Below are 57671 nucleotides of genomic sequence, written 5' to 3' on the forward strand. Positions count from 1 at the left end.
CCCCTGGGCGCAGGTCGCAGGTGAGGGGCCAGCACCATTTCGGGATGGGCGGCGGCGACGGCCGCCTCGTAGAGCGCGCGGAGCAGGGGGCGTCGGTCGGTCATGGACAATTGCCTTGCGCAGACTGGACTGGCGGCGAGGAGGTCGCCGCCATCTGCCTACCGCATCGTGTGCCAAAGCGTAAGCGCCTTCGCCGTCATTCGATTGTGCAATCGCGTGATCATAATTGCCACACAAGCAGAAGCCCCCTGCGCGATCAGCGCAGGGGGCTCGTCGTCCGGGCTTTGAAGCTTCTAGCCGCCGGCGTCGGCGCTGATCACCTCGCCGAACAGGTCCCACTTGTCGCCCTTGAACTTCATCAGCTGCAGCGAGCTGATCGGTGCGAAGTCGTTCGGCCCGGTACTGATCTTGATGCCGGGCAGCAGCACTTCGGTGCGGAAGTCCTTCAGGCTCGCCGCCTGCTTCATGACGTTCTCGCGCGTGAGATTGTCGCCGCATTTCTTCAGCACTTCGACCAGCGTCTGCGCGACGCCGTAGCCGACGATGGTGCCGCCGTCGAGCTTGTCGCCCTCGGGGAAGTACTTCGTCATGAACTCCAGGAACGCCTTCATGCCGGCGTCGTCCTTCCACTGCGGATCGGAGACGTCCTTCAGATAGGCGGCCGAGATGATGTCCTGCGAATTCTCGAAGCCGGCGGGCTTGATCACGCTGCCGACCGAGGCCGAGACGTTGTTGAGGAAGTGGGTCGGCTTCCAGCCGATCTCGGAGATCTTCTTGATCGCCTGCGCCGCGAACTTCGGCGTGGTGATGTTGATGAAGACGTCGGCGCCGGTGGCTTTCAGCTTGACGATGTGGTTGTCGATGGTCGGCTCCGACGTCTCGTAGCTTTCCTCCAGCACGATCATGCTCGCGGCCTTGGCCCCCAAGCCGTCCTTCAGGCCCTTCAGGTAATCCTTGCCGTAATCGTCGTTCTGGTAGAGCACGCCGATCTTGGCGTTCGGCATGGCCTTGAGGATGTATTTCGCGTAGATCTGCGTCTCGCTCTGGTAGTTGGGTTGCCAGCCCATGGTCCACGGGAAGTTCTGCGGATCGTTCCACTTGGTAGCGCCGGTGGCGACGAACAGCTGCGGCACCTTCTTCGAGTTCATGTATTTCTGGATCGCGGAGTTCGGCGGCGTGCCGAGCGAGTTGAAGACGAGCAGCACCTCGTCGCTCTCGACCAGCTTGCGCGCCTGCTCCACCGTCTTCGGCGGCGAGTAGGCGTCGTCGTAGGAGACGAAATTGATCTTGCGGCCGTTGATGCCGCCCTCTTCGTTGATCTTCTTGAAATAGGCGGCTTCGGTGCGACCGATGATGCCGTAGGCGGAGGCCGGTCCGCTGTAGGGCATGATGTTGCCGATCTTGATCTCGGTGTCGGTCGCACCTGTATCGTATTTTTTCTGGGCCGTTGCGGTTGAGGCCGAGGCCGCGATGAGCGCGAGCGCCAATGATGCGGCCGCAAGCTTGCCGGTGACAGCAGGCATTCCAATCTCCCTGTTTTTTCTTTGTGTGTGCGTCCCTTTTCTTGTCTCGTTTTTCTTCGCGACGCGGCCGCAATTCAATACGATTTGCCTGAACGCTTCAAGGAAAAGCCCCTGCGGCATGGCCGCAGGGGCTGCGTCTTTAGTCGATTTGGCTACATCTTGAGCAAGTGGTTAATGGTCAGCCGCCGACGTCGCCGCTCAGCACCTCGCCAAATGGCACCCAATGCTCGCCCTTGAACCGGATCAGCTGCAGTTGCGAGAGCGGCGCGAAATCGGTCGCCGAGGTGTTGACCTTGATGCCCGGCAACAGGCCCGCCGGCTCGAAGTCCTTGATGTTGGCGGCCTGCTTCATGATGTTCTCGCGGGTGAGATTGTCACCGCAGGCCTTGAGCACGTGAACGAGGCCTTGGGCGACGATGTAGCCGTACATTACCGAGGCATCGGCGCGGTTCGCTTCCGGATAGTACTTATCCAGAAATTCGTTCCAGGCGATCATCGCCTTGTCGTTTTTCCACTGCGCGTCGGTCGGATCCTTGAAATATTGCGACGAGATGATGTCCTGCGCGTTCTCGAATCCGGCCGGCTTGATTACGCTGCCGATCGAGGCCGAGACGTTGTTGAGGAAGTGCAGCGGCTTCCAGCCGATCTCGGCGTTCTTCTTGATCGCCTGTGCCGCGAATTTCGGCGTCGTGATGTTGAAGAACACGTCGGCGTTGGTCGACTTCATCTTGACGATGTGGGAGTCAATGGTCGGCTCGGAGACTTCGTAGCTGTCCTCGATGACGATCATCGAGGCGGCCTTGGCTCCGAGCCCGTCCTTGAACCCCTTCAGATAGTCCTTGCCGTAATCGTCGTTCTGGTAGAGCACGGCGATCTTGGCGTTCGGATGGTTCTTCAGGATGTACTTGGCGTAGATGATCGACTCGATCTGGTAGTTGGGTTGCCAGCCCATCGTCCACGGGAAGGTCTGCGGGTCGTTCCACTTCGTGGCGCCGGTGGCGACGAACAGCTGCGGAACCTTCTTCTGGTTCATGTACTTCTGGATCGCCGAGTTCGGCGGGGTGCCGAGCGAGTTGAAGATCAGCAGCACCTCGTCGCTCTCGACCAGCTTGCGCGCCTGCTCCACGGTCTTCGGCGGGGAATAGGCGTCGTCATAGGTGATGAAGTTGATCTTGCGGCCGTTAATGCCGCCTTCTGCGTTGATCTTGCGGAAATAGGCCTCTTCGGTCTTGCCGATCACGCCGTAGGCGGACGCGGGACCGCTATAGGGCATGATGTTGCCGATCTTGATCTCCGTGTCGGATGCGCCGGTGTCGTATTTCTTCTGCGCGAGCGCTGTCGTGGACAGCGTGGCGGCTAGCACGAGGGCAGCCGAGAAGGCCCCCAATCGCACATGCATTGCAGGCATTTTGATCTCCCTGGACAGGATTGAATGTGTCGTTTGTTCTTATTGGGAGCGATCGTTGCGCGTCGCTCCGTCACGCATTCAATACCTATCCACGGCCGTCAGCAAGAAGAACGCCTGCACGGGCCTCGCGCAGGCGGCGATCTCGTCGAAGGCGGTGCTGAATATTCCGGCGCGTGAGATTCTTTTTGCGGGGCAAACTCACCGCTTGAGTTGCTTTACGAGAAGGCGGCTATTTTGAATTGCGTCGTTCAGTGGCTCATCTCGCTCGAGATGATGTCGCCGAACAGCTCCCATTTCCTGCCCTTGAAGCGCATCATCTGCAGCTGCTCGATCGGGGCGAAATCGTCGGGCGCGGTGTTGATCTTGATGCCTGGCAGCAGCGTGTCGGGTGCGAAGTCCTTCAGGCTGGCGGCCTGCTTCATGACGTTCTCGCGGGTGAGATCGTCGCCGCACATCTGCAGCACCTTCACGATGGTCTGTGCGGCGGCATAGCCGTACACGACGCCGGCATCGAGCTTGTTGGCCCTGGGCTCGTATTGCGCGAGGAAACTGTAGAACTTCTTCATGCCGTCGTCGGCATTCCACTGCGGGTCGGAGCCGTCCTTGGTGTAGGTCGCCGACAGGATGCCTTGCGAGACTTCAATGCCCGCCGGCTCCAATACGCCGCTGACCGAAGCCGAGACGTTGGAGATGATGTGCATCGGATGCCAGTTGATCTCCGCGGCTTTCTTGATTCCCTGCGCGGCGAATTTCTGGTTGGTGAGGCTGATGAAGATATCGGCGCCGGCCGCCTTCAGCTTCACGACTCGCTCGTCGATTGCGGGCTCGGACGTGTCGTAGGCTTCCTCCCGCACGATCATCGAAGCCTTGGCGCCGAGGCCCTCCTTCAACCCGTTTAGATAGTCCTTGCCGAAATCGTCGTTCTGGTAGAGCACGCCGATCTTTCCGTTTGGCTTCTCCTTCATGATGTATTTGGCATAGATCCGGGCCTCGCTGACGTAGCTCGGCTGCCAGCCCATGGTCCAGGGATATTGCTTGGGGTCGTTCCATTTCGAGGCGCCGCTCGCCACGAACAATTGCGGCACCTTCTTCTCGTTCATGTACTTGCGGATGGCGCTGTTGGTGGAGGTGCCGAGCGAGCCGAAGATCAGCAGCACGTTGTCGCTCTCGACCAGTTTTCGCGCCTGTTCCACCGTCTTCGGCGGCGAATAGCCGTCGTCATAGGAGATGAATCTGATCTTGCGGCCGTTGATGCCGCCCTCGGCATTGATCTTGTTGAAGTAGGCTTCCTCGGTCCTGCCGATCGCAGCATAGCCGGAGGCCGGACCGCTGTAGGGCATGATGTTACCGATCTTGATCTCGGTATCGGACGCGCCGCTGTCGTATTTCTTCTGCGCCAGCGCCTCGCCGCTCATTGCAGTGCACAAGGCAAGCGCGGCCCAGAGCGTCGCAACCTGGGAACGAACGGCGGCCATTGCTCTCCTACCCCGGGATGGATCGATCGCATTGAACAAGATTGGCGCCTGTCGTCAACAAAAAGCCCCCGCGACTGTCCGCGGGGGCTCCTCGTCCTCGATCATCGCGTCACGCGTCACTCGGAGGCGACGTCACCGCTGATGATCTCGCCGAACAGTTCCCACTTCTCGCCCTTGAAGCGCATCATCTGCAGCTGCGCGATCGGAGCGAAGTCGGTGGCGCTGGTGTTGATCCTGACACCGGGCAGCAGCGTATCCGGAGCAAAGTCCTTCAACGAGGCAGCCTGCTTCATGATGTTGGCGCGGGTGAGATCGTCACCGCACATCTCCAGCACCTTGGCCAGCGTCGAGGCGGCGCCATAGCCATAAACCATGCTGGTGTCCGACTTGTCGGCACCCGGCATGTACTTGTCGACGAACTCGTTCCACTTCTTCATGCCGGGGTCGTTGGCCCATTGCGGATCCGTGGAGTCCTTGGCGTAGGCGGCCGACAGCACGCCCTGCGCGTTCTCGAAGCCGGCCGGCTTCATCACGCTACCGACCGAGATCGACACGTTGGTGAGGATCTGGAGCGGCTTCCAGCTGAGCTCGGCGGTCTTCTTGATGGTCTGGGCCGCGAACTTCGGCGTGGTGTAGATCAGGAGCACGTCGGGATTGGCGGCCTTGATCTTGACGATATGGCCGTCGATCGACGGCTCGGAGACCTCGTAGCTCTCCTCCATGACGATCATGGACGAGGCCTTGGCGCCGAGGCCGTCCTTGGTGCCCTTGAGGTAGTCTTTGCCGAAATCGTCGTTCTGGTAGAGGATTGCGATCTTGGCGTCCGGCTTCTCCTTCATCAGCCATTTCGCGTAGATCTGCGCTTCGCTCTGGTAGGAGGGCTGCCAGCCCATGGTCCAGGGGAAGTTCTTCGGGTCGTTCCACTTGGTGGCGCCGGTCGCGACGAAGAGCTGCGGGATCTTCTTGGAGTTGAGATACTTCTGGATCGCACTGTTCGAGGGCGTGCCGAGCGGGTTAAAAACGACCAGCACCTCGTCGCTCTCGACCAGCTTGCGAACCTGCTCGACAGCCTTCGGCGGCGAATAGCCGTCGTCATAGGTGACGAAGTTGATCTTGCGGCCGTTGATGCCGCCCTTGTCGTTGATCATCTTGAAATAGGCTTCTTCGGTCTTGCCGATGATGCCATAGGCCGACGCCGGACCGCTGTACGGCATGATGTTGCCGATCTTGATCTCGGTATCGGACGCGCCGGTGTCGTATTTCTTTTGGGCGAGTGCAGCGCCGGAGGTGAGAGTGATGGCCGCCGTTGCCGTGATCAGCGCGGCGGCTCGCAGTGTTCTTCCAAAATACAATTCGGTCTCCTTGGTTAATTCAACGGGTCTTCAGTTCTTCCTGAGCTTGCCGACGAGTTGCTGGCCCAGGATCGCGACCTGCCTTGCGCCATGCGGCACGAGGTAGATGACGAGGAACAGCAGCACGCCGAACACTGCGCCGGAGAGGCCCTTGGAGATGCTCTCCGCCATGTTCGGCACGAAGATGATGAAGGCCGCGCCGACGAACGAGCCGGGCAGCCAGCCGACGCCGCCGACCACCATGCCGAGGAACAGCGAGATCGCGAGCGTGATGGTGTAGCTGTCGGGCGCGACGAACTGCACCGCGATGGCGCCGAGCGAGCCGGCAACGCCGGTGATGCCGGCGGATACGCCGAAGGCCAGCGTCTTGTACAGCGCGACGTTGACGCCCATGGAGGAGGCCGCGATCTCGTTGTCGCGGATCGCCATGAAGGCGCGGCCCGAGCGGGAGCGCAACAGGTTCACCGAGAAGATGTAGATCGCGACCGTCACGGCAAGCGTGAAGTAGTACAGCCACATGTCCTGCGACATCGGCAAGCCGAACGGTGCGTCTGGCTTGGTGACGACGAGGCCCTGCACGCCGCCGGTCCAGTGCTCGAGGAAGTTCAGCTTGAGCAACTGCGGCATCGCGGTCGCGAGCGCAAAGGTCGCGAGCGCGAGATAGATGCCCGACAGCCGCAGCGCCGGCTTGCCGAACAGGTAACCGAATCCGAAGCAAATCACGGCGGAGATCGGAATGGTCAGCGCGTAGTTGACGTTGGCATGTTCCATCAGCACCGCAGACACATAGGCGCCGACGGCGTAGAACGCGCTCTGGCCGAGCGAGAACTGGCCGCTTCCGCCGGTCAGGATGTTCAGCGCCAGCACCGCGAGCCCGTAGATCAGGAGCATCGTCATCTGGAAGATGATGAAGTTCTTGACGAACATCGGCACGATCAACAGCGCGGCCAGCACCACCAGCGACGTGCCGGTGCCCAGCGTCATGGCCCGCTTCGGAACCGCCTCGACCGCCTCGTGGCCCTCGGCGACGACTTCTTCTGCTGCGCTCATGATCAAACTCGCTTGACGATATGCCGGCCGAACAGACCAGCGGGTTTGACGACCAGGACGGAGATGATCAGCGCGAGCGCGATCGGGAGTTTCAGCTCATTGCCGACGCCGGGGATGTAGGTACCGGCGAGGTTCTCGAACACGCCGACCAGAAAGCCGCCGACCACGGCGCCGAACGGGCTCGACAGCCCGCCGAGCACCGCCGCGGCGAAGCCGTAGATCAGCACGCCGCCCATCATGTTCGGCTCGAGGAATACGACAGGCGCGATCAGCATGCCGGCGATCGAGCCGATCGCGGTCGCCATGCCCCAGCCGAGCGCGATCATCCAGCTCGTGTTGATGCCCACGAGGCGGGCCGATTCGGGCACCGACGCTGCGGCTCGCATCGCAAGGCCGATGCGCGTGTACTGGAAGAAGAAATAGAGCGCGAGCAGCAGCGCCACGGTGACGCCGATCATGCCGGCCTGGTGCGTCGAGATCAGCTGGCTGCCGAGGAACGGTGCGGAGCCGAACGGGGTCGGATATTGCTTGATCGTGAAGTCCCAGATCAGGCCCGCCGAGGAGTTGATGATCGCAAACAGCGCGATGAAGCCGGCGACGTTGGTGAGCACCGGCGCCTTGACGAGCGGCTTGAATAGGATGCGCTCGATCGCGATGCCGGCAACGAAAGAAAATGCCAGCGTGATCAGGAAGGCAGCCCAATAAGACACGCCCCACTGCATCAGCTGCCATGAGATGAAAGTCGAGAACATCGCCATCTCGCCTTGCGCGAAGTTGAGATGGTCGATGGCCTGGTAGATCATGACCACGGCGAGCGCCATGCAGGCATAGATCGCCCCCGTGGCGATGCCGGCCAGGACCTGGTTGGTGAACAGCTCCATTGTGCCGGCTCCCTCAGTAACCCAGATAGGATTTGCGGATTTCTTCGTTGTTCGCGATGTCCTTGGCCTTGCCCGACATCACGATGCGCCCGGTCTCGATCACATAGGCCTGGTCGGCGAGCTCGAGCGCGAGCTGGGCGTTCTGCTCGACCACCAGGATCGAGACCTTGTCCTCGCGGTTGATCTTGCCGAGGATGCCGAACAGGTCGCGCACCACCAGCGGCGCGAGGCCGAAGGAGGGCTCGTCGAGCAGCATCAGCCGCGGCCGCAGCATCAGCGCGCGGGCGACCGCGAGCATCTGCTGCTCGCCGCCGGAGAGTGTGCCGGCCTGCTGGGTATGGCGCTGCTTCAACACCGGGAAATGCGCGTACATGCGCTCGATGTCGGAGACGATGCCGGCGCGGTCCTTGCGGGTGATGGCCCCGAGCTGGAGGTTCTCTTCCACCGTCATGTTGGTGAAGGTGCCGCGGCCCTGCGGCACGTGGGCGATGCCGAACCGCACGATGCTCTCGGTCGAACGGTTGTTCAGCGGCTTGCCTTCGAACTCGACGCCGCCGGTGGAGCGCACCATGTTGCAGATCGCGCGCAGTGTGGTGGTCTTGCCGGCGCCGTTGGCGCCCAGCAGCGTCACGAGCGAGCCCTCGTTGAGCGAGAAGGAAAGGCCATGGAGCGCCTGGACCTGGCCGTAATAAGCGCGCAGGTCCTTGACGTTGAGCAGTGGCGTCATTGATCCTTGCTCCCGAGATAGGCCTTGATGACGTCCGGGTCCGCCTGCACCTGGGCGGGCGTGCCTTCCGCGAGCTTCTTGCCGAAATTCAGCGCGACGACATGGTCGGCGATCGACATCACGAGGCCCATGTGATGCTCGACCAGGAGCACGGTCATATGGCGCTCGTCGCGGATTTTGCGGATGAGATCGCCGAGCACATGAACTTCCTCGTGGTTGAGGCCGCCGGCGGGTTCGTCGAGCAGCAGGATCTTCGGATCGGCCGCCAGCGCACGCGCTAGCTCGACCCGCTTCTGCGTACCGAACGGTAGGCCGGACACGACGGTGTGGGCGACGTCCTCGAGGTCGAGGTAAGCAAGGATCTCGTGCACCTTCTTGTTGATGTTGGTCTCGCTGCGCCGGACCCAGGCAAGCTTCAGGGAGTCGCTGATAATGTCGCTCGAGGTCTTCGAATGGGCGCCGACGCGGACGTTGTCCATCACCGAAAGGTTGGGAAACAGCGCCACGTTCTGGAAGGTGCGGCCGATGCCGATCTCGGCGATCCGGTGCGGCGGCCGCGTCAGGATGCTCACGCCGTCCATCAAGATGTCGCCGGACGACGGCTGGTACAGCCGCGACAGGCAGTTGAAGAGCGTGGTCTTGCCGGCGCCGTTCGGGCCGATCAATCCGAGGATGGCTCCCTTGTGCATGTCGAAGGACACGCCGTTGAGCGCGACGATGCCGCCGAACACGACGCTGACGTCGCGAACCGCGAGCAGGGGCGATGTACCCTGCGCGAGCTGTGCCTGCGTCATCTCGTCTCGCTCACGACGTACAGTGAGCGATGGGGCGATGCGAGCCGCTCCCGATGATGACAAAGGCTATCTGAATCCCTCGGCCACACGCGCAACTTTTCCTCCTGATTTCAGCTTTTTGCTGATGTCTTTTTTTGAATGCGGCATCAGACCCCCGAGCGCCGCCTCGATGTTCCTTACCATCGCTAAGAGACGCGGTCCAATGTCGTTGATCAAACGCTCTTCCGTGAAACGGAATGCGGGCGCGCCGCAATTGAATGCGTAAGGCCCGGTTCCGTCGTTGAGCTTGAGCGCGACGCCGGCGGCGCCGATGTCGTCGTGCCAATCGCCGACCGAAATCGCAAAGCCGTATTTCGCGACCGTCTCGCCGGAACGTTCCAAGCCCTCGCGCATCTTCGGCCAGCGGCTGCCGTAATGTTCGCGCAGGATGCGCGACACTTCGGCGCGACCTTCGTCATCGAGTGCCCAGAAATAGGCGCGGCCCATCGCACTGGTTGCAATCGGCACGCGCGAGCCGACGTCAAGTTGAACGCCGACGGTCTCGCTGCCGCGGCTCTGCCCGAAATAGATCATGCTGTGGCGGTCACGGCCGCCGACGGCGACGGCGCCGCCGGTCGCGCGCATCACCTCTTCGCGGAACGGTTCGGACAAATGCCGAACGCCCAGATTGGCCAGCGCCGCGTAGCCGAGCGACATCGCTGCCGGGGCGAGCTGGTACTTCTCGAAGCGGGGAACCGGCGTCAGATAGCCAAGCTTGGTCAGCGTGTAGGTCAGCCGCGACACGGTGGGCTTGGGCAGATTGGTGCGGGACGCAATCTCCTGATTGCCCAGCAGGCCGTCATTGGGTTGGAACGCGCGCAATACTTCCAGTCCGCGGGAAAGCGCGACGACGAAATTCCGATCGGTCGCGGTCTTCTTTCCTGTACGCTTCATCCCTGATCTGCTTCTTGCGCGGAGTCGTTGACAACGTCCGTGCTTCAAAATAACCCTGCCGTCAAGATGCGGAATTAAATTCCGCAATGCGAAATCGAATAAAAGTAAATCCCCACCAAGGAGGGACACCGTGAGCGAAGTGGTCAAGCTTGAGCGTCATGATGAAGTCGGGATCGTCACGGTCAACAGCCCGCCGGTCAATGCGCTGAGTGCCGCAGTCCGCGGCGGGATCCTCGAGTGCATCAAGGCCGCGATCGCCGATCCCTCCATCAAGGGCATCGTGCTGACCTGCGCCGGTCGCACCTTCATTGCCGGTGCCGACATCACCGAGTTCGGCAAGCCGCCGAAGCCGCCCGCGCTCAACGACGTGCTGTCCGAGATCGAAAACTCGCCCAAGCCGGTCGTTGCCGCGATCCACGGCACCGCGCTCGGCGGCGGCCTCGAGGTCGCGCTGGCCTGCCATTTCCGCGTCGCGGTGAAAGAGGCCAAGCTCGGCCTGCCCGAGGTGAAGCTCGGACTTCTGCCCGGCGCCGGTGGCACCCAGCGCCTGCCCCGTGCGGTGGGCCCGGAGCTTGCGGTCAAGATGATCGTCGGCGGCGACCCGATCGGGGCGGCGGAGGCGCTGAAGAACGGCCTGATCGAGGAGATCGTCGAGGGCCCGGCCTCCGGCGGCGAGGCTTTCGTGCGCAAGCTGCTCGCGGAGAAGCGCGCGCTGCGCCGCCTGCGCGACGACGATTCCAAGCTCGCAGCCGCCAAGGCCGACCGCTCGATCTTTACCAATGCGGTCGCCGCCATGACCAAGAAGTCGCGCGGCCTCGAGGCGCCGTTCGCCGCCGCCGATGCCGTCGGCTACGCCATCGACCTGCCGTTCGACGAAGGCCTGAAGAAGGAGCGCGAGGGCTTCCTCAAGCTCGTCGCCAGCGACCAGTCCAAGGCGCAGCGCTACGCCTTCTTCGCCGAGCGCGAGGCCAACAAGATCGCCGGCGTTCCTGAAGGCACCAAGCCGCGGCCCGTGAACCGCGTCGCCATTCTCGGTGCCGGCACCATGGGCGGCGGCATCGCGATGTCCTTCGCCAATGCCGGCATTCCCGTCACCCTGATCGAGACCGGCGAGGAGCAGCTCAAGCGCGGCATGGGCGTGATGCAGAAGAACTGGGAAGCGACCGCCGCGCGCGGCGGCATCCCGGCCGATGCGCCCGCCAAGCGCATGGCGCTGATCAACGGCGTCGTCGGCATCGAGAATGTCGGCGATGCCGATCTCGTCATCGAGGCCGTGTTCGAGACCATGGCGGTCAAGAAGGAGGTGTTCGGCAAGCTCGACCAGTACGCCAAGCCGGGCGCCGTGCTCGCCTCCAACACCTCGTATCTCAATATCGACGAGATCGCGAAGTCGACCAAGCGTCCGCAGGACGTGCTCGGCATGCACTTCTTCTCGCCGGCGAACGTCATGAAGCTGTGCGAGATCGTGCGCGCCGACAAGACCGCGCCGGATGCGCTGGTGACTGCGGTGACCATCGCGCGAAAAATCGCGAAGGTGCCGGCCGTGGTCGGCGTCTGCGACGGCTTCGTCGGCAACCGCATGCTGGCCCAGCGCGGCAAGCAGTCCGAGAAGCTGCTGTTCGAGGGCGCGCTGCCGCAGCAGGTCGATGCCGTCGTCACCAAGTTCGGCATGCCGATGGGCCCGTTCGCGATGAGCGATCTCGCCGGCCTCGACATCGGCTGGCGCTCGCGTAAGGACCGCGGCATCAAGTCGGAGATCGCGGACGCGCTGTGCGAGGCCGGCCGCTTCGGCCAGAAGACCGGCAAGGGCTATTACAAGTACGAGCAGGGTTCTCGTGCGCCGCTGCCCGACCCCGACGTCGAGAAGCTGATCGACGAGACCTTGCTGCGTCTCGGCCGCAAGAAGCGCATCGTCAGCGACGAGGAGATCCTCGAGCGCATGATGTATCCGATGATCAACGAGGGCGCGAAGATCCTGGAAGAGGGCATCGCCGCGCGTCCCAGCGACATCGACGTGGTCTGGCTCTACGGCTATGGCTGGCCGATCTACCGTGGCGGCCCGATGTTCTGGGCCGACAGCGTCGGCCTCAAGCACATCGCCGATCGTCTCGCCTTCTACGCTAAGGAGACCAACGATCCGAGCCTCGAGCCCGCCCCGCTGCTGAAGAAGCTCGCCGCGGAGGGCAAGACGTTTGCGTCGCTGGCTGCGGAGTCGAAAGCAGCGTGATCGGGGCTTCGTCCCAACCTTCGTCATTCCGGGATGCGCCGCAAGGCGCAGGCCCGGAATCCATAACCCCAGCTGGTGGTTATGGATTCCGGGCTCGCGACTTCGTCGCGCCCCGGAATGACGGTCTGTGTTAGTTGTTCGCTCGAGCAATCAGGAAAATGACCCATCCCGGCGAACAGTTTTATCCCGAGGGCGTGCGGTGGGACGACACCATCGTCCAGGGCACGCTGCCGGACCTTCTCGCCAAGGCCGCCGCCGATTACGGCCCGCGCACCGCGCTGGAATTCCGCGACCGGCCGATCAGCTACGCCGAACTCGCAAGCTTGGCCGATCGTGCCGCCGCGGCGTTCCTGCGCGCTGGCATCGGCAGGAACAGCTCGGTCGCGCTGTTCCTCGGCAACACGCCCGATCATCCCGTCAGCTTCTTCGGCGCGCTGAAGGCCGGGGGCCGCGTCGCGCATCTGTCGCCGCTCGACGGCGAGATCGCGCTGACGCACAAGATCACCGATTCCGGCTCGCGCCTGCTCGTCACCTCCAACCTCCAGGCCCTGCTGCCGACCGCGCTGAAATTCCTGGAGAAGGGCCTGATCGACACGCTCGTCGTCTGCGAGGACGATCGTTGGGGCAAGGTCGGCACGCCGCAGGCGGCAATCCCCGACGATCCCCGCATCGTCACCTTCGCGGCTTTCGTCGAGGGCGCCGCCGCGCCGGCGCAATGGCCTGTCGTTGCGGCCGACGACGTCGCGCTGCTGCAATATACCGGCGGCACCACCGGCCTGCCGAAGGGCGCGATGCTCACGCACGGCAATCTCACCTCGGCGGTGTCGATCTACGACGTCTGGGGCAAGCCGGCCCGTGCCGCGCGCGGCGAGACAATCGAGCGCGTGATCTGCGTGCTGCCGCTGTTCCACATCTACGCGCTCACGGTGGTGCTGCTGTCCTCGCTCCGCCGCGGCAATCTGATCTCGCTGCATCAGCGCTTCGACGTCGAAGCCGTGATGCGCGACATCGAGGTCAAGCGCGCCACCTATTTCCCCGGCGTGCCGACGATGTGGATCGCGATCGCCGCGCTGCCCGATCTCGACAAACGCGATTTCTCCTCGCTGGTCACCATCGGCTCCGGCGGCGCGCCGCTGCCGGTGGAGATTGCGAGCTTCTTCGAGCGCAAGGTCGGCAAGAAGCTGAAGAGCGGCTGGGGCATGACCGAGACCTGCTCGCCCGGCACCGGCCATCCGCCCGAGGGCCCCGAGAAACCGGGCTCGATCGGCCTGACGCTGCCCGGCATCGAGCTCGACGTCGTCGCGCTCGACGATCCCAGGCGCGTGCTGCCACCGGGTGAGATCGGCGAGATCCGCATCAAGGGCCCGAACGTCACCAAGGGCTACTGGAACAAGCCGGAGGGATCCACGGAAGCCTTCGTCGATGGCCGCTTTCTCACCGGCGACATCGGCTATGTCGATGCCGACGGCTACTTCTTCCTGGTCGACCGCAAGAAGGACATGATCATCTCCGGCGGTTTCAACGTCTATCCGCAGATGATCGAGCAGGCGATCTACACCATCCCGGGCGTGCACGAGGTGATCGTGCTCGGCATTCCCGATCCCTATCGCGGCGAAGCCGCCAAGGCCTTCATCAAGCTGAGGCCCGAGGCAAAGCCGTTCACGCTCGACGAGCTGCGCGCGCAGCTTGCCGGCAAGCTCGGCAGGCACGAATTGCCGGCCGCGGTCGAGTTCGTCGACGACCTGCCGCGGACGCCGGTCGGGAAATTGTCGCGCCACGAATTGCGCCAGCAGCAGAAACCGCTATCCGGGATTCGCGCTGCTGATGCCCCCGCAATGACGAAAATGAAGTAACGTTTCACAGGAGGATCCAATGGATCTCGCATTCACTAGAGAAGAGCAGGCGTTTCGCGACGAAGTGCGGCAGTTCTTCCGCGACAACGTGCCGCCGGATACGCGGCGCAAGCTGGTCGAGGGCCGTCACCTCTCCAAGGACGAGATGGTGACGTGGTGGCGCATCCTCAACAAGAAGGGCTGGGGCGTCAGCCATTGGCCGAAGGAATATGGCGGCACCGGCTGGACCAGCGTGCAGCACTACATCTTCAACGAGGAGCTGCAGTCCTATCCGGCGCCGCAGCCGCTCGCCTTCGGCGTCAGCATGGTCGGCCCCGTCATCTACACCTTCGGCAACGAGGAGCAGAAGAAGAAGTACCTGCCGCGCATCGCCAATGTCGACGATTGGTGGTGCCAGGGCTTTTCGGAGCCCGGCTCCGGCTCCGACCTCGCCTCGCTCAAGACCAAGGCCGAGCGCCGTGGCGACAAATGGATCATCAACGGCCAGAAGACCTGGACCACGCTCGCCCAGCACGCCGACATGATCTTCTGCCTCTGCCGCACCGACAACAACGCCAAGAAGCAGATGGGCATCTCCTTCATCGTGTTCTCGATGAAGTCGAAGGGCGTCACCGTTCGCCCGATCCAGACCATCGACGGCGGCCGTGAGGTCAACGAGGTCTTCTTCGATGACGTCGAGGTTCCCTACGAGAACCTGATCGGCGAGGAGAACAAGGGTTGGGACTACGCCAAGTTCCTGCTCGGCAATGAGCGCACCGGCATCGCCCGCGTCGGCGTCTCCAAGGAGCGCATCCGCCGCATCAAGGATCTGGCCTCGAAGGTCGAATCCGCCGGCAAGCCGATCATCCAGGATCCCGCCTTCCGCGAGAAGCTGGCGGCCTGCGAGATCGAGCTGAAGGCGCTCGAGCTCACCCAGCTGCGCGTCGTCGCCGACGAAGGCAAGCACGGCAAGGGCAAGCCCAATCCGGCCTCCTCGGTGCTGAAGATCAAGGGCTCGGAGATCCAGCAGACCACCACCGAGCTGCTGATGGAAGTGATCGGCCCGTTCGCCGCGCCTTACGACGTGCACGGCGACGATGGCTCGAACGAAGCCATGGACTGGACCGCCCAGATCGCGCCGAGCTACTTCAACAACCGCAAGGTCTCGATCTACGGCGGCTCCAACGAGATCCAGCGCAACATCATCGCCAAGGCGGTGCTGGGGCTGTGATCTGCCACCTCTCCGCGACCGCGGGGAGGGCAATATTTCCACCGTCATTCCGGGGCGCGACGAAGTCGCGAACCCGGAATCCATCGGGCCCATACGCTGAGGCGAAATGGATTCCGGGCCTGGCCCTTCGGGCCATCCCGGAATGACGAAGTCAAATAAGTCCGGGTACGAGGAACCAAAGAAATGGATTTTGATCTGTCCGAGGAGCAGCGGCTTCTCAAGGAAAGCATCGACGGCCTGCTGACCGATTCCTACGATTTCGAGCAGCGCAAGAAGTACATGGCGGAGAAGGGCGGCTGGAGCAAAACGGTCTGGCTCAAGCTCGCCGAGCAGGGACTTTTGGGCCTGCCCTTCAGCGAGGCTGACGGCGGCTTCGGCGGCGGCGGTGTCGAGACCATGATCGTGATGGAAGCGCTCGGGAAGGCGCTGGTGCTCGAGCCCTATCTGGCGACGGTGGTGATCGGCGGCGGCTTCCTGCGTCATGCCGGCACCGATGCGCAGAAGGCCGCGCACGTGCCCGGCATCATCGACGGCAGCAAGACGTTTGCGTTCGCCCAGCTCGAGAAGAACTCGCGCTACGATCTGTTCGACGTCGTCACGACCGCGAAGAAGAAGGGCGACGCCTACGTGATCGACGGCGAGAAGTTCGTCGTGCTGAACGGCGAGAACGCGGACACCCTGATCGTCACCGCGCGCACCAAGGGCGACCGCCGCGACAAGTCAGGCATCGGCGTGTTTCTGGTTCCGGCCAATGCCAAGGGCGTCGCGAAAAAGTCCTATCCGACCCAGGACGGCCTGCACGCCGCCGACATCACCTTCACCGGTGTCGAGGTCGGTCCCGACGCCGTGCTCGGCAACCCCGAGGATTCGCTCGCGCTGATCGAGCGCGTGGTGGACGAAGCCCGCGTCGCGCTCTGCGCCGAGGCGGTCGGCCTGATGGACGAATCGCTCAAGACCACGGTCGAGTACATCAAGACGCGCAAGCAATTCGGCGTCGCGATCGGCTCGTTCCAGTCGCTGCAGCACCGCGCCTCCGACATGTTCGTCGCCACCGAGCAGGCGCGCTCGATGTCGATGTTCGCGACCATGGCGAACGACTTCGAGGACGCCAAGGAGCGCAGCAACGCGATCGCCGCGGCCAAGGTGCAGATCGGCAAGTCGCTGAAATTCGTCGGCCAGCAGTCGATCCAGCTCCACGGCGGCATCGGCATGACCATGGAGGCCAAGATCGGCCACTACTTCAAGCGCCTCACCATGATCGAGAACACCTTCGGCGACACCGACTACCACCAGCGCCGCGTCGCAGACGCGGGCGGGTTGATCTGACCTGTCATCCCGGGGCGCGCGAAGCGCGAGCCCGGGATCCATAGCCACGATCGGGAGTATGGATTCCGGGCTCGCGCCAAGAGGCGCGCCCCGGAATGACCAGGAGGAGGCAACAACAATGAAGAACACCCCGTTCGATCTCACCGGCAAGGTCGCCGTGGTCACCGGCTCCAGCCGCGGCATCGGCCGCTCCTCCGCCGAGTTGCTCGCCAAGTTAGGCGCCAAGGTGGTTGTCTCCTCGCGCAAGGCCGACGCTTGCAAGGAAGTCGCCGACGGCATCAATGCCGCTGGCGGCGATGCCATCGTCATTCCCTGCAACATCGCGCGCAAGAACGAGGTCGAGGCGCTGATCGCGGGCGCGACGAAGCATTACGGCAAGATCGACATTCTCGTCTGCAACGCCGCCGTGAATCCCTATTACGGCCCGCTGCTCGAAATCACCGACGAAGCCTTCGACAAGATCATGGGCTCGAACGTCAAGAGCAACATCTGGCTCTCCGCGCTCGCGATCCCGCAAATGGCCGAGCGCGGCAAGGGCTCGGTGATCATCATCTCCTCGATCGGGGGCCTGCGCGGCTCCACCGTGATTGGCGCCTACGGCATCTCCAAGGCCGCCGACTTCGCGCTGTGCCGTTCGCTCGCCGGCGAATGGGGTCCGAAAGGCGTCCGCGTCAACTGCATCGCGCCCGGCCTGGTCAAGACCGACTTCGCCCGCGCGCTCTGGGAAGACGAAGCCAATCTGAAGCGCCGCACCGCCACCACGCCGCTCCGCCGCATCGGCGAGCCCGACGAAATCGCCGGCGCCGTCGCCTACCTCGCCTCCGACGCCTCGAGCTTCATGACCGGCCAAACCATCGTCATCGACGGCGGCGTGACGACGGCGGCGGTGTAGCCTTCTCTTCCCCTCTCCCCTTGTGGGAGAGGGTGGATCGCCGCGTAGCGGCGAGACGGGTGAGGGGTCTGTCTCCGCGAGTGGCACTCCCGCATTATTCCACGCCGATAGAACCCCTCATCCGGCGCTTCGCGCCACCTTCTCCCACAAGGGGAGAAGGAAGCCGGCGTCCATCATCTCGCCTTGACCTTCTGCCTCCAATCCGCTCCCTTTGGCGCGACACAATGACCCCTCCAGGGAAGACGCCCAAAGAATACGCCAAGGTAAGCCGCCATGTCTTTCGTCCTCGCCATCGACCAGGGCACCACCTCTTCGCGCGCGATCGTGTTTCGCGGCGATATTTCCATCGCGGCGAAGGCGCAGGCCGAGTTTCCGCAGCATTTTCCGGCCTCCGGCTGGGTCGAGCACGAGCCGGAGGACATCTGGACCTCGACCGTGATGGTCTGCCGCGAAGCGATCGAGCATGCCGGGATCACCGCAAAGGACATCGCCGCGATCGGCATCACCAACCAGCGCGAGACCACCGTGGTGTGGGACCGCGCCACCGGCCAGGCCGTGCACCGCGCCATTGTCTGGCAGGACCGCCGCACCGCCGACATCTGCGCCAAGCTCAAGGCAGAAGGCCGCGAGCCCGTGATCTCTGAGAAGACCGGCCTGATCATCGATCCCTATTTCTCCGGAACCAAAGTCGCCTGGATCCTCGACCACGTCCCCGGCGCCCGCGCGCGCGCCGCGCGCGGCGAATTGATGTTCGGCACCATCGATTGCTATCTGCTCTGGCGCCTCACCGGCGGCAAGGTGCACGCCACCGACGCCACCAACGCCTCGCGCACGCTGCTGTTCAACATCCACACCGGCGCGTGGGACGACGAGCTGCTGGAGATCATCGGCGTGCCTCGCTCGATGCTGCCCGAGGTGAAGGATTCCTCCGCCCGCTTCGGCGAGAGCACGCCGGACCTGTTCGGCGGCCCCATCGTCATCGCCGGCATCGCCGGCGACCAGCAGGCCGCCACCATCGGCCAGGCCTGCTTCCGCCCGGGCATGATGAAGTCGACCTACGGCACCGGTTGTTTCGCGCTGCTCAACACCGGCACCACGCCCGTCGTCTCCAAGAACAAGCTGCTCACCACCGTCGCCTATCAGCTCGATGGCAAACGCACCTACGCGCTGGAAGGCTCGATCTTCGTCGCCGGCTCCGCTGTGCAATGGCTGCGCGACGGCCTCGGCATCATCAAGCATGCCGCCGAAACCGGACCGCTTGCCGATCAGTCGGACTCCATGCAGAGCGTCTACCTGGTCCCCGCCTTCGTCGGCATGGGCGCGCCCTATTGGAATCCGCGCGTCCGCGGCGCGCTGTTCGGCCTCACCCGCAACACCGGCCCCGCCGAGCTCGCCCATGCCGCGCTGGAAAGCGTCTGCTACCAGACCTTCGATCTCTGGGCCGCAATGCGCGCGGACTGGCCGAGTTCGGAAACCGCAAGCGTCGTGCTCCGCGTCGACGGGGGCATGACCGCCTCCGACTGGACCATGCAGCGCCTCGCCGATCTCCTGGATGCGCCGGTCGACCGCCCGGTGATCCAGGAGACCACGGCGCTGGGCGCCGCCTACCTCGCTGGCCTCCAGGCGGGCGTTTATCCCGAGCCGACCAAGTTCGCCGACAATTGGCGCCTCGAGCACCGCTTCAAGCCCAACATGAGCCAGGCCACGCGCGAGCGGAAGCTCGCCGGCTGGGCGCGCGCGGTAAAGGGCGTGCTGGCGAGCGACGAGGGGGAGGGGTAGCGGCAAATGTCGTAGCCCGGATGGAGCGCAGCGTAATCCGGGTCCGCTGTCGATGGTGGCACAAATCCCGGATTGCGCTGCGCTCCATCCGGGCTACACCACCGCCTCTACACCGTCATTGCGAGGAGCTCTTGCGACGAAGCAATCCAGACTGCCTCTGCGGAAAAATCCTGGATTGCTTCGCTGCGCTCGCAATGACGGAGTGTGGCGCTGCTGTGGTGCCTCAAACGGCGCCGCCCGCTAATCGCTAACAAAAGAAGAAACGAAGCATGATCGTCCCCGACGGCTATTCCGACGTCCCGAACGGCAAGATCGCCGCAATCGTCACCCATCTGGAGATGACTGCACCGCCCGCGCGCCGCGATGATCCGCCCGGCGCCTGGACCTTGCGCAAGGTCGATGCCCCCGCGCTTCCCTGGTACCGCGATCTCTTCCGCCGCGTCGGCGAGGGCTGGCTGTGGTTCTCGCGCGCGCGCATGACCGACGCCGAGCTCGCCGCGATCATCCATGCGCCTGGAATCGAGGTCTATGCCCTCGTCCTCGACGGCCGAGACGAAGGCCTGCTCGAGCTCGACTTCCGCGAGCCCGGCCAGTGCGAGCTGACTTATTTCGGCGTCACGTCTAGCTTGATCGGCACCGGCGCCGCCCGCTTCCTGATGAACCGCGCGCTGGAGCGCGCCTGGTCACACGACGTCCGCCGCGTCTGGGTCCATACCTGCACCCTCGACCATCCCGCCGCCGTCGCCTTCTACCAGCGCTCCGGCTTCCGCCCCTTCCGCCGCCAGATCGAAATCGCCGATGATCCGCGCCTCGACGGTACGGCACCGCGCGATGCAGCGAAGCATGTGCCGATCATCGAATAGTGCGCGGCTGCCTCCTCACCGTCATTGCGAGGAGCCCTTGCGACGAAGCAATCCAGAGTCCGCACGGAGAGATTCTGGATTGCTTCGCGGAGCCTGTCATCGGGCCGCGCTTTGCGCGGACCCGGTGGCTCGCAATGATGGGAGTCTGCGCTGCCGTTCTACGATCTCAAAACACCTCCTGCTTCCCCCGCGCCAGCGAAAAACCCCGCTGCATCGCGTTGAAGCACGTCAATCCCGTCTGCTCCGACCGGCACGTGAATCCCCCGCGCTGCCACACCTCGCCATAGGCCAGCACCGGCAGTGAGGGGTCCATCACGGTGTCGCCGGCGCAGATGCGGCTTGCTGCGCCCTTCGCGCTCATCTCGAAGGCGTGGCCCCAGTCGAGCTCGCAATCGGCGGGCCGGCGCGGGCGCACGTCCATGTTCATGATGTCGCAGCGGAGCACGCCCTGTCCGTTGTCGGTGAAGAACTGGCAGGCGATGTTCTTCGACGGCGTCAGAAAGCCGATCGGGCGGTCCTGCGCGTGGGCGGCGCCGATCATCGGCAGCAGGATCGCCATCAGGACGAGTCCGCGCGGTCGCGTCATGTCATTCCCGCTCAGCTCTCGAAAGTCACCGCCGTCGTGTTTGCCCCGCAGACCAGAACTGCGACGCGCTCGGTAGGTGAGGGACGATAGCGGCCGGAGAGCACCGCGGCAAATGCAGCTGCGCCGCCGGGCTCGGCCACGAGGCGCAAGTGCGACCACAGCGCGGACTGGGCCTGCCGGATCGCATCGTCGCTGACCAGGACGACGCGCTCGACATGCGCCCGCGCGACCGGAAACATCAGCGCGCCGACGCGCCGCGGCGCAAGGCTGTCGGCGGCGATGCCGCCGGCCGGCGCATCGACCGGCGCGCCCGCCTCGAACGCTTTGTGAAGGGTCGGCGATTGCTCCGGCTCGACCGCGACGATGCGTGTCCTGCCGGCGTACCATGCCGCAATGCCGCCGATCAGCCCGCCGCCGCCGACCGCCACCAGCAGCGTGTCGATGCCGGGCGCATCCTGCTCCAATTCCAGTCCGACGCTGCCCTGGCCGAGCAGGGTCTCGGCCTGATCGTAGGCATGGACGGCCAGCGCGCCGGTCTGCGCGACATGCGCCTCGCTCGCGGCGAGCGCATCGGCATAGCGGCTGCCGGCGATCACGAGCTTTGCGCCATAGGTCCTGATCCGCTCGGCCTTGGCCGGCGAGGTGATGTCGGGCACGAAGATCGTGGCGGGAATGCCGAGCCGATGCGCGGCATAGGCAACGGCGGCGCCGTGATTGCCGCCGGACGCGGCGACCACACCGGCCTGCGGCACCTGCCGCAGCAGCAGATTGGCGAAGGCGCCGCGCGCCTTGAACGATCCGGAATGCTGCAGCATCTCGAGCTTGAAGGTAACAGGCGCTGCCGGCAGGCCGAAATCGGCGAGATCGGCCTGAAGCAGCGGCGTGCGCCTGATATGCGGACGGATGACCGGCTCGGTCGCCGCAATCCGCTCCCGTGTGATGTCCATTGTCGCTGTCATGATGCCGTCCAGGATAACCCAACTGAGAGTTGACATCAATTAGGTAATTAGCAAAATGGCTAAATGAAATTTGCCGTCGCCCTGCGCGCGCTCGCCAACGAACGCCGCCTGCAGATCCTGGAATGGCTGCGGGATCCGCGGAAGCATTTTCGTGAGCAGGAAGACGGCGACCTGGTCGAGGACGGCGTCTGCGGATTGCTGATCGCCGAAAAGCTCGGGGTCAGCGCGCCGACATTGAGCGAGCACATGCGGGTGCTGACGGCAGCCAAGCTGGTGCGCGCCAAGCGGATCAAGCAGTGGACGATGTACAAGCGCAACGAGACCGCCATTGCCGCGATCAAGCGCTCGATCCAGGACGGCCTTTGAGCGCAAGGCGGTCGCGGGTCGTTGCAGCCGGCGCAATGCTCCGTTTCCGAGATATTTGTTGCGCCGCGCCGAGCTGGTCGTGGAGACTGATCGGCCCTGTCGTGTTCAATGATCGAGAAGAGCGAGAACCATGTTCCTGATCGGCCAATATGATTCCCCCTTCGTCCGCCGCGTCGCGATTGCGCTGCGGCTCTACGGGCTCGCCTTCGAGCACAGGCCATGGTCGACCTTCGGCGATGCCGACAAGATCGCGCCGTACAATCCGCTCCGCCGCGTGCCGACGCTGGTGCTCGACGACGGCGAGGCCCTGATCGAGAGCATGATCATCCTCGATTATCTCGATGACCTCGTCGGCGCGGACAAGGCCATGCTGCCGCGCGGCGGCACCGAGCGGCGCAGACATTTGCGCATCTGCGCGCTCGCTTCCGGCCTCGGCGACAAGGCGGTGAGCCTGCTCTACGAGCGCGTGCTGCGGAAGGAGCAGCTCGCGCTGTGGGTCAAGCGTTGCCAGGCGCAGATCGCGGACGTGCTGAAAGTGCTCGAGGCCGAGCGCGCCAGGGTGACGACGCCGTATTGGCTGGGTGACCGCATCGGCCACGCAGACGTTGCCGTCGCCTGCGTCGTCCGCTTCACCCGCGAAGCGCATCCCGACCTGTTCGATGCCTCGCGCTATCCGGCGCTCGCGGCCCATAGCGAGCGTTGCGAGGCACTGGCGCCGTTCAAGGAGATCGTGCAGCCGCTGTCCCCGCCGAAGGGGTGAAGCGCTCTGTCATTCCGGGGCGCGCGAAGCGCGAGCCCGGAATCCGTGCAGCGGATGATGTGGAGCAATGGATTCCGGGCTCGCGCCAAGAGGCGCGCCCCGGAATGACAGCGCGGGGCCTGGCGAGAGTATCGGACGGCCACCGCAGTCGATGATGCAATAATACCCCTGTTTTGCCCGACGCCGCAACCGTGTTTTCGGCAAGTCCGAAAACGTCAAGCCTTTTCAACCCCATCGTTACTGTGCATGGGGTTGTTTTTCACGTTTGTGTTTCGGCGGCGTCTACCCCGCGCCGGCGCGCTTCTTCTGCCAGACCAAGTGCACCGCGCAGGTGCAGCCCGGCGGATGCGAGGCGAGGTCTTTCGGCATTTCGTCGTTCGCCGGCGTGGCGGCGAAGGGCTTGTCCTGCGACGGGATGTAGTTCAGCACCGGCGCGAGCCAGCGCTCGGCTTCGGCCACGCTCATGCCCTTGCGCGCGGCGTAGTCCTCGACCTGGTCGCGCTCGATCTTGCCGACGCCGAAATAGTAGCTCTCGGGGCTGGCGAAATAGAGCCCGGAGACCGACGAGCCCGGCCACATCGCAAAGCTCTCGGTCAGCTTCACGCCGGCGGTCGCCTCCGCATCGAGCAGCTCGAACAGCGTCGCCTTCTCGGTGTGATCAGGCTGCGCGGGATAGCCGGGCGCGGGGCGAATCCCGGAGTACTTCTCCAGGATCAGTTCCTCGTTCGAGAGCGTCTCGTCCGGCGCATAGGCCCAGAACTCGCGGCGGACGCGGGCATGCATGCGCTCGGCAAGGGCCTCGGCGAGGCGGTCGGCCAGCGCCTTGCACAGGATCGAGGAGTAGTCGTCGTTCGCCATCTTGAAGCGGTCAGCCACGGCATCCTCGCCGATCCCTGCGGTGACGACGAAGCCGCCGATGTAATCGGGCACGCCGGCAGGGGCGATGAAGTCGGACAGCGCCGCATTGAAGCGGCCCTCGCGCTTCTCCAGCTGCTGGCGCAGCGTGTGCAGCGTCGCGATGCTCTTGGTCCTGTTATCGTCGGCATAGAGCACGATGTCGTCGCCTTGCGCGTTCGCCGGCCAGAAGCCGATCGTCGCCCGCGCCCGGAACCACTTCTCCTTGACGATCGTGTCGAGCATCTTGCGCGCATCGTCATAGAGCGAGCGCGCGACCTCGCCGACCTTGGAATCGTCGAGGATGGCGGGGAAGCGTCCGGCGAGCTCCCAGGTCTGGAAGAACGGCGTCCAGTCGATATAGGGCACGAGCTCGGCGAGGTCGTAGTCGTCAAAGCTCCTAATACCGAGGAAAGTCGGCTTCACCGGCTTGCTCTTGGCAAAATCGACTGGCACGCGGTTGGCGCGCGCGTCAGCCAGCTTCAGCCGCTTCTTGTCGGCCTGCGCGCGCAGATGCGCCTCCGAGATCTTGGCGTATTCGGCCCGCACCTCGGCCGCATAGGCCTCGCGCTTCTCCGGCGAGAGCAGCGCGGAGGCGACGCCGACCGCGCGGCTGGCGTCGTTGACATGCACGACGGGACCGGCGCGATAGCTCGGGTCGATCTTGACGGCCGTATGCACGCGGCTGGTGGTGGCGCCGCCGATCAAGAGCGGCAGCCTCAAGCCTTCGCGCTGCAACTCGCCGGCGAAGAATGCCATCTCGTCGAGCGAGGGCGTGATCAGGCCTGACAGCCCGACGATGTCCGCCTTCTCGGCTTTCACGGTCTCGACGATCTTGGCCGCCGGCACCATCACGCCGAGGTCGATCACCTCGAAATTGTTGCACTGGAGCACGATGCCGACGATGTTCTTGCCGATGTCGTGGACGTCGCCCTTCACCGTTGCGAGCACGATCTTGCCGGCGGACGAGGAGCCTTCGGTACCGATGCCGCTCGCAAGGTTGCGCGCCTTCTCCTCCTCCATGAATGGCATGAGGTAAGCGACGGCCTGCTTCATGACGCGGGCAGACTTCACCACCTGGGGCAAAAACATCTTGCCGTCGCCGAAGAGATCGCCGACCACGTTCATGCCGGCCATCAGCGGGCCCTCGATGACGTCGAGCGGGCGCGAGGATTTCTTGCGGGCTTCTTCAGTGTCCTGCTCGATGAACTCGGTGATGCCGTGCACCAGCGAATGCGACAGCCGCTTCTCCACCGGCCATTCGCGCCAGGCAAGATCGGCTTCCTTGCCTTCGGTCTTCTTGCCGCGGAATTTCTCGGCGAGCGCCAGCAGCCGCTCGGAGGCGCCCGCGTCGCGGTTGAGGACGACGTCCTCGCAGGTCCGGCGCAATTCGGGATCGATGTCGTCATAGACGATCATCTGCCCGGCATTGACGATTCCCATATCCATGCCGGCCTTGATGGCGTGATACAGGAACACCGAGTGCATGGCCTCGCGCACCGGCTCGTTGCCGCGGAACGAGAACGACAAATTGGAGACGCCGCCCGAGACATGCGCGCCCGGCAGGTTCTGGCGGATCCAGCGCGTCGCCTCGATGAAGTCGACGCCGTAATTGTTGTGCTCCTCGATGCCGGTCGCGATCGCGAAGATGTTGGGATCGAAGATGATGTCCTCGGGCGGGAAGCCGACCTTGTTCACCAGGATGTCGTAGGCGCGCTTGCAGATCTCGGTCTTGCGCGCGAACGTGTCGGCCTGGCCGACCTCGTCGAACGCCATCACGACAACGGCCGCGCCGTGGCGACGGGCGATCTTGGCCTCAAGGATGAACTTCTCCTCGCCTTCCTTCATCGAGATCGAGTTGACGACCGGCTTGCCCTGCACGCATTTCAGGCCGGCCTCGATCACCGAGAATTTCGAGGAATCGACCATCACAGGCACGCGCGCGATGTCGGGCTCGGCGGCGACGAGGTTGAGGAAGGTCACCATCGCCGCTTCGGAATCGAGCAGGCCCTCGTCCATGTTGACGTCGATGATCTGGGCGCCGTTCTCGACCTGGTCGCGCGCGACCTGCAGCGCGGCGGTGTAATCGCCTGATGTGATCAGCTTGCGGAAGCGGGCCGAGCCCGTGACGTTGGTGCGTTCGCCGACGTTCACGAATGGGATTGCATCCGTCAGCACGAACGGCTCGAGGCCGGAGAGTCGCAGGCGCGGGGTGATCTCCGGCACGATGCGCGGCTTGTGCGGGGCCACTGCCGCAGCAATCGCCGCGATATGGTCCGGGGTCGTACCGCAGCAGCCGCCGACGATGTTGACGAGGCCATCGCGCGCGAACTCGCCGATCAGGCGGGCCATGTATTCGGGCGTCTCGTCATACTGGCCAAACTCGTTGGGCAGGCCGGCATTGGGATAGGCGCAGACCAGCGTGTCGGCGACGCGGCCGATATCGGCGATATGCGCGCGCAGGTCTTCCGCGCCGAGCGCGCAGTTGAAGCCGATGGTGATGGGCTTGGCGTGCCGCACCGAATTCCAGAACGCTTCCGGCATCTGGCCCGACAGCAGGCGGCCGGATTTGTCGGTGATGGTGCCCGACACCATCACGGGCACGTCGATGCCGAGCTCTTCGGTGATCTCGGCGATCGCATAGAGCGCCGCCTTGGCGTTGAGTGTGTCGAAGATGGTCTCGACCAGCAGGAGGTCGACGCCGCCGTCGATCAGCCCGCGGATCTGCTCGCCATAGGACTTGCGCAGATCGTCGAAGGTGACGGCGCGGTAACCGGGATTGGAAACGTCGGGCGAGATCGAGGCCGTGCGGTTGGTGGGGCCGATGGCGCCGGCGACGAAGCGCGGCTTGCCGTCCTCGGCTTCGACACGCCGTGCGGCATTGCCGGCGAGGCGGGCGCCTTCACGCGCCATCTCGTAGACGATGTCGGTGAGGTCGTAATCGGCCTGCGCGATCGAGGTCGTCGAGAACGTATTGGTCGCGACGATGTCGGCGCCGGCGCGCAAATAGGCGGCGTGGATGTCCTCGATCGCCTGCGGCTGGGTCAGGATCAACAAATCGTTGTTGCCGCGCAGGTCGCGATGGAAGTTCTTGAAGCGCTCGCCGCGGAAGGCTTTCTCGTCGAGCTGCAGGTTCTGAATCATCGTGCCCATGGCGCCGTCGAGCACCAGGATGCGCTCGCGCGCGGCGTTCAGAAGGGCAGTTCGCTTCGGAGAGACGGTCACGGTCATGTTCTCTTACGCCGCCTTCTGCGCGCTCTTGGCGCGAATGCCGAGCAAATGGCTGATCGCGAACACGAGATCGGCGCGGTTCATGGTGTAGAAATGGAAGGTGTCGACGCCGTGCTTGGCGAGCTTCTGCACCTGGCCGGCCGCAACGGTCGCGGCCACCAGCTTGCGCGTTTCGGCATCGTCATCGAGCCCTTCGAACTTCGCCGCGAACCAGTCGGGCACCGTGGTGCCGGCACGGGTCACGAAATTGCGCGCCTGCTTGAAATTGTGCATGGGCATGATGCCCGGCACTACGGGGATGTCGATGCCGCGCGCACGCACGCGGTCGAGATAGCGGAAGTAGAGATCGTTGTCGAAGAACACCTGCGTGATCGCGCGCGTCGCGCCCGCATCGACCTTCGCCTTGAGCGTGTCGATATCGGCATCGAAGTCGCGCGCTTCGGGGTGCTTCTCGGGGTAGGCAGAGACCGAGACCTCGACGTCGCCGTGCCGCTTCTTGATGCCGGCGACGAGCTCGGCCGAGCTCTGATAACCCTCGGGATGGCTCGAATAGGGCGTGCCGATGCCGCCGACGGGATCGCCGCGCAAGGCCACGATGTGGCGGACGCCGACCTCGTGATAGCGGTCGACGATCTCGTCGATCTCGCCGCACGAAGCACCGACGCAGGTCAGGTGCGCCGCCGGCAGCAGCGCGGTCTCTTTCAGGATGCGTGTGATGGTCGAATGGGTGCGCTCGCGGGTCGAGCCGCCGGCGCCATAGGTCACCGAGACGAACTTCGGCTCGAGCGGGGCCAGCCGGTTGATGGTCTCCCAGAGATTGCGCTCCATCTCTTCCGTCTTCGGCGGAAAGAACTCGAAGGAGATCGCGGGCCGCTTCAGGTGCCTGTCCTGCCGGTCGGCTGTCGCAGGCGTCGTCAGGTCAGTCATGGCGCCACTCACTCCAATGTCAGGCCGGCAATCGGGGTCTAGCCTCGGAGAGCTAAAATACGGCAAAGGCCCCTTGATCGACAGCCCATCATGCATGGGAAGTTGCCCATTCAGGTGCAGTTAGACGGGTCATTCTTGCGAATCATGTTTTGGGTGGGAAGCGCGCTGCATGACATAATGTGTTGAATTTTCAGATATTATCTCTCGTGAACCATCTTTTATGAACGATTTTCTTGGTGGGCAGATCAGAATCGTCTGCAAAGTAGCGGCGGTTGTCCCAACTCCAGCCGCTGGCGTGCCAGCCCGTCCGTACACGTCAGGCCTGCGCAGCCTGCCCATTGTCGCCGCGACCGCCTCGATTACCTTAAGCCGCGATGATCCCGCTCTCCGTCCTCGACCTCTCCGTCGTCACATCAGGCACCAAGCCCGCCGCGGCGCTGCGCAACAGCATCGATTTGGCGCGTCACGTCGATGGCCTCGGCTATGTCCGCTACTGGCTCGCCGAGCATCACAATCTCGCCTCCGTCGCGAGCCCCGCGCCCGACCTGATGATCGGCCAGATCGCGGCGGTGACGAAGCACCTCCGCGTCGGTTCCGGCGGGGTGATGCTGCCCAACCATGCGCCGCTGGTCATCGCTGAGCGCTTCAAGATGCTGGAGGCGCTATTTCCGGGCCGGATCGATCTCGGTCTCGGCCGCGCGCCGGGCACCGATGGTGCGACGGCTTACGCGCTCAGGAGCCGGCTCGACCGCCGCGAGGGCGACGATTTCCTGGAGCGGCTGCACGAGTTGATCCTGTGGGAGACGCGCGAATTCCCCGCGGGGCACCCTTACAACAACGTCGTCGCAATGCCCGACGACACCAGACTGCCGCCTATCTGGCTGCTCGGCTCCAGCGATTATTCCTCGGAACTGGCCGCCCAGGTCGGCATGGGCTTCGCCTTCGCCCATCATTTCGCGTCCCACGACGCGATCGATGCGATGGTGCATTACCGCAATCGCTTTCAACCCTCGGCCTGGCGTGCGAGCCCACATGCCATTCTCGCGGTCGCCGTCATTGCGGCCGATACCGACGAGGAGGCCGAAAGGCTCGCCTCGTCCTTCGACCTCAACCGTCTTCGCCGCGACCGCGGTCAATATCTGCCGCTGCCGAGCGTCGAGGAGGCGATGGCCTATCCGTATACGGACGCCGAGCGCACCTCGATCCTGCGCAACCGCTCGCGCCTGTTCGTCGGCAGTCCCGCGACGGTGCAGAAGAAGCTGCAGCCGCTGATCTACGCAAGCAAGCCGGACGAGCTGATGGTGATCACGGCGGTGTATGACCACGCGGCGCGAAAGAAGTCGTATTCGCTGCTGGCGGAGGCGTTCGGGCTCAGAGCGGCGGGGTAGCTTACCCTCCCCAGGGGGGCCCGATCGCGCGCAGCGCGAGCGGGGTGGGGTGATCTCTCCACTCGGGCAGTATTCGACGTGGAGAGACCGTCACCCACCCCGCTACGCATTGCGCTGCGCTCCATGGGGAGCGACCCACGGGCGAGCTGCGCTCTCCCGGACCCCTCCAGGGGAGGGTGAGGGATCAATCCTGCACTTCGCTGAACGTGGCGCGGAACGGATGGCCCGGATATACGCCGACGATGCGGAATTCGCGCGAGAAAAATTTCAGCTCCTCGATGGCGAAGGCGAGGCCCTTGTCATCGGGATGGCCGTCGACGTCGGCATAGAACTGCGTGGCGAAGAAATTGCCGTCGACCATGTAGCTCTCGAGCTTGGTCATGTTGACGCCATTGGTGGCGAAGCCGCCGAGCGCCTTGTAGAGCGCCGCCGGCAAATTGCGCACTCGGAAAACAAAAGTCGTGACGAGCGGCCCGGTGCCTTGGGGCGCCCATTTCGGCTCGCGCGCCAGCACCACGAAGCGAGTGGTGTTGTGGGCCTCGTCCTCGATGTCCTCGGCGAGGATGTCGAGACCGTAGATCTTTGCAGCAAGGCGCGAGGCGATCGCGGCCACCGTCTTGTCCTTGCGCTCCGAGATGTCGCGGGCGCTGCCGGCGGTATCGGCATGCACGATCGGCTTGATGCCGAGCTTGCGGATGATGCGCCGGCACTGGCCGAGCGCATGCACATGGCTCTCGACGCTCTTAATGTCTTCGAGCTTGGTGCCCTTCACGGCCATCAGCTGATGCCGGACCGGCAGGAACCATTCGCCGACGATGAAGAGGCCGGACGCCGGCAGGAGGTGATGGATGTCGGCGACGCGGCCGGCGACCGAATTCTCGATCGGGATCATGCCGAGATCGGCCTCGCCCGACGAGATCGCCGACAGCGCGTCTTCGAATGTGGCGCAGGGCATCGGTTCGGCATCGGGATAGGCCTCGACGATGGCGATGTGGGAATTGGCGCCAGGCTCGCCCTGGAATGCGATCTTCATCTTGCTCATGCTCGGCCTTGTAGCAGCGGCTCAGGATTTGGAAAGGATGCTGCGCGCGGTCTCGAGGTCCGCCGGCGTATCGACCCCGCGGGGCACGGTGTCGACGATGGTGAAATCGATGCGCATTCCGGCCTCAAGCGCCCGGAGCTGCTCGAGCTTCTCCTGCAATTCCAGCGGAGACGGCGGAAGAGAGACGTAGCGCTCCAGAGCGGCGCGGCGAAAGGCATAGAGGCCGATATGGTGGTAACGCGGTCCGTCGCCGGTCGGGGCGGTCGCGCGGGTGAAATAAAGTGCGCGCATCCGCCTGCCGCCAACCGAGGTTCCGATCGCCTTCACCACGCTTGGGGCGAGATCCTCTTCCTCGGTGTGGATCCGCGAGGCCAGCGTCGCGATGTCCACGGCCGGGTCTTGCAGCGGCGGCAGCACCTCGCGGATGTTGTCGATCGTGATGGTCGGGAAATCCCCCTGGACATTGACCACGATCTCGGCCTTGCCCTCGGGATCGAGCTTCTGCATGGCCTCGTGGATACGGTCCGAGCCGGAGGGGTGGTCGCCGCGGGTCATCACGGCCTCGCCGCCATGGGCGGTCACGACCGAGGCGATCTCGTCGGTGTCGGTGGCCACCGCGACCCTGCCGATTGCGGCGGCCTCGGCACGGCGCAGCACATGCACGATCATCGGCAATCCCGCGATATCGGCGAGCGGCTTGCCGGGCAGGCGGGTGGCGGCCATGCGAGCCGGGATCAGCACCAGGATGCGGGGATCGATCATCGGGTTCAAAGGTCTGAGGTCAAGAGCCTGAAAACGGAGCGTTTTCCGCACCGGGACATGGGATGGGGACGGGCCTGAAGCCGGGTCGCTTATACGGGTTGCCAGACCCCGGGCAAACCGATATCTCAATGGCAAAACTCGGGGAAACAATAAGGAACGTTTGATTCTCCGAGGCTCGTCCTGCGGCCATCCGGGCCGCTGTTTCCTTCTTGCGGTGGGGCCTGGCCGGAAATGGACTCTTTCGAACTCAACAAGATTCTCGGCGCCGTGTTCGGCACCTGTCTCTTCCTGCTGGTGACGAGCTTCACCGCGAGTGCGCTGTTCTCCCCCAAGATGCCGGAAAAGCCGGGCTTCGAGATCGCGGTCAAGCAAGATGCCGGCTCCGGCAAGGAGGGCGCCGCTGCCGCCGCACCGTCCGAACCGATCGAAAAGCTGCTCCAAACGGCCTCCGTCGAGAAGGGCTCCGCGGCCGCCAAGAAGTGTGGCGCCTGCCACACCTTCGAGAAGGGCGGCCCGAACCGAGTCGGTCCGAACCTCTATGGCGTCGTTGGCGAGCCCAAGGGCCAGGGCCGTGGTGGCTTCAACTTCTCGGCCGCCATAAAGGCCAAGGGTGGCAACTGGAGCTTCGACGACCTCAACAAGTTCCTCGCCAATCCGAAGGGCTTCATTCCGGGCACCGCGATGGGCTTTGCCGGTGTTGCCAAGGATTCCGAGCGTGCCGATATCATCGCATATCTGAATTCGCAGTCGGAGAAACCTCAGCCGCTGCCGACGGCGTCAAAATAAGGTCCCAAGAACCCGCGCTCGAATACGGCCAGGCTGAAAAGTCTGGCCGTTTCCTTATCCGGGCCTCGCGGCGACGTTATCGGGGCGTTTGGCCGCATCCGATAGGCCGGCCGGGCTTCCAAGATGAGGAAAAAGCAACATATTCGGTCGAAACCTCGCCTATATTGGGAACTTAAAGGAGTAGCCTCCTTCAAGACAGGGATGTTGATTTGGCCATTACCCGACGCGATCTCCTGCTCACCGGCACTGCAGCCGCAGCGCTTCCAGCCCTTGGCTCCCTCGCGGGCGTTCCCGTCGGCGTGGCGCATGCGCAATCAGCAACTGAGCTGCCTTCCGGCGGGTTGCCTTGGCGCCACGCGCTGTCGCTGTTCGGAAAGGTCAAGTACCCCGCCGACTTCAAGCGCTTCGACTACGTCAATCCGGACGCCCCCAAAGGCGGTGTGGCGCGCCAGATCGCCGTCGGCACGTTCGACAATTTCAACATCGTTGTCTCGGGCGTGAAGGGCCAGGTCGCTGGTGCCGTCGCGTTCATCTATGAATCGCTCCTGACGCAGTCGCTCGACGAGGTCTCGACCGAATACGGCGCGCTGGCCGAAGCGGTCAGCCATCCCGACGATTTTTCCTTCGTCACCTATCGCCTGCGCCCGCAGGCGAAATGGCATGACGGCAAGCCTGTTACGCCGGAGGACGTGATCTTCTCGCTCGATTCCTTCAAGAAGAACCATCCGATGTACTCGGCCTATTACAGCCATGTGGTGAAGGCCGAGAAGGTCGGCGAGCGTGACGTGAAGTTCGTGTTCGACGCACCCGGCAACCGCGAGCTGCCGCTGATCGTGGGACAGCTGATCGTCCTTCCGAAACATTGGTGGGACGGGACGGACGCGCAGGGCCGCAAGCGCGATATCGCCACCACCACGCTGGAAGTGCCGCTCGGCTCGGGCCCTTACAAGGTCAAGGAATTCGTCGCAGGACGCTCGATCGCGCTGGAGCGCGTCAAGGACTATTGGGGCCGCGATCTTCCCATCAATGTGGGCCGCAATAATTTCGATGAGCTGCGCTACGAATATTTTCGCGACGGCACCGTTGCGATCGAGGCCTTCAAGGCCGACCAGGTCGATTGGCGCACCGAGAACAGCGCGAAGAGTTGGGCGACCGCCTATGATTTCCCGGCCGTGACCGAAAAGCGGGTGATCCTCGAGGAATTCGTCAATCGCAGCTCGGGCGTGATGCAGGCCTTCGTGCCGAACCTGCGCCGCGCCAAGTTCAGCGATCCGCGCGTGCGTCGTGCGCTCAACTACGCGTTCGATTTCGAGGAGATGAACAAGCAGATCTTCTACGGCCAGTACAAGCGCATCAGCAGCTATTTCGACGGCATCGAGGAGCTGATGGCAACGGGGTTGCCGCAGGGTAAGGAGCTCGAAATTCTCGAGACCGTCCGCGCCCAGGTACCGCCCGAGGTCTTCACGACGCCCTACACCAATCCTGTCGGGGGTAATCCGGAGGCGGTGCGCGACAATTTGCGTGAGGCGCTGCGCCTGTTCAAGGAAGCCGGCTACGAGGTGCGAGATCGCAAGCTGGTCGACGTCAAGACCGGTGCGCAGTTCTCGCTGGAATTGCTCAACTCGGATCCCAGCTTCGAACGAATTACGCTGTTCTACAAGCCGTCGCTGGAGCGGCTCGGCATTGCGGTGAGCGTTCGGACGGTCGATCCGACCCAGTATGAGAACAGGACGCGCGAGTGGGACTTCGACATCGTGACGAACTCCTGGGGCGAGTCGCAATCGCCGGGCAACGAGCAGCGCGAGTTCTGGTCCTCCAAATCGGCCGACATCGCCGGGTCGCGCAACATCGCCGGTATCAAGAATCCGGCCGTGGACAAGCTGATCGAGCGGGTGATCTACGCCACTGATCGCGACGATCTCGTCGCGGCCACCAAGGCCCTCGACCGCGTGTTGCTGTGGAATCACTACGTCGTGCCGCAATGGACCTACAACAAGGTGCGCACCGCGCGCTGGGATCGCTTCGGCCGGCCGACGGAATTGCCCTGGTATGGTCTGTCCGGCTTCCCGTTCATCTGGTGGTACGACGCAGACAAGGCGGCACGGATCGCAAAGAAATCGTGAAGGACAATCCCCGCATGACGCAGATGTCACGCCGCCATGTGCTGGTCCTGGGTGTTGGCGGCGCCCTCGGGGCGTCCGTCGGCGCGCCGCTGCTGCGCAGCGTGCGAGCATCGGAAGCGGCGACCGAGGCGCACGGCATGTCGGCATTCGGCGATCTCAAATATCCCGCCGACTTCCGTCATTTCGATTACGTCAATGTCGACGCGCCGAAAGGCGGCACGTTCTCGCTAATCCCGTCGGTGCGGGCCTACAATCAGTCCTACCAGACCTTCAACTCGCTCAACGCCTTCATCCTGAAAGGCGACGGCGCACAAGGTATGGGTATGACGTTCTCGCCACTGATGATCCGCGCAGCTGACGAGCCCGACGCAATGTACGGCTTGGCGGCCAAATCCGTGCAGATATCGCCGGACAAGCTGGTCTACCGCTTCGCGATGCGACCCGAGGCGAAATTCCACGACGGGACCAGGCTCACCGCCCACGATGCAGCCTATTCGCTGACGACTCTGAAGACCAAGGGGCATCCGCTGATCACCGTGCAGATGCGCGACATGGTCAGTGCCGAAGCCCTCGACGATGCGACGCTCGTCGTCACCTTCGCCAAGGGGCGTGCACGCGACGTGCCGCTCTATGTCGCCAGCCTGCCGATCTTCTCGAAGGCGTACTACGCCTCCCGCCCGTTCGATGAATCGTCGCTGGAGATTCCGCTCGGCTCGGGCCCGTACAGGGTCGGCAGGTTCGAGGTCAATCGCTACATCGAGTTCGAGCGCGTGAAGGACTGGTGGGCCGCTGATCTGCCGCCCTGCCGCGGCAGCTATAATTTCGATGTCGTCCGCTATGAATTCTATCGCGACCGCGACGTCGCCTTCGAGGGCTTTACCGGCAAGAGCTATCTTTATCGCGAGGAGTTCACTTCGCGCATCTGGGCGACGCGCTATGACTTCCCCGCGGTGAAGGAAGGCCGAGTCAAGATGGAGGTCGTGCCCGACGACACGCCCTCCGGCGCGCAAGGCTGGTTCATCAATACGCGGCGCGACAAATTCAAAGACCCCCGCGTGCGCGAGGCCCTGATCAACGCTTTCGATTTCGAATGGACCAACAAGACAATCATGTACGGCGCTTACGCTCGTACGGTGTCGCCGTTCCAGAACTCGGACCTGATGGCCGGCAATGCGCCGCCTTCGCCGGAAGAGCTGAAGCTGCTGGAGCCGTTTCGCGGCCAGGTTCCTGACGAGGTGTTCGCGGCGCCGTTTACGCCGCCGGCCTCCGACGGCTCCGGACAGGACCGCAGCCTGCTCCGCAAGGCGCAGCAATTGCTGACCGAGGCCGGCGTGCCCATCAGGGACGGCAAGCGGGTGCTGCCGAACGGCGAATTGTTCAAGATCGAGTTCCTGCTGGATGAGCCCTCGTTCCAGCCGCACCACGCGCCTTACATCAAGAATCTCGCGACGCTCGGCATCGAAGCGAGCGTGCGCCTCGTCGATGCCGTACAGCACAAAGCCCGGCAGGAAGATTTCGATTTCGACATGACCATCCAGCGCTTCAGCATGTCGGCGACGCCAGGCGATGCCATGCGCGCGTTCTTCTCCTCGCAGGTCGCAAACACCAAGGGCTCGTACAATCTGGCTGGCGTCGCCAGTCCGGCGATCGACGCCATGATCGAGAAGATCATGGCGGCCGACAGCCGCGAAGACCTGACCGTCGCCTGCCGCGCCTTCGATCGCCTGTTCCGCGCCGGCCGGTATTGGGTGCCGCAATGGTACAACAAGACGCACCGGCTGGCTTATTGGGATCAGTTCGGACATCCGCCGAAGCTGCCGCGCTATGCCAACGGCGTCGGCGCGCCCGACATCTGGTGGTATGAGACCGCCAAGGCGGCCAAGCTCGAGCAGGCAAAATAGCCATGAGCGCCTATATCGCCCGCCGCCTCCTGCTAATGATTCCGACCCTGCTTGGGATCCTCTTCGTGTCCTTCGTCGTGGTGCAATTCGCGCCGGGCGGCCCGGTTGAACGCGTGATCGCGCAGCTCTCGGGCGCCGACACCGGCGGCACCTCGCGCATATCGGGCGGCAGCGATTTTGCGCAGCGCGCGCCGGGGCAGGTCGGTGCGGGCGGCGATTCCGTCAACTCGAAATATCGCGGCGCGCAGGGCCTCGACCCCGATTTCATCAAGAAGCTGGAAGTGCAGTTCGGCTTCGACAAGCCCGCGCCGGAACGCTTCCTGCTGATGGTGTGGAACTTCGCCCGCTTCGATTTCGGCAAGAGCTATTTTCGCGACGTCAGCGTTCTGCAGCTCATCAAGGAAAAGCTGCCGGTCTCGATCTCGCTTGGCCTCTGGCTAACACTTCTGACCTACCTGATCTCGATCCCGCTCGGCATTCGCAAGGCCGTGAACGACGGGGCGCGCTTCGACACCTGGACCTCGACGGTGCTCGTGCTCGGCTATGCCATCCCCGGTTTTCTGTTCGCCATTCTCCTCATCATCCTGTTTGCCGGCGGCTCCTTCTTCAACTGGTTCCCGCTGCGCGGACTGACCTCGGACGGCTGGTCGCAGTTTCCCTGGTATTGGAAGATCATCGATTATTTCTGGCATCTGACGTTGCCGCTGATCGCCATGGGGCTAGGTGCCTTCACCACCATGACGTTCCTGACCAAGAACTCGTTCCTGGATGAGATCCGCAAGCAATACGTCATGACCGCCCGCGCCAAGGGCTGCAGCGAGAACCGGGTGCTCTATGGCCACGTCTTCCGCAACGCGATGCTGATCGTGATCGCCGGCTTCCCCGGCACTTTCATCCACGCCTTCTTTTCCGGCTCGCTGCTGATCGAGACCATCTTCTCGCTGGACGGGCTCGGACTGCTCAGCTTCGAGAGCGTGCTCAATCGCGACTATCCCGTGGTGTTCGGCACGCTCTACATCTTCTCGCTGGTCGGCCTCGTGATCAACCTGATCTCCGACTTGACCTATATGTGGATCGACCCCCGGATCGATTTCGAAGCGCGGGAGGTCTAATGACGATCACCGCGCCGACGCCGATTGAGACCACAGCGAAGTCGCCGCTCGGCGATGCCGTTCCGATCACGGGCAAGCCGTTCGCTCCATCGCCGCTTAACCGGCGGCGGTGGCAGAACTTCAAGGCGAACCACCGCGGCTACTGGTCCTTCTGGATCTTCATCGGCCTGTTCGTGATCTCGCTGTTCGCCGAGCTGATCGCGAACGATCGGCCCTTCCTGATCAAGTTCGACGGTCGGCTATATTGGCCGGCCTTCGTGACCTATTCGGAGACGACGTTCGGCGGCGATTTCGAGACGGCGGCCGATTACCGCGACCCGTACTTGCAGAAGCTGATCAAGGACAAGGGCGGCAGCATCGTCTGGCCGCTGATCCGTTACTCCTACGATACCCACAATCTCGATCTGCCGACGCCGGCGCCGTCGCCGCCGACCTGGATGCTGACGGAGAAGCAGTGCAAGCCGGTGGTGGAGAAGAAGGGACTGAAGAGCTGCCGCGATCTCGAATACAATTGGCTCGGCACCGACGATCAGGGCCGCGACGTGGTGGCGCGGCTGATCTACGGCTTCCGCATCTCGGTGCTGTTCGGCCTTTGCCTCACCATCGTTTCGTCGGTCATCGGCATCGCGGCGGGTGCGGTGCAGGGCTATTTCGGCGGTTGGGTCGATCTGATCTTCCAGCGTTTCATCGAGATCTGGACCGCGATTCCATCGCTGTATCTTCTCCTGATCCTCTCCTCGGTGCTGGTGCCCGGTTTCTTCGTGCTACTCGGCATCTTGCTGCTGTTCTCCTGGGTCTCGCTGGTTGGCCTCGTGCGGGCCGAATTCCTGCGCGGGCGCAATTTCGAATACGTCCAGGCGGCACGTGCGCTCGGCGTCTCCAATCCTCTGATCATGTTCCGCCACCTGCTGCCTAACGCGATGGTCGCGACCATGACGTTCCTGCCGTTCATCGTTTCGAGCTCGGTGATGACGCTGACGGCGCTCGATTTCCTCGGCTTCGGCCTGCCACCGGGATCGCCCTCGCTCGGCGAATTGCTCTCGCAGGCCAAGGCCAATGTGCAGGCACCGTGGCTCGGCTTCTCCGGCTTCTTCTCGGTCGCGATCATGCTCTCGCTGTTGATCTTCATCGGTGAAGCCGTGCGCGACGCCTTCGACCCGCGCAAGACGTTCAGGTAAGGCCATGGATGCGATCAACCAGCCACTGCTCGCCGTTCGCGACCTCTCGGTGGCCTTTCACCAGGGCGGCGCCACCACGCTTGCGGTCGACAAGGTCTCGTTCCAGATTAAGCGCGGCGAATGCGTCGCGCTGGTCGGCGAGTCCGGCTCCGGCAAGTCGGTCAGCGCACTCTCGATCCTGAAGCTGCTGCCGTATCCGAATGCCTCCCATCCCTCCGGCAGCATCCGCTTCAAGGGCCAGGAGTTGATCGACCAGTCCGAGCAGCAGATGCGGGAGATCAGGGGCAGCGACATCTCCATCATCTTCCAGGAGCCGATGACCTCGCTCAATCCGCTGCACACGATCGAGGCGCAGATCGGCGAGATCATCCAGCTGCACAATCCGACCAGCAATGCGCAGGCCCGCAAGCGGACGCTGGAGCTCTTGACCCAGGTCGGCATTCCCGATCCAGAGACGCGCCTGAACAGCTATCCGCACCAGCTCTCCGGCGGCCAGCGCCAGCGCGTGATGATCGCGATGGCGCTCGCCAACGAGCCGGATCTTCTGATCGCGGACGAGCCGACCACGGCGCTCGACGTCACGGTGCAGGCGCAGATCCTGGCGCTGCTCGCCGAGATCCGCGCGCGGCTCGGCATGAGCCTGCTGTTCATCACCCACGATCTCGGCATCGTGCGCCGGATCGCCGACATCGTCTGTGTCATGAAGGGCGGCGTGATCGTCGAGCAGGGTCCGGTCGAGCAGGTCTTCAAGACCCCGAAACATCCCTATACACGCGACCTGCTCGCGGCGGAGCCCAAGCCCGATCCGGCGCCGCCGCAGCCGAATGCGCCGGTGGTGATGTCGGCCAATGACCTAAAAGTCTGGTTCCCGATCAAGCGCGGCCTGATGCGCAAGACGGTCGGTCACATCAAGGCGGTCGATGGGGTCAGTGTCGCCGTACGCAAGGGCGAGACGCTCGGCGTGGTCGGCGAATCCGGCTCGGGCAAGACCACGCTGGGGCTGGCGCTGCTGCGGCTGATCTCCTCGAACGGACGCATCGTGTTCTTGGGGAACGACATCCAGGGCCTGCGCTTCAAGGAGATGCGTCCCTTCCGGCGCGACATGCAGATCGTGTTTCAGGATCCGTTCGGCTCGCTCTCACCGCGCATGTCGGTCGCCGACATCATCGCCGAGGGCCTGTCCGTGCATCAGCCGGCGCTCTCGCGCGAGGAACGCGAGGCGCGCGTGGTCAAGGCACTCGAGGATGTCGGACTCAATCCGGAGACGCGCTTCCGCTATCCGCACGAATTCTCCGGCGGCCAGCGTCAGCGCATCTCGATCGCGCGCGCGATCGTGCTGGAGCCTGATTTCGTCGTGCTGGACGAGCCGACCAGCGCGCTCGACATGCTGTTCCAGGCGCAGATGGTCGATCTGTTGCGCGAGCTCCAGCGCAAGCGCGAGCTCACCTACATGTTCATTTCGCACGATTTGCGTGTCGTCGCCTCGCTCGCCAGCCACCTCATCGTGATGCGCGGCGGCAAGGTGGTCGAGGAGGGGCAGGCGGCCGAATTGTTCAGGAATCCGAAGACGGACTACACCCGTGCGCTGTTCGCGGCCGCGTTTCGGCTCGAGACGGCGGGGAACGGGGCGGTGGCGACGTAGCGCTCCGTCAGAGCCGCTTGATCGCGACGACCTCGCTGCCAGCCGCCTTGATCCGCGCGATCGCCGGCTCGATCGGCTCGATCACCGTTGCCATGTGATGCGCATTGGCGTGAACCATGGTGGTGGCGTCGCGCACGATGGCGACATGACCTTTCCAGAAGATCAGATCGCCGCGCTGCGAGCTGCTCCGCTCGTGCGGCTCAAGCGTGCGGCCGAGACCGGCGAGCTGCATGTCGCTGTCGCGCGGGCAGCCGATCCCGGCTGATGTCAGCGAGACCTGGACGAGGCCGGAGCAATCGATGCCAAAGCTGCTCTTGCCGCCCCAGAGATAGGGCGTGCCGACGAAGCGCTCGGCCACCGCGACGAAATCCGGCTCGCGATGATCGAGCGGGATGAGGTGCGTTCTCGGCAGATATCTGCCGTCGTGCGTCACGGCGAAGCTGCCGTCCTCGCGCGCCACGGCAAGCTTCGATCCCATCACGAGCGTGTCGGCCGGCGGCAGCTTGATCGAGGGGCCGGGGAACGCAAACGTCCGCAGTGCGCCGACCAAGTGCGTTGCGGCAGCCGACGGCTTTGCGAGCGCCGCATCCGGGAGCCAGCCGACATAGCCATCGCTACTGAGTTGGCCCCAGGCCCAACCCTCGCCGTTGCGGTCGTAGATGGTGACGCGTTCGCCGCGCAGCGCTTCGGTCATCAACGTCGCGTTCGAGGACGGCTGCTCGCGTATGGGCGCGATCGGCTCGACGACCTCGAACTCGTCACCCTCGACGAAGCGCTGCGCCTCGACCTTGCCTTCGAGATATTTGGCGGCAAGGTCGCCCCGCGCCGGCGTCAGCCTCGGGTCGTGTCCTGGATCAGGCATAGCGCTCGCTCAGCAGTGCGTAGATGGCGCGTGCGGCCTGGCATTCGCCGCCCTCGGGCCGCGCCGGCTTCGCCGACGGCGTCCAGCCATAGATGTCGACATGGAGCCAGCTCTTGGCGTGCTCGACGAAGCGTTGCAGGAACAGCGCGCAGGTGATCGAGCCGGCGAAACCGCCCGAGGGTGCATTGGTGATGGTGGCGGCCTTGGAGTCCAGCCAGGCATCGTAAGGCGGCCACAGCGGCATGCGCCACAACGGATCGTTCTCCTTCATCGCGCAGCGCGCGACGTCGGCAGCCAGCGTCTCATCATGGGTGTAGAACGGCGGCAGATCCGGCCCGAGCGCGACGCGGGCGGCGCCGGTCAGCGTGCCCAGGTCGATCAGCAGATCGGGCTCCTCCTCATCGGCCAGCGCCAGCGCGTCGGCGAGCACGAGGCGGCCTTCGGCGTCGGTGTTGCCGATCTCGACGGTGATCCCTTTGCGCGAGGTGAAGATATCGAGCGGACGGAAGGCATTGCCGGCGACGGCGTTCTCCACCGCCGGAATCAGCACGCGCAGCCGCACCTTCAGCTTCGCATCCATCACCATGCGCGCCAGCGCCAGCACGTTGGCTGCGCCGCCCATGTCCTTTTTCATGATCAGCATGCCGCTCGACGGCTTCAGGTCGAGCCCGCCGGTGTCGAAACAGACGCCCTTGCCGACCAGCGTCACCTTGGGATGATCAGGATCGCCCCAGACGATGTCGATCAGCCGTGGCGCGCGGCTGGAGGCCATGCCGACGGCGTGGATCAGCGGAAAGTTCTTCGCCAGCTCCTCGCCGACGGTGCAGGAAAAGCTCGCGCCGAACTCGGCGGCGAGCGCTTGCGCGGCCGCGGCGAGCTCATCCGGGCCCATGTCGTTGGACGGCGTGTTGATGAGGTCGCGCGCGAGCATTGCCGCATCGGCAATCCGCTCGATCTCGGCCGCGTCGACACTGTCAGGCGGCACCAGCCGGATCTCGGGGCGATCTGCCTTGCGGTAGCGGGCAAAGCGGTAGTAACCCAATGCGAAGGCGAGCGCGGCCAGCCGTGCATCGTGCGGTGCATTGGCAAACCGATAGGTGCCGGGCGGCAAGAGGCCGGGCAGGGCGCCGGGCCGAAACAGGTCGCGCGATCTTGCATCCTCTTCCTCGAGCCCGAACAGCACCTGCGCAATGGTGCCGTCGGTCGCGGGCAGCGCCAGATAGCTGCCCGGCTTGGCGGCGAAGGCGCTGGCACGCGCGAACTGGCGTTGCGCCGGCGGCAGCGTTTCGGCGACCTGATCCCAGCTCGATTTGGTGACGAAGGTGATCGGGGTGGCGGTGGATGACGTCTCGAAGACAGAAGGCATTGGCGGGTCCGGATCGTCAGTTCAGGCGAGTCATGCGAACGGACGAGACTTCGCAGAGTTTGGCCGCCGCTGCAATCGGCTTTGCCGTCACCGTTCAGCGAGCCGCTACTCGCCGCAAGGTGGGCATGCGGTTCGATGCGCTCGACGAGATCCGCGAGCGGCTTGCCATCGAGTATCGACCGGGCGCGACGAAACCGTCCGCGGACAAATCTCGTATCTCACGCCGAGAGCTGCCGTTCGCAACGCCACGGCCCCAGGGCTTTACTAGCGCTTCGGTTGTGGCATTATCGACGAACATTTTAGATTGTGTCGCTTGTTCTGCATGAACCCGAACGCAGACACGCGGCGGCATGGTGCCTGCCCAGGTTGGGTCGATACGGCTGAATCTGCTCGTCGAAGCATTTTTCTCATTGTTTGGGCGGCGCAGCATATGCAGATGAGCGGCGCAAAATGGATAGATCGTTCGTTGTTGCGCAGATTTCCGACCTGCATCTGGACGGGTCGGGCCGGCTGCTTCCGGCCATCGAGACGCTCAGGGCCGCGATTTGCGAGAAGATGGCGGCTGCCGCGAATGTTCCCGATCGCATCCTGCTGATCACGGGCGATCTGGTGGACGACCCAACGCCGCGCGCGCTCGACGAGGCGCTCGCCGTCATCGCATGCTTCCGGCAGACGGGGCTGTTCACCGACATCCAAGCCGTGGCAGGCAATCACGACGTCAAGCGGCCGAACCAGCGTGCGGGCCGTCACGACGCCTACGATTACCTGCACCTGCCGCGGACCGCGAAGAATGTCTATTACCGTCAGGCAGGCCTCGACCTGGTGCTGCTCGATTCCAATCGCGCCAACTTGAAGGCGCTCGCGAGCGGCAAGATCGACGAGAGCGCTTACAAGGCGATGGTCGCCGATTCCGCCCGGCTGAGCGCCGAGGTCGCGGGAAGCATCGGTTCGGCCGGGCGCGCCGACTACGCCGAGCCGGCGGAAAATCTGGTGCGTGTGCTGGCCCTGCACCATCACCCACTGCCGCAGGCCACCGGCGAAGGAAAGCGCTTTCTAGGCATGCCGGACGAGCCGCTGATGTATCTCGCCGCACCCGCGACCTTCCTCGAGGCCGCCACCTCGCTCAATGTCGATCTGGTTCTGCACGGTCATCGCCATGTCGAGGGGCTGACCCGCTATTCCATCCCCGATCCGCGTGCGACGTCGCGCGAGAGCGGTGAGGCGTTCTGGCGCACGATCTACGTGCTCTCCTGTCCGTCCTCGACCGGGCAAGCCGGCGACGATGCCGGTTTCAACCTCGTCCATTTCGGCCCCGCGTCCCATACCGGCCGCAACGAGCACCGCTTCGCGATCACCCGCTATACGAGGCTCCGCAACGATGCGGCCTTCAGGCCGCTCGATTCCAACCTGCCGGGCGGCGTCATCAGGCTGCCGGCGGGGCGGGACTTTTCCCGCGATCCGGCCGTCCAGTCGACGATCGAGGCGGCCTCGTCCCGCACACTGAAACGCGACCAGGTCGCGGCGATCGTCCGCCGGCTGTTCATGCGTGGCAGCTTTTACGATGAGGCGGAGCCGAACTGGGCGATAGCGCTCTACACCTACATGGTCTCGGCCCATGCCTGGGCGGAGCTCGAGCGTAAGGCCGCGAGATCCCGGCCGGGATTCGACAGCGACGCGCTCGCCGCGGTGAAGACGTTGCTCGGCCGATTGATCGAGCAATCCGCTGACGTGCTCGGCATCGATCGCGCTCAGCTCGATGAGCTCTACGGGAGAGGCCTGATCAATTGTAACGACTTCCTGCGTCAGGTGCCGCGGCTGCCTTCTGAAGGTGTCGACGTTCAGCGGCGGGGGCGGCAGAGGCTGCAACTGCTGCTGGAGCTGGATCAGCAGGTGCAGGCGCTCGGCCCCGATCTCGGCCTCGGCGGCAAAGCGCCGCCGCAACCATCGCCGGCGTGAGAGAAGCGCGTCTGAGCGCTGTTAACCGGCCGTTAGGGTTAACATTCTACTGCTGACACGTTCGGCTCGATCGAGCAGCTCGAGAGTCAAAGCGTCATGCGTCAACGGATCAGGCTTACCCGGCTACTTGCTTCGACGTCGCTGGTCGCGACGGTGGCGATGAGCCTCGGCGGCTGCACGGCGATGTCGAAGCTCTCGGAGGTGACGGGCTCGGTCGGCCCCCGGGCGGACGCGGCCTCCGCCGATCGCGCGCCCACCGATCCGGCGCGTGCGGTCGAAGCCTATGGCGAGCGCTACCGCGCCAATCCCAAAGATGCCGACGCCGCGCTCGCCTATGGACAGGCCTTGCGTGCCAACGGCCAGCGCGCCCAGGCCGCCGCCGTGCTCGAGCAGGCGACCATCGCCAACCCCGGCAACAAGGCGCTGCTTGCCCAGTACGGCCGCGCACTCGCCGACAACGGCAATTTCCAGCAGGCCTTCGACGTGCTGTCGAAGGCGCATTCGCCCGACAATCCGGACTGGCGCCTGCTCTCCGTGCAGGGCACCGCGCTCGACCAGATGGGCCGTCATGAGGAGGCGCGATCCTATTACGCGAGCGCGCTCAAGATCGCACCGGGTGATCCCGGCGTGCTCTCCAACCTCGGCCTGTCCTACATGCTGTCGAAAGAGCTGCCGAAGGCGGAAGAGGCGCTGCGGCAGGCGCATGCCTCGCCGCGTGCCAGCGCCCGGGTCCGGCAGAATCTCGGCCTGGTCGTCGGCCTGCAGGGCCGCTTCGCGGAGGCGGAGACCATCGTCAAGGCGGACCTGCCGCCGGACCAAGCTGCGGCCAATGTCGCCTATCTCAAGGAGATGCTGAGCCGTAGCGAGGCCCCGCGCGGCGCGCCGAAGCGGATGCCGGTCGCTTCGCTGAGCCAGCCCGGCTGATCATCTGACTTCCTGGCCTTGGTGGCGGACCGTACGGTCCAGCCCGGCTCATTGCATCTCGGTGACCTTGATGGCGGTGGGTCCGAGAATGACCACGAACAGCACAGGCAGGAAAAACAGGATCATCGGCACCGTGAGCTTCGGCGGCAGCGCGGCCGCCTTCTTCTCGGCCTCGTTCATGCGCATGTCGCGATTTTCCTGCGCCATGACGCGCAGGGAATGGCCGAGCGGAGTGCCGTATCGTTCCGCCTGTTGCAGCGCCAGACACACCGACTTGACGCCCTCGAGCCCGGTGCGCCGTGCCAGGTTCTCATAGGCGACCTTGCGATCCTGCAGGTAGGACAGCTCGGCCGTGGTCAGGGTGAACTCCTCCGACAGCGCGATCGACTGGCCCACGATTTCGGTCGCAACTTTCCGGAATGCCATCTCGACCGACATGCCCGATTCGATGCAGATCAGGAGCAAATCGAGCGCGTCGGGAAACGCACGCTTGATCGAGAGCTGGCGCTTGGAGATCGCATTCCTGAGGAACAGCATCGGCGCCTGGAGGCCGAGATAGGCGGCGCCGATACAGATGCCGATCTTGATCGGCATCGCCTGTTGCATGTTTCCGATCACGAACACGTAGAGGGCCGAGCCGATCAAGAACACGATCGGGGCGACCATGCGGGCAAACAGGAAGGTGATGTAGGGCGCCTGGCCGCGGTAACCCGCCATGATGAGCTTGTCCCGCGCAGCCTCCTGCGCGAGCCACTTGGTCAGGTTGAAGTCCTCGACCACCTTGGAGACGAGTTGCTTCGGCGTCTGGCGCAGTGAAACCTTCTCGCTCTTGTTGAGACGCTCACGCTCGCGCTGCCGGATGCGTTCACGCTCGCTCGCTACCGCCTTCATGCGCTTGGAGAGGCCTTCGCCGGCGAACAACGGCATCACCAGCGTATAGACGGTGGCGCTCGCGGCGATGGCCGCGAGCAGCATGGTCATGAAACGGACGTCGTGCAGTTTCGAGACGAGGAATTCGACCATGCGACACCGTCAGAAATCGAAGTTGATCATCTTCTTCATCACCAGGATGCCGATCGACATCCAGACGACGCAGCCGACCAGCATCAGCTGGCCGGTGGGATGAGTCCAAAGCACCGAGATGTATTGCGGCGTCGTGAGATAGACCAGGAACATCACGATCGGCGGCAGCGAGCCGATGATGCCGGCCGAGGCCTTGGCTTCCATCGACATCGCCTGGATCTTTTCCTTCATCTTCTTGCGGTCGCGCAGCACCTTGGAGAGGTTACCGAGCGCTTCGGAGAGGTTGCCGCCCGATTTCTGCTGGATCGACACCACGATCCCGAAGAAATTGGCTTCCGGCAGTGGCATGCGCTCGTAAAGCCGCGCGCAGGCCTCGCCCAGCGGCATGCCGATCGCCTGCGTCTCGATGATGGCCAGAAACTCGCTGCGCAGCGGCTCGGGCGAATCGGCGGCTACGACCTTGATCGACTCGAACAAGGGCAGGCCTGCCTTGATGCCGCGGACGATCACGTCGACCGCGTCGGGCAGTGCAGCCAGGAACTTGGTTTCGCGACGCTTCTTGAGGAAGCCGAGTGCCCAGCGCGGCAGGCCGAAGCCGCCGGCAAAGGCAAGACCGGCGGCGCCGATCAGGCCGCCGCCCGCGAACATAGCGGCCGCGAAAAAAACGCCGGCCACCACGGCGGACACGGTCCAGAACTTCTGCGGCGTCCAGTCGAGCCCGGCCTGCGACAGGCGGACGCTGAGCGGAGCGCTCTTCTCCTGGGCGCGCCGCGCCTCGAGGTCCTTCAGCGTGGACTCGACCTGCTCGCGGCGAGAGCGCTGGGTTTTCTCGGCCTGCCGGGCCGTGGGCGCTTCGGCGCGCGCGACCGAGGCACGGCGGCTTTCCGCCTTTCGCTCCCCAGACAGCACCGGATAGAGGAATACCCAGGCGATGCCACCCACTGCTGCGGTGGCGAGGAAGGCGAGGGCGAGGACCTGCATGTTCATGGCGCTGCCAATCTGCTCACGTCTTCGGCGCGACTTCCGCCGCGTCGAGCGCCGCGGCGAGGCGCTTCTCCTCGCCGTAATAACGGGCGCGTTCCCAGAACTTCGGACGGCCGATGCCGGTTGAGCGGTGCCGGCCGATGATTTTGCCGTTGGCGTCCTCGCCGACCATGTCGTAGAGGAAGATGTCCTGGGTGATGATGGTGTCGCCTTCCATGCCCATCACCTCGGTGATGTGGGTGATGCGGCGGGAGCCGTCGCGCAGGCGCGCGGCCTGGATGATGACGTCGATCGAGGCGCAGATCATCTCGCGAATTGTTCGCGACGGAAGGGAAAAGCCGCCCATCGTGATCATGGATTCGCAGCGCGACAGCGCCTCGCGCGGGTTGTTGGCGTGCAGCGTGCCCATCGAGCCGTCATGGCCGGTGTTCATGGCCTGCAGCAGGTCGAAGGCTTCGGGTCCGCGGACCTCGCCGACGATGATGCGTTCGGGACGCATACGCAGGCAGTTGCGCACCAATTCGCGCATCGTGACCTGGCCCTCGCCCTCGATGTTGGGCGGACGGGTTTCCAGCCGCACCACGTGAGGCTGCTGCAGCTGGAGCTCGGCGGCGTCCTCGCAAGTGATGACGCGCTCGTCGTGCTCGATGTAGTTGGTGAGGCAGTTGAGCAGGGTCGTCTTGCCCGAGCCGGTACCGCCGGAAATCAGCACGTTGCAGCGGACGCGGCCGATGATCTGAAGGATCTCGGCGCCTTCCGGCGTGATCGCGCCGAACTTGACGAGCTGATCCAGCGTCAGCTTGTCTTTCTTGAATTTGCGGATGGTGAGCGCGGGGCCGTCGATCGACAGCGGCGGCACGATGGCGTTGACACGGGAGCCGTCGGCGAGGCGCGCGTCGCAGATCGGCGAGGATTCGTCGACGCGCCGGCCGACCTGGCTGACGATGCGCTGGCAGATATTGAGAAGCTGCTGGTTGTCGCGGAAGCGGATGCCGGTACGCTGGATCTTGCCGCCGACCTCAATGTAGACGGTGTTGGCGCCATTGACCATGATGTCGGCGATGTCGTCGCGCGACAATAGCGGCTCGAGCGGGCCGTAACCGAGGACGTCGTTGCAGATGTCGTCGAGCAGCTCCTCCTGCTCGGCGATCGACATCACGATGTTCTTGATCGCGATGATCTCGTTGACGATGTCGCGGATTTCCTCGCGCGCGGACTCCGAATCGAGCTTGGCGAGCTGGGCGAGGTCGATGGCCTCGATCAGCGCGCCGAAGATGGTCGCCTTGACCTCGTAATAATTGTCCGAACGCCGGCTCTCCATGGTCGGAGGCGGCGGAGCCTTGGCGGGCGCAAGCGGCGGCGAGGCGACGGCCGGCGGAGGCGGAGCGCGCGACACCGTCGGCGCCTGAGCCGGGGCAGGCTCGAGCGACACGGCGCCGGGCTTGGGCGCCCGAAGGTCGGTGTCTGTTCCGCTACGCTTACCGAACACTTAACAACTCCATGCGGCGGCTTATCTTCCCCGCAACTTCTCAATCAGAGGTGAAAGCAGGGACGACTTTTGCTTCTTGGTCTCGCTGCGGCCGGTCAGGCGCTGGGCGATCTGCAGGAACATCTCGATCGACTTGTGGTTGGCGGAGATCTCCGCGATCATCTGGCCGTTGTTGGCCGCCGAGCCGAAGATCTGCGGTTCGAACGGGATCGAGACGACCGGCTGGCTCTCGATTGCCTTGGCGAACTCCGCGGCGGCGATCTCGGGCCGTTTCGGCACGCCGACCTGGTTCAGGCAGTAGAGCGGCGGCCGGTCGTTGGGGCGCGCGGCCTTCAACAGATCGAACAGGTTCTTGGTATTGCGCAGATTGGCGAGGTCGGGCGCGGCCACGATCAGGATGTCGTCCGCCCCGATCAAGGCCCGCTTGGTCCAGCCCGACCATTGATGCGGAACGTCGAGCACGATGCAGGGCATGGTGGAGCGCAGCGTGTCGAATACGGCATCGAAAGCGTCAGTGCCGAAATCATAAACCCGGTCGAGCGTCGCAGGCGCCGCCAGCAGGCTGAGATGGTCGGTGCATTTTGACAGCAGGCGGTCGATGAACGCGGTGTCGACGCGGTCAGGCGAGAACACGGCGTCGGCGATACCCTGCGGCGGATCCTGGTTGTAGTCGAGCCCGGCCGTGCCGAAGGCGAGGTCGAGATCGGCGACGACGGCGTCCATCGCGAGGTCTCGCGCGATCGCCCACGCGACGTTGTGCGAGATTGTCGAAGCCCCGACGCCACCCTTGGCTCCGACCACGGCGATGATGCGGCCGACTGCCTTGGCTTCGGGGGCCGAGAACAGGTTGCAGATCGAGCGTACGACGTCGATCGCGCCGACCGGCGCTAGCACGTAATCGCTGACGCCGCGGCGCACCAGCTCGCGATAGAGCGTGACGTCGTTGATGCGGCCGATCACCACCACGCGGGTGCCGGCATCGCAGACGGTGGCGAGCTGGTCGAGTCCGCCCAGCAGGTCGTTGCGACCGTCGCTCTCGAGCACGATCACGTTCGGCGTGGGAGCCGAGCGGTAGGCTTCGATCGCGGCCGCCATGCCGCCCATCTGGATCTTCAGGTGAGCCTTGCCGAGACGGCGATCCTCGCCGGCCGACTGCACCGCGGCGGCCGTCTCCACGGTTTCGCAGAAGGCCTGAACCGAGACGCGCGGCGCGGGCGCAATATGCTCCTCGACCGGCGGAGGAGCTGCTGCCGGCTGCTCTTCGTGTGTCTGGCGCGCGTAACTGATCATTTGCCGGTGTCGCTGAGTTTGGCCCTGTCGGCCTCGGGATAGGTGGTCGCCGTCGTCGTTCCCTTGCGATACTTCTCGAACCCGGTGATGCGCCGCGGCGTGTATGACGGAGTTTCGGGCCGCGGCTGCTCAAGATCCGACGGATTGTCGACCATGGCCGCGAGGTTGCGCTGATAAGCGCAGCCGTAATTGTAGTAGTCCTTGTTCTCGAACCAGCGCTTGTTCTTCATCGAGGGCCCGATGTCTTCCGGCCACAGGCCGCAGGGACCGGCGACTGCGGCAATCCTGGAATAGGTGAGCCGGATCGGGGGGAGGAAGCGCTTGTCTTGCGGCTGGTAGGGGTGAAGGCTGACGCCGCGCGGCGGAACGCCTGCCGCCGCCAGCATCGCCTGGATCTCACGCATCGTATCGGCGACCGGGCGAGCATTGGGCGTATTGGAAGGCACGTCGATGCGAATCGCGCCGGTGCCTTCTTGCAACCACGCCGATGCCACGCCCATCACGTCAGCGCGTTGGGCCGCGGTTAATCCGCCGCGGGCATGACCCACGAAGACGACGATCGAGCGATTCTGCTCCTCGACCGCGATCGGATGGCGCTGCTTGTAGTCGTCGGGAATGGACGCCGTGAGGACTTCGTCGTGCTGGCAGCCCCCGACCGCGAGCGCGAGGCCGATGAGCGCGCCACCGAGGCTGATGGCGCGCTTGCGAAGCTGGGGTGGTCTCGTGATCATCGTGAATTTCCCCGTTCCGCCTCAGTCGGTAATGAAGCCGTAGGTGCCGCGGTAGTTCTTGGCCGCTTCGGTCCGGCCCGGCACGCCGTAGATCCGGTTGATATTGCCGATCAGCTGCGCCTGCGGATCCGCAGGCGGGGCGAAGCCGTCATCCGGCCGCGACAGGTCTTTCGGCGCCACCGCGCGGACCACATAGGGCGTCACGATCACGACCAACTCGGTTGCATTGTTGACGAAGTCGCGGCTGCGGAACAGCGTGCCGAGGATCGGGAGCTGCATCAGCCCCGGCATTCCGTTGACAGCTTGCTTGGTCTGCTGCTGGATCAGGCCGGCCATCGCCATCGCGCCGCCGGACGGAATTTCCAGCGAAGTCTCTGCGCGGCGTGTCTTGATTGAGGGTACCGTCAGCGAGTTGACCGTGTTCGAGGTCACCGCCTGCGACAGCGTGATCGCATTCTCATTGGACAGTTCGGAGACCTCGGTCATCACCCGCAAGCTGATCTTGCCTTCGCTCAGGACCACAGGCGTAAAGTTGAGTGAGATGCCGAACTTCTTGAAGCTGATCTGAGTGGTACAGACGCGCGTGACGGGATCGCACGAATAACCTGCGGGCACCGGAAATTCGCCGCCGGCGAGAAAGGTGGCGGACTCTCCGGAGATCGCGGTCAGGTTCGGCTCGGCCAGCGTCCTGATCACGCCCGCGCTCTCCATCGCACGCAGGGTCGCCTGCACCGAAGGCGTCGCGCCGAAACTCGCAGTGAGATTGTTGCCATCCACCAGATTACGGCCGAGGGCCGTGAACGGGTTGGAGTTGCTGAAGCTCACCACCGATGTGCCGTAGTTGAGGTTGGCGGTGAGGTCGATACCGAGCTGCTTGACGATCGTGCGCGCGACTTCGGCAACGGTCACCTTGAGCATGACTTGGTCGCGGCCGCGCACCACGATCGAGTTCACCACCTTGTCGACGCCGCCGGCCAGGCGCGCAGCGAGCTCGTTGGCCTGTTGCGCCTCCATAGGGTTGGCGGCCGTGCCGGACAGGACGATACCGTCGCCCAGGCCGTCGATCTGGATGTCTGAGTTGGGCAGAACCTGCTTCAGTGCGGCCCGCACGCCGTTGAGGTCGCGCTTCACCGCGATGTCGTAGGCCGCAATCTGCTGCCCGGCGGAATCGAAGAACACGATATTGGTCTGGCCGACCGCGGCGCCGATGATATAGGCGCGCTGTGCGGAGCGGACCACCGCATTGGCGATCTTGGGATCGGCGACCAGCACGTCCTTGATGTCGCGCGGCAGGTCGATCACGACCGACTTGCCGATGCCGAGCGAGAGGAAACGCGCGTTGATCTGGCCGTCCGCCGCGGCCTGCGGCACAGGGCGGTAATCGGCGGCGACTGCCGGGGCGATCGTCGGGCTGAGCGCCAGCGCGAGGGCGGCCGAAAACGACAGGGCGCGGACCAGTGAGGTCCGCATCGTCGCCGAATCTGCCCTGTATTTGATGTCGACTGTCTTCATCGTGCCTTAGCCGCCTGACTTGGAATGCCGTAGCGAATGATCGAGACACCGTCGCGCTTCTGCGCGGAGTCATCGAGCGTGATCTCGCTCATCTTGACGTCGACGATGCTGCGCAGCGCCAGCGACAGCGTGCCGCTCTGGCGCGCCGCGGAGAGCGTTGCGGTCTGCGCGGGATTGAGCTCGAGGGTGACGGTCTTGCCGATCACCGCGTTCTGCCCGTCCTTCTCCTTGGGTGCCTGGTCGATGGCCAGGACCCGGATATTGGCCAGGATGATCTCGGAGGTGACGATGTCGGGAGCGCCGCTGCTCTGATCCGGGTTCTTGAGCCGGCGGGTGAGCAGGACGTCGACGCGGTCGTTGGGCAGGATGAAGCCGCCCGCGCCGGTCTCCGGCGAGATCTCGGTCGAGATCGCCCGCATGCCGGTGGGCAGGATTGCCGCCATGAAGCCGGAACCTTCGGCCTTGACCAGCTTCTGGTCGCGGATCGGCTCACCCTGGATGAAGGGCGCGCGCGCGATCGAGCCGGTCACCTGGGTCGCACCGTCGGGGCGCTCGTTGCGTCGGATGAAGGTGGCGCTGGCGGTCGCGGTCGGCCAGGTCTGCCATTGCACGTCTTCGGGCTTCACGGTCTGGCCGAGGCCGATGTCGTTCTTGGCCACGAGGACGTCGACGGTCGGCAGCTGTGCGACCGGAACCGGAGGCGGCGCAGAATTGTCGGAGCCGCTCGCCAGGTACGCGGCGACGCCGCCGGCGCAGATGGCGACCGTCAGGACGACAATGCGTGCCCTATTCATACGCTTCAACTTTCCAACAATACGCCGCGACGCTGCCGCCGCCGTGATCGGCAGTTGACCAGCTATTCGTCAAAGCATGGTTAATGAGGCGTATCTAAATCGCCTTAACGCCGGGTTTACCCGGAGCGTTCAGCGCAGCGCGAGGCGAGCGAGGTCGATCGCCTTCACCCATTCGGTCTCCGGGTAGACCATCAGCGCGCTCAGCGCGAGCGCGATGCCGTAGGGAATGCCGCTCTCCTTGGCGTGCAGCCGTGCGAGCCAGGCCTGTCCTGCCAGCCCGTAAGGCAGCGGCCATTGCCGGAACTGCAGCAGGAGCAGCGTCAGCGCGCCGCCGAACAGCGAGGCGTAGAGCAGGAAGTTCATCAGATGTGGGAAGCCGAACCAGAGCGCGACGGAGGCAGCGACCTTGGCGTCGCCGCCGCCCACCCAGCCCATGGCGAAGCAGGTGAAGGCCACGACCAGAACGAGCGCACCGGCGCCGACATGACTCAGCATCTCGTAAGGTGCCATGCCCCCGGCGAGGGCGAGCGCGAAGAAGCCCGCCACCAGCGCCAGCGATACGCGGTTCGAGATCGTCATCGTGAAGAGATCGCTCGCGGCGGCGAACGCCATCAGGGCCGGGAAGAGCAGAAGGCGCGCAAGGTCGAGAATCATGGGCTGCGTCTTGAGGCCTGGGTTTGTCGCGGGAGCTGCTTCGGGCGATGCTAGCGCGCGATGCTAAACAAACCGACAACGGAGGCACGGGCGCGCCGGGCCTCGGCCGACGAACGCGCTTTCACCAGAAGCTGGCAATACGTGCGGCGAGCGCGACCGTCGCAACCAGCAGCGCAAGGCAGATCCAATAGACCGACGAGCCGGCCTGCGCCGCTTCCGCCTCGTGCGCCGCGACCGCGGCATCGGTTCTGAACTCGTGCAACGCCACTGGAACTCGCCGTCTTCAGAAAAACAAACGCCCCGGAGGTCCGGGGCTTTTGCCGTCGTTCGTGGACCCGCTTACTTCAGCGAGGTGCTGATCGAGCTGAACTTGGCGTTCAGCGTGGTGCCGAGATTGTTGACGACGGTGATGATGGCCAGCGCGATGCCGGCGGCGATCAGGCCGTATTCGATGGCGGTGGCGCCGGATTCATCCTTCGCGAAACGCGCAATCAAGTTCTTCATGAACAAAACTCCGTCTGGGTGGGGACCGCCTCGTTCGGCGCTGTCGTTGACGCGACGACCATGAGAGCCGAGCTCTTTCGGGAGAGTTAATTCGACCGGGTAATCCCACGTCCGGCGCGATGCTTTTGCCCAGAGTGAATTTCGCCTTAAGACGGCACCTGCAAATTCGTTGCGGTTCCGGATGCGCCGCCAACGCGGCGCGTGCTTCACCCTCCCTTAAATTTCGCGGAGTAGGCCTTGAGCTACAGCGGAATTCGCGGAGAGAGGCGACGATGTCGAGCCTGCCCATGCAAGTCGCCTTGATGCTCGGCGAGACCATCGTCAAGGTGATCCCGGTCACCTTGGTGCTCGCGGCGGTCTTCACCGTGCTGGAGCATTTCTGGGCCTGCAATCCCGGCGCGCCGTGGTGGCGCAAGCGGGAGATCGTCACCGACATCTGCTACTGGTTCTTCGTTCCGGTGTTCGCCCGCACCATGCGGATCGGGCTGCTGGTTGTCGGCGCCAGCGTCGTCTTCAACATCCACGACGCCGACGAGCTCATCGCCTTTTACGACAATGGCCACGGTCCGCTGGCGCAGCTGCCGCTGTGGCTGCAGGCCGTGCTGTTCCTGGTGCTGTCCGATTTCATGCTGTACTGGCTGCATCGGCTTTTCCACGACGGCGGCTTCTGGAAATATCACGCCATCCATCATTCGTCGGAGGAGATCGGCTGGATCTCCGCGGCGCGCTTCCATCCGGTCAATCTCTTGCTCGGGACGATCAGCGTCGACGTCGTGCTGCTGATGGCAGGCATCTCCCCGAACGTCATGGTCTGGGTCGGCCCGTTCACCACCTTCCACTCGGCCTTTGTGCACGCCAACCTGAACTGGACTTTCGGACCGTTCAAATACGTGCTGGCGACGCCGGTCTTCCATCGCTGGCACCACACCTCGCTCGAAGAGGGCGGCGACACCAATTTTGCCGGAACGTTCCCGATCTGGGACGTGCTGTTCGGCACCTTCCGCATGCCGGAGGGCAGGCTGCCACAGGATTACGGCAAGGACGAAGCGGCCATGCCCAAGGAGATCGGGGGCCAGCTCGCCTATCCGTTCCGGCACTAAAGCATAATCCGAAAAAGTGCGAAGCAGTTTTCCGGAAAGATCATGCGTAAACAACAACCTAAAGCGCGATGACGATTCATCCAAAACTCATCGCGCTTTAGGGGGCGGGCCCCGCAAATGTCCGTCCGTTCAAACAATACGCGGCGAGTTTGCGGAACGTTCACGAATTAAAGGCAGGTTAGCCGGGTCGGGCACCGGCTCCGCTGTATTCGGTCGCTTCTGCCGGTCTGTGACGTCCCGGGGGTAAGAGTATGCGTAAAGAAATGCTGCGCCGTCATGTGCGCGTCTGTGTACTGGTTGCCGCTGCGGTGCTGGCCTCGCCGGCCGCCGGCCTTGCCGAGCCAGTCGCCGATACCATCGCCGTCAATGTCGACCAGGCCAAGCTGGTGCGGCTGCCCGGCAAGGTGGCGACCATCGTGGTCGGCAATCCCCTGATCGCCGACGTCACGCTCCAGCCCGGCGGCATGATCGTCGTGACCGGAAAGGGCTACGGGGCCACCAACTTCATCGCGCTCGACCGCGGCGGCGAGATTCTGGTGGACCGCCAGATCCAGGTCGAAGGTCCGAGCGACCGGCTCGTCACCGTCTATCGCGGGGTCGAGCGGGAGTCCTACAGTTGCGTGCCGCTTTGCCAGCGCCGCGTGACGCTCGGCGACAGCGACACCTATTTCAACAACGCGATGAGCCAGGCCGGTACGCTGAGCAGCAGCGCCAGCGGAGGTGCGGGTGCCGGCGCGGCTGCCAAGCCAAACTAGCTGACGGGTGGGCCTCGATCCCGCCAAGCCGCTCGATTCGAGGGCGGCACCTCGTTGCATGCCGTGCTTCCTCCCGCTTGCGGGCGCTGGTTAACGCGGTGTTAACGGCGCGGTCCGCCGGAAGCGGATCGTCTGAAACACTTAGACAATCAGTTTCCGCTATTGAACGGGCAGATGATCGCCGGCCGCTGGGGAATTTGACGAGATGCCATCGCCTGCACCTACGAGGTTCACGCTCCGGAAAGCGCTGCTCCGGTTTCGCGGCAACCGCCGCGGCTCCGCGGCCGTCGAATTTGCGCTGGTCGCACCGATGTTCTTCGCGCTGCTGTTCGCGATCCTCGAGACGGCGCTCATGTTCTTCTCCAGCCAGGTGCTCGAGACCATCGCGCAGGACTCCGCGCGCGCGATTCTAACCGGCCAGGCTCAGGCGCAGGGCGGCTCGGTGGCGGCCTGCCAGTCCGCGCCCAACACAGTCGCTGCATGCGATCAGACGACGTTCAAGACCTTCGTCTGCAGCAAGATTCCGGCGCTGTTCGATTGCAGCAAGCTGTACGTCGACGTCGTCAGCACCAGCTCGTTCGGGACGCTCAGCCTCACCAATTTCGGCAATTCCTGCACCTTCAATCCCTCCGGGATGCAGTACAGTGCCGGAAGCTCCGGTCAGGTCGTCGTGGTGCGCCTGTTCTATCAATGGCCGCTCATCGTCACCGGCCTCGGCTACAACGCGGGATGCAGCAACAAGCGGCTGATGGTGGCGACGGTGGCGTTCAAGAACGAACCCTTCTGAGGCAGATGGATCTGGGCGGACCGATGCGGGCGATTGCGAACATCTGGAGGAATGCACGCGGCTCCGTGCGCGGCTTCGTCGCCGACAAGCGCGCGCTGGCGGCGACCGAATTCGCGATCATCGTACCGCTGATGCTGGTGATGTTCTTCGGCACTGTCGAATTTTCGTCCGCCGTGGCGATCGACCGCAAAATCACGTTGATCGCGCGGACATTGTCCGATTTGACCTCGCAGTCGACCACGCTCAACGATGCCAGCATGAAGGATACGTTCACGGCAAGCATCTCCGTCGTCATGCCTTACGACGCTGCGCTCGTGAAGGGCACGATCTCCCAGATCTACATCGACGCCAACAGCATCGCCAAGGTCCAGTGGAGCAGGGCCGGCACGATTGCGAGCGGCGCGACGCAAGCCACGCTTGCGACCTCGGCTCGGAACGCCGGCGACACGGTCACCACGATGATTCCCCCGGCACTCTTGATTCCGTCGAGCTATCTCATCCTGAGCGAAGCCAACTACACTTACACGCCCACCATCGGCTACGTGTTGAAGTCGAGCGTAACCCTGAGCGATCTCTCCTACACGCGGCCGCGTCAGGTCACCTGCGTGCCCTACAACAACGTGCCGTCGACGTGTTGAGATCTGTCAGCCGCCCGTGACATGAAAAAAAGGCCGTGCGTTGCGCACGGCCTTTGTGCTTTGGCTCGCTGATCGGGCCGGCGCCCGGCGGGCTCAGCCCGCAGCGCGCAGGTTGTCCGCCGCCGACTTGCCGGAACGGCGGTCGGCCACGATCTCGTAGGAGATCTTCTGGCCCTCGCGGAGCGAGCCGAGGCCGGCGCGCTCCACGGCGCTGATGTGAACGAACACGTCCTGGCCGCCATCGTCGGGCTGAATGAAGCCATAGCCCTTGGTTGCGTTAAACCACTTCACGGTTCCCATGCTCACGGGGGTAGTCCCTCTCAGATAACACTATGTCGGAGCCCGCTCGCGC

The 57671-nt window shown here is 64.2% G+C and carries 50 protein-coding genes; 22 read left to right on the forward strand and 28 right to left on the reverse strand.

Annotated elements, in window-relative coordinates:
* Positions 1 to 293: 293 nt before the first annotated feature.
* The 9 genes from XF30_RS08405 to XF30_RS08445 all read right to left on the reverse strand — a co-directional run bounded on the left by XF30_RS08405 (position 294) and on the right by XF30_RS08445 (position 10143).
* A complete protein-coding gene (locus tag XF30_RS08405; protein WP_035997932.1) occupies positions 294 to 1523 on the reverse strand; it encodes an ABC transporter substrate-binding protein in 1230 nt (409 codons plus the stop codon).
* Between the two features lie 178 nt (positions 1524 to 1701).
* On the reverse strand, positions 1702 to 2931 hold the full coding sequence (locus tag XF30_RS08410) for an ABC transporter substrate-binding protein (protein ID WP_035997935.1): 1230 nt from the start codon (positions 2929 to 2931) through the stop codon (positions 1702 to 1704).
* Positions 2932 to 3179: 248 nt separating this feature from the next.
* Complete coding sequence (locus XF30_RS08415; protein WP_109142407.1) at positions 3180 to 4406, reverse strand: ABC transporter substrate-binding protein; 1227 nt, start codon at positions 4404 to 4406, stop codon at positions 3180 to 3182.
* A 116-nt stretch (positions 4407 to 4522) separates the two neighbouring features.
* The gene (locus tag XF30_RS08420) at positions 4523 to 5758 is read right to left on the reverse strand and encodes an ABC transporter substrate-binding protein (RefSeq protein WP_109142408.1); all 1236 of its coding nucleotides are present in this window, start codon (positions 5756 to 5758) and stop codon (positions 4523 to 4525) included.
* A gap of 30 nt (positions 5759 to 5788) precedes the next feature.
* Positions 5789 to 6808: a branched-chain amino acid ABC transporter permease gene (locus XF30_RS08425; RefSeq protein ID WP_036021517.1), complete on the reverse strand. Its 1020-nt coding sequence runs from the start codon at positions 6806 to 6808 to the stop codon at positions 5789 to 5791.
* Positions 6809 to 6810: 2 nt separating this feature from the next.
* Positions 6811 to 7689, reverse strand: coding sequence for a branched-chain amino acid ABC transporter permease (locus tag XF30_RS08430; protein WP_035997949.1), 879 nt, complete (start codon positions 7687 to 7689; stop codon positions 6811 to 6813).
* A gap of 13 nt (positions 7690 to 7702) precedes the next feature.
* Positions 7703 to 8416, reverse strand: a complete 714-nt coding sequence (locus XF30_RS08435; protein WP_035997952.1) for an ABC transporter ATP-binding protein — start codon at positions 8414 to 8416, stop codon at positions 7703 to 7705.
* Positions 8413 to 9210, reverse strand: coding sequence for an ABC transporter ATP-binding protein (locus XF30_RS08440; RefSeq protein WP_057028181.1), 798 nt, complete (start codon positions 9208 to 9210; stop codon positions 8413 to 8415). Before XF30_RS08440 ends, XF30_RS08435 begins: the two co-directional genes overlap by 4 nt.
* 66 nt (positions 9211 to 9276) lie before the next feature.
* Positions 9277 to 10143 carry an IclR family transcriptional regulator gene (locus XF30_RS08445; RefSeq protein WP_035997958.1) on the reverse strand — a complete coding sequence of 289 codons (867 nt, stop codon included), beginning with the start codon at positions 10141 to 10143 and terminating at the stop codon, positions 9277 to 9279.
* A 130-nt stretch (positions 10144 to 10273) separates the two neighbouring features.
* Here XF30_RS08445 and XF30_RS08450 point away from each other — a divergent pair, with 130 nt between their 5' ends.
* The 7 genes from XF30_RS08450 (at position 10274) to XF30_RS08485 (ending at position 20293) form a co-directional block, all read left to right on the forward strand.
* Positions 10274 to 12370: a 3-hydroxyacyl-CoA dehydrogenase NAD-binding domain-containing protein gene (locus XF30_RS08450; RefSeq protein ID WP_109142409.1), complete on the forward strand. Its 2097-nt coding sequence runs from the start codon at positions 10274 to 10276 to the stop codon at positions 12368 to 12370.
* A 158-nt stretch (positions 12371 to 12528) separates the two neighbouring features.
* Positions 12529 to 14223: a dicarboxylate--CoA ligase PimA gene (gene pimA / locus XF30_RS08455; protein ID WP_109142410.1), complete on the forward strand. Its 1695-nt coding sequence runs from the start codon at positions 12529 to 12531 to the stop codon at positions 14221 to 14223.
* A gap of 19 nt (positions 14224 to 14242) precedes the next feature.
* Complete coding sequence (gene pimC / locus XF30_RS08460) at positions 14243 to 15433, forward strand: pimeloyl-CoA dehydrogenase large subunit (protein ID WP_035997966.1); 1191 nt, start codon at positions 14243 to 14245, stop codon at positions 15431 to 15433.
* Between the two features lie 183 nt (positions 15434 to 15616).
* Positions 15617 to 16759, forward strand: a complete 1143-nt coding sequence (gene pimD, locus XF30_RS08465) for a pimeloyl-CoA dehydrogenase small subunit (RefSeq protein ID WP_109142411.1) — start codon at positions 15617 to 15619, stop codon at positions 16757 to 16759.
* Between the two features lie 118 nt (positions 16760 to 16877).
* Positions 16878 to 17651: an SDR family NAD(P)-dependent oxidoreductase gene (locus XF30_RS08470; protein ID WP_109142412.1), complete on the forward strand. Its 774-nt coding sequence runs from the start codon at positions 16878 to 16880 to the stop codon at positions 17649 to 17651.
* A 273-nt stretch (positions 17652 to 17924) separates the two neighbouring features.
* A complete protein-coding gene (gene glpK / locus XF30_RS08475) occupies positions 17925 to 19430 on the forward strand; it encodes a glycerol kinase GlpK (protein ID WP_035997987.1) in 1506 nt (501 codons plus the stop codon).
* 269 nt (positions 19431 to 19699) lie between these two features.
* Positions 19700 to 20293: a GNAT family N-acetyltransferase gene (locus XF30_RS08485; protein WP_109142414.1), complete on the forward strand. Its 594-nt coding sequence runs from the start codon at positions 19700 to 19702 to the stop codon at positions 20291 to 20293.
* Positions 20294 to 20459: 166 nt separating this feature from the next.
* On the opposite strand, the gene XF30_RS08490 is transcribed toward XF30_RS08485, so the two are convergent.
* Together XF30_RS08490 and XF30_RS08495 are read right to left on the reverse strand one after the other, a co-directional pair.
* Positions 20460 to 20879, reverse strand: a complete 420-nt coding sequence (locus tag XF30_RS08490; protein ID WP_109142415.1) for a DUF6636 domain-containing protein — start codon at positions 20877 to 20879, stop codon at positions 20460 to 20462.
* Positions 20880 to 20890: 11 nt separating this feature from the next.
* Positions 20891 to 21874: a threonine/serine dehydratase gene (locus XF30_RS08495; protein WP_109142416.1), complete on the reverse strand. Its 984-nt coding sequence runs from the start codon at positions 21872 to 21874 to the stop codon at positions 20891 to 20893.
* Positions 21875 to 21901: 27 nt separating this feature from the next.
* On the opposite strand from XF30_RS08495, the gene XF30_RS08500 reads away from it, so the two are divergent.
* Positions 21902 to 22204, forward strand: coding sequence for an ArsR/SmtB family transcription factor (locus tag XF30_RS08500; RefSeq protein WP_036021541.1), 303 nt, complete (start codon positions 21902 to 21904; stop codon positions 22202 to 22204).
* Positions 22205 to 22334: 130 nt separating this feature from the next.
* A complete protein-coding gene (locus XF30_RS08505) occupies positions 22335 to 22964 on the forward strand; it encodes a glutathione S-transferase family protein (RefSeq protein WP_109142417.1) in 630 nt (209 codons plus the stop codon).
* Positions 22965 to 23246: 282 nt separating this feature from the next.
* On the opposite strand, the gene metH is transcribed toward XF30_RS08505, so the two are convergent.
* The gene (metH, locus tag XF30_RS08515; protein WP_109142418.1) at positions 23247 to 27089 is read right to left on the reverse strand and encodes a methionine synthase; all 3843 of its coding nucleotides are present in this window, start codon (positions 27087 to 27089) and stop codon (positions 23247 to 23249) included.
* Positions 27090 to 27095: 6 nt separating this feature from the next.
* Complete coding sequence (gene metF, locus XF30_RS08520) at positions 27096 to 28016, reverse strand: methylenetetrahydrofolate reductase [NAD(P)H] (RefSeq protein ID WP_192893077.1); 921 nt, start codon at positions 28014 to 28016, stop codon at positions 27096 to 27098.
* A gap of 374 nt (positions 28017 to 28390) precedes the next feature.
* On the opposite strand from metF, the gene XF30_RS08525 reads away from it, so the two are divergent.
* Positions 28391 to 29404 (forward strand): LLM class flavin-dependent oxidoreductase, encoded by a 1014-nt coding sequence (locus XF30_RS08525; protein WP_109142420.1) that lies wholly within the window; start codon positions 28391 to 28393, stop codon positions 29402 to 29404.
* Between the two features lie 184 nt (positions 29405 to 29588).
* Here XF30_RS08525 and XF30_RS08530 read toward each other — a convergent pair whose 3' ends face one another.
* On the reverse strand, positions 29589 to 30446 hold the full coding sequence (locus XF30_RS08530; RefSeq protein WP_035998021.1) for a prephenate dehydratase: 858 nt from the start codon (positions 30444 to 30446) through the stop codon (positions 29589 to 29591).
* A 21-nt stretch (positions 30447 to 30467) separates the two neighbouring features.
* Complete coding sequence (locus XF30_RS08535) at positions 30468 to 31208, reverse strand: 3-deoxy-manno-octulosonate cytidylyltransferase (RefSeq protein WP_035998024.1); 741 nt, start codon at positions 31206 to 31208, stop codon at positions 30468 to 30470.
* Between the two features lie 231 nt (positions 31209 to 31439).
* On the opposite strand from XF30_RS08535, the gene XF30_RS08540 reads away from it, so the two are divergent.
* The 6 genes from XF30_RS08540 (at position 31440) to XF30_RS08565 (ending at position 39950) form a co-directional block, all read left to right on the forward strand.
* Positions 31440 to 31994, forward strand: a complete 555-nt coding sequence (locus XF30_RS08540; protein ID WP_109142421.1) for a c-type cytochrome — start codon at positions 31440 to 31442, stop codon at positions 31992 to 31994.
* A 209-nt stretch (positions 31995 to 32203) separates the two neighbouring features.
* On the forward strand, positions 32204 to 34117 hold the full coding sequence (locus tag XF30_RS08545; protein WP_109142422.1) for an extracellular solute-binding protein: 1914 nt from the start codon (positions 32204 to 32206) through the stop codon (positions 34115 to 34117).
* A 14-nt stretch (positions 34118 to 34131) separates the two neighbouring features.
* Positions 34132 to 36018 (forward strand): extracellular solute-binding protein, encoded by a 1887-nt coding sequence (locus XF30_RS08550; RefSeq protein ID WP_192893078.1) that lies wholly within the window; start codon positions 34132 to 34134, stop codon positions 36016 to 36018.
* A gap of 2 nt (positions 36019 to 36020) precedes the next feature.
* Positions 36021 to 37130: a microcin C ABC transporter permease YejB gene (locus tag XF30_RS08555; RefSeq protein WP_035998032.1), complete on the forward strand. Its 1110-nt coding sequence runs from the start codon at positions 36021 to 36023 to the stop codon at positions 37128 to 37130.
* Complete coding sequence (locus XF30_RS08560) at positions 37130 to 38308, forward strand: ABC transporter permease (protein WP_109142424.1); 1179 nt, start codon at positions 37130 to 37132, stop codon at positions 38306 to 38308. The genes XF30_RS08555 and XF30_RS08560 overlap by 1 nt, the downstream gene beginning before the upstream one ends.
* Before the next feature lie 4 nt (positions 38309 to 38312).
* Entirely contained in the window at positions 38313 to 39950 is a 1638-nt protein-coding gene (locus XF30_RS08565; RefSeq protein WP_192893079.1) for an ABC transporter ATP-binding protein, read from the forward strand.
* 7 nt (positions 39951 to 39957) lie between these two features.
* Here XF30_RS08565 and XF30_RS08570 read toward each other — a convergent pair whose 3' ends face one another.
* Both XF30_RS08570 and XF30_RS08575 read right to left on the reverse strand, forming a co-directional pair.
* The gene (locus XF30_RS08570) at positions 39958 to 40812 is read right to left on the reverse strand and encodes a C40 family peptidase (protein WP_109142425.1); all 855 of its coding nucleotides are present in this window, start codon (positions 40810 to 40812) and stop codon (positions 39958 to 39960) included.
* Positions 40805 to 42178, reverse strand: a complete 1374-nt coding sequence (locus XF30_RS08575; RefSeq protein WP_109142426.1) for a leucyl aminopeptidase family protein — start codon at positions 42176 to 42178, stop codon at positions 40805 to 40807. Before XF30_RS08575 ends, XF30_RS08570 begins: the two co-directional genes overlap by 8 nt.
* Before the next feature lie 450 nt (positions 42179 to 42628).
* On the opposite strand from XF30_RS08575, the gene XF30_RS08580 reads away from it, so the two are divergent.
* Both XF30_RS08580 and XF30_RS08585 read left to right on the forward strand, forming a co-directional pair.
* Positions 42629 to 44134 (forward strand): metallophosphoesterase family protein, encoded by a 1506-nt coding sequence (locus tag XF30_RS08580; RefSeq protein ID WP_109142427.1) that lies wholly within the window; start codon positions 42629 to 42631, stop codon positions 44132 to 44134.
* A gap of 96 nt (positions 44135 to 44230) precedes the next feature.
* On the forward strand, positions 44231 to 45058 hold the full coding sequence (locus XF30_RS08585; protein WP_109142428.1) for a tetratricopeptide repeat protein: 828 nt from the start codon (positions 44231 to 44233) through the stop codon (positions 45056 to 45058).
* A 48-nt stretch (positions 45059 to 45106) separates the two neighbouring features.
* On the opposite strand, the gene XF30_RS08590 is transcribed toward XF30_RS08585, so the two are convergent.
* The 10 genes from XF30_RS08590 to XF30_RS08630 form a co-directional block, all read right to left on the reverse strand.
* Positions 45107 to 46081: a type II secretion system F family protein gene (locus XF30_RS08590; protein WP_036021591.1), complete on the reverse strand. Its 975-nt coding sequence runs from the start codon at positions 46079 to 46081 to the stop codon at positions 45107 to 45109.
* 9 nt (positions 46082 to 46090) lie between these two features.
* Positions 46091 to 47068 (reverse strand): type II secretion system F family protein, encoded by a 978-nt coding sequence (locus XF30_RS08595; RefSeq protein ID WP_057028159.1) that lies wholly within the window; start codon positions 47066 to 47068, stop codon positions 46091 to 46093.
* Positions 47069 to 47084: 16 nt separating this feature from the next.
* Positions 47085 to 48554 carry a TadA family conjugal transfer-associated ATPase gene (locus tag XF30_RS08600; RefSeq protein ID WP_036036829.1) on the reverse strand — a complete coding sequence of 490 codons (1470 nt, stop codon included), beginning with the start codon at positions 48552 to 48554 and terminating at the stop codon, positions 47085 to 47087.
* Positions 48555 to 48575: 21 nt separating this feature from the next.
* A complete protein-coding gene (locus XF30_RS08605) occupies positions 48576 to 49844 on the reverse strand; it encodes a CpaE/TadZ family protein (protein WP_035998070.1) in 1269 nt (422 codons plus the stop codon).
* Complete coding sequence (locus XF30_RS08610) at positions 49841 to 50575, reverse strand: CpaD family pilus assembly protein (RefSeq protein ID WP_035998073.1); 735 nt, start codon at positions 50573 to 50575, stop codon at positions 49841 to 49843. Before XF30_RS08610 ends, XF30_RS08605 begins: the two co-directional genes overlap by 4 nt.
* Before the next feature lie 21 nt (positions 50576 to 50596).
* Positions 50597 to 52087: a type II and III secretion system protein family protein gene (locus XF30_RS08615; protein ID WP_109142429.1), complete on the reverse strand. Its 1491-nt coding sequence runs from the start codon at positions 52085 to 52087 to the stop codon at positions 50597 to 50599.
* Positions 52084 to 52881 carry a Flp pilus assembly protein CpaB gene (gene cpaB / locus XF30_RS08620; RefSeq protein ID WP_035998075.1) on the reverse strand — a complete coding sequence of 266 codons (798 nt, stop codon included), beginning with the start codon at positions 52879 to 52881 and terminating at the stop codon, positions 52084 to 52086. The genes XF30_RS08615 and cpaB overlap by 4 nt, the downstream gene beginning before the upstream one ends.
* A 129-nt stretch (positions 52882 to 53010) precedes the next feature.
* Positions 53011 to 53535, reverse strand: coding sequence for an A24 family peptidase (locus XF30_RS08625; RefSeq protein ID WP_036021607.1), 525 nt, complete (start codon positions 53533 to 53535; stop codon positions 53011 to 53013).
* Positions 53536 to 53656: 121 nt separating this feature from the next.
* Positions 53657 to 53797, reverse strand: a complete 141-nt coding sequence (locus tag XF30_RS38425; protein WP_162130831.1) for a hypothetical protein — start codon at positions 53795 to 53797, stop codon at positions 53657 to 53659.
* 77 nt (positions 53798 to 53874) lie between these two features.
* Positions 53875 to 54039: a Flp family type IVb pilin gene (locus XF30_RS08630; RefSeq protein ID WP_025033956.1), complete on the reverse strand. Its 165-nt coding sequence runs from the start codon at positions 54037 to 54039 to the stop codon at positions 53875 to 53877.
* A gap of 272 nt (positions 54040 to 54311) precedes the next feature.
* On the opposite strand from XF30_RS08630, the gene XF30_RS08635 reads away from it, so the two are divergent.
* From XF30_RS08635 to XF30_RS08650, 4 genes are all read left to right on the forward strand, one after another.
* Entirely contained in the window at positions 54312 to 55139 is an 828-nt protein-coding gene (locus tag XF30_RS08635) for a sterol desaturase family protein (protein ID WP_036036840.1), read from the forward strand.
* A gap of 251 nt (positions 55140 to 55390) precedes the next feature.
* Entirely contained in the window at positions 55391 to 55894 is a 504-nt protein-coding gene (locus XF30_RS08640) for a pilus assembly protein N-terminal domain-containing protein (protein WP_057028157.1), read from the forward strand.
* Between the two features lie 205 nt (positions 55895 to 56099).
* On the forward strand, positions 56100 to 56681 hold the full coding sequence (locus XF30_RS08645; protein WP_036021610.1) for a TadE/TadG family type IV pilus assembly protein: 582 nt from the start codon (positions 56100 to 56102) through the stop codon (positions 56679 to 56681).
* Positions 56682 to 56704: 23 nt separating this feature from the next.
* A complete protein-coding gene (locus XF30_RS08650) occupies positions 56705 to 57319 on the forward strand; it encodes a TadE/TadG family type IV pilus assembly protein (RefSeq protein WP_036021636.1) in 615 nt (204 codons plus the stop codon).
* Positions 57320 to 57412: 93 nt separating this feature from the next.
* Here XF30_RS08650 and XF30_RS08655 read toward each other — a convergent pair whose 3' ends face one another.
* Positions 57413 to 57625, reverse strand: a complete 213-nt coding sequence (locus tag XF30_RS08655; protein WP_035998097.1) for a cold-shock protein — start codon at positions 57623 to 57625, stop codon at positions 57413 to 57415.
* Positions 57626 to 57671 lie beyond the last annotated feature (46 nt).

The organism is Bradyrhizobium sp. SUTN9-2 (assembly GCF_003122645.1).
Classification (GTDB): domain Bacteria; phylum Pseudomonadota; class Alphaproteobacteria; order Rhizobiales; family Xanthobacteraceae; genus Bradyrhizobium; species Bradyrhizobium yuanmingense.

Excerpts from the sequence above, each read along its gene's own strand:
- XF30_RS08405 (WP_035997932.1), bottom strand. The coding sequence starts at position 1,523 with ATGCCTGCTGTCACCGGCAAGCTTGCGGCCGCATCATTGGCGCTCGCG.
- XF30_RS08410 (WP_035997935.1), bottom strand. The coding sequence starts at position 2,931 with ATGCCTGCAATGCATGTGCGATTGGGGGCCTTCTCGGCTGCCCTCGTG.
- XF30_RS08415 (WP_109142407.1), bottom strand. The coding sequence starts at position 4,406 with ATGGCCGCCGTTCGTTCCCAGGTTGCGACGCTCTGGGCCGCGCTTGCC.
- XF30_RS08425 (WP_036021517.1), bottom strand. The coding sequence starts at position 6,808 with ATGAGCGCAGCAGAAGAAGTCGTCGCCGAGGGCCACGAGGCGGTCGAG.
- XF30_RS08430 (WP_035997949.1), bottom strand. The coding sequence starts at position 7,689 with ATGGAGCTGTTCACCAACCAGGTCCTGGCCGGCATCGCCACGGGGGCG.
- XF30_RS08435 (WP_035997952.1), bottom strand. The coding sequence starts at position 8,416 with ATGACGCCACTGCTCAACGTCAAGGACCTGCGCGCTTATTACGGCCAG.
- XF30_RS08440 (WP_057028181.1), bottom strand. The coding sequence starts at position 9,210 with ATGACGCAGGCACAGCTCGCGCAGGGTACATCGCCCCTGCTCGCGGTT.
- XF30_RS08445 (WP_035997958.1), bottom strand. The coding sequence starts at position 10,143 with ATGAAGCGTACAGGAAAGAAGACCGCGACCGATCGGAATTTCGTCGTC.
- pimA (WP_109142410.1), top strand. The coding sequence starts at position 12,529 with ATGACCCATCCCGGCGAACAGTTTTATCCCGAGGGCGTGCGGTGGGAC.
- pimC (WP_035997966.1), top strand. The coding sequence starts at position 14,243 with ATGGATCTCGCATTCACTAGAGAAGAGCAGGCGTTTCGCGACGAAGTG.
- pimD (WP_109142411.1), top strand. The coding sequence starts at position 15,617 with ATGGATTTTGATCTGTCCGAGGAGCAGCGGCTTCTCAAGGAAAGCATC.
- XF30_RS08470 (WP_109142412.1), top strand. The coding sequence starts at position 16,878 with ATGAAGAACACCCCGTTCGATCTCACCGGCAAGGTCGCCGTGGTCACC.
- glpK (WP_035997987.1), top strand. The coding sequence starts at position 17,925 with ATGTCTTTCGTCCTCGCCATCGACCAGGGCACCACCTCTTCGCGCGCG.
- XF30_RS08485 (WP_109142414.1), top strand. The coding sequence starts at position 19,700 with ATGATCGTCCCCGACGGCTATTCCGACGTCCCGAACGGCAAGATCGCC.
- XF30_RS08490 (WP_109142415.1), bottom strand. The coding sequence starts at position 20,879 with ATGACGCGACCGCGCGGACTCGTCCTGATGGCGATCCTGCTGCCGATG.
- XF30_RS08495 (WP_109142416.1), bottom strand. The coding sequence starts at position 21,874 with ATGTCAACTCTCAGTTGGGTTATCCTGGACGGCATCATGACAGCGACA.
- XF30_RS08500 (WP_036021541.1), top strand. The coding sequence starts at position 21,902 with ATGAAATTTGCCGTCGCCCTGCGCGCGCTCGCCAACGAACGCCGCCTG.
- XF30_RS08505 (WP_109142417.1), top strand. The coding sequence starts at position 22,335 with ATGTTCCTGATCGGCCAATATGATTCCCCCTTCGTCCGCCGCGTCGCG.
- metH (WP_109142418.1), bottom strand. The coding sequence starts at position 27,089 with ATGACCGTGACCGTCTCTCCGAAGCGAACTGCCCTTCTGAACGCCGCG.
- metF (WP_192893077.1), bottom strand. The coding sequence starts at position 28,016 with ATGACTGACCTGACGACGCCTGCGACAGCCGACCGGCAGGACAGGCAC.
- XF30_RS08525 (WP_109142420.1), top strand. The coding sequence starts at position 28,391 with ATGATCCCGCTCTCCGTCCTCGACCTCTCCGTCGTCACATCAGGCACC.
- XF30_RS08530 (WP_035998021.1), bottom strand. The coding sequence starts at position 30,446 with ATGAGCAAGATGAAGATCGCATTCCAGGGCGAGCCTGGCGCCAATTCC.
- XF30_RS08535 (WP_035998024.1), bottom strand. The coding sequence starts at position 31,208 with ATGATCGATCCCCGCATCCTGGTGCTGATCCCGGCTCGCATGGCCGCC.
- XF30_RS08540 (WP_109142421.1), top strand. The coding sequence starts at position 31,440 with ATGGACTCTTTCGAACTCAACAAGATTCTCGGCGCCGTGTTCGGCACC.
- XF30_RS08550 (WP_192893078.1), top strand. The coding sequence starts at position 34,132 with ATGACGCAGATGTCACGCCGCCATGTGCTGGTCCTGGGTGTTGGCGGC.
- XF30_RS08555 (WP_035998032.1), top strand. The coding sequence starts at position 36,021 with ATGAGCGCCTATATCGCCCGCCGCCTCCTGCTAATGATTCCGACCCTG.
- XF30_RS08560 (WP_109142424.1), top strand. The coding sequence starts at position 37,130 with ATGACGATCACCGCGCCGACGCCGATTGAGACCACAGCGAAGTCGCCG.
- XF30_RS08565 (WP_192893079.1), top strand. The coding sequence starts at position 38,313 with ATGGATGCGATCAACCAGCCACTGCTCGCCGTTCGCGACCTCTCGGTG.
- XF30_RS08570 (WP_109142425.1), bottom strand. The coding sequence starts at position 40,812 with ATGCCTGATCCAGGACACGACCCGAGGCTGACGCCGGCGCGGGGCGAC.
- XF30_RS08575 (WP_109142426.1), bottom strand. The coding sequence starts at position 42,178 with ATGCCTTCTGTCTTCGAGACGTCATCCACCGCCACCCCGATCACCTTC.
- XF30_RS08580 (WP_109142427.1), top strand. The coding sequence starts at position 42,629 with ATGGATAGATCGTTCGTTGTTGCGCAGATTTCCGACCTGCATCTGGAC.
- XF30_RS08585 (WP_109142428.1), top strand. The coding sequence starts at position 44,231 with ATGCGTCAACGGATCAGGCTTACCCGGCTACTTGCTTCGACGTCGCTG.
- XF30_RS08590 (WP_036021591.1), bottom strand. The coding sequence starts at position 46,081 with ATGGTCGAATTCCTCGTCTCGAAACTGCACGACGTCCGTTTCATGACC.
- XF30_RS08595 (WP_057028159.1), bottom strand. The coding sequence starts at position 47,068 with ATGAACATGCAGGTCCTCGCCCTCGCCTTCCTCGCCACCGCAGCAGTG.
- XF30_RS08605 (WP_035998070.1), bottom strand. The coding sequence starts at position 49,844 with ATGATCAGTTACGCGCGCCAGACACACGAAGAGCAGCCGGCAGCAGCT.
- XF30_RS08610 (WP_035998073.1), bottom strand. The coding sequence starts at position 50,575 with ATGATCACGAGACCACCCCAGCTTCGCAAGCGCGCCATCAGCCTCGGT.
- XF30_RS08615 (WP_109142429.1), bottom strand. The coding sequence starts at position 52,087 with ATGAAGACAGTCGACATCAAATACAGGGCAGATTCGGCGACGATGCGG.
- cpaB (WP_035998075.1), bottom strand. The coding sequence starts at position 52,881 with ATGAATAGGGCACGCATTGTCGTCCTGACGGTCGCCATCTGCGCCGGC.
- XF30_RS08625 (WP_036021607.1), bottom strand. The coding sequence starts at position 53,535 with ATGATTCTCGACCTTGCGCGCCTTCTGCTCTTCCCGGCCCTGATGGCG.
- XF30_RS08630 (WP_025033956.1), bottom strand. The coding sequence starts at position 54,039 with ATGAAGAACTTGATTGCGCGTTTCGCGAAGGATGAATCCGGCGCCACC.
- XF30_RS08635 (WP_036036840.1), top strand. The coding sequence starts at position 54,312 with ATGTCGAGCCTGCCCATGCAAGTCGCCTTGATGCTCGGCGAGACCATC.
- XF30_RS08640 (WP_057028157.1), top strand. The coding sequence starts at position 55,391 with ATGCGTAAAGAAATGCTGCGCCGTCATGTGCGCGTCTGTGTACTGGTT.
- XF30_RS08645 (WP_036021610.1), top strand. The coding sequence starts at position 56,100 with ATGCCATCGCCTGCACCTACGAGGTTCACGCTCCGGAAAGCGCTGCTC.
- XF30_RS08650 (WP_036021636.1), top strand. The coding sequence starts at position 56,705 with ATGCGGGCGATTGCGAACATCTGGAGGAATGCACGCGGCTCCGTGCGC.